Below are 57671 nucleotides of genomic sequence, written 5' to 3'. Positions count from 1 at the left end.
TCACGCAGCTGCTCCTTGAGTGTGCTCATGGTCATCGAGACTACGGCGCGCAGCGGCCCGCGGCCACGCGGTTTACCCGCTGCCGGAAGCCGCGGCCACGGGTTCCGCGGCGCGGGCGGCCACGGGTTCCGCGGCCACGGGCTCCCCCGGCGCGGGCGGCGCGGCCGGCGGCACCCCGCTGGGACACGGCGGCCTCGGCGGGACGGGGAGAGCGGGGGGTGGCCCCGCGTGGGCGAGACTTGGGGGATGCGACCGAGACGTGCGACCCGCGTGCCGCGGCCGACCCCGGCTCTGACCCCGGCTGCGGGACCCGGACCTCGCTCCGCCGCGCGGCCGGTGCGTGCCCCCGCGGGGCGGCCCGGCCTCACCCGCGCGGTGTGGGGCCTGGCAGCCGCCGGTGTGGGGACGGCCCTCTACGCGGGCGGCTACGAGCGCACGTCCTACACCCTGCGCCGGCGGGAGGTGCCGGTGCTGGCCCAGGGGCGCCCGCCGCTGCGCCTGCTGCACATCTCGGACCTGCACGTGACCCCGAACCAGCGCGGCAAGTTCGCCTGGCTGTCGGACCTGGCGCGACTGGTGCCGGATCTCGTCGTACTTACCGGTGACGTGCTCTCCGACCGGCGGGCGCAGGCGCCGTTGCTGGCCGCCCTCGAACCCCTCTTCAACTTCCCCGGCCTGTTCGTGCCGGGGAACAACGACTACCACGCACCTACCCTGCGCAGCCCGCACCACTACCTGAAGCGTGACAACGAGCCCAGGCCGACGGGCGCGTCGCTGGACTGGGACGGCTTCGCCCGGGAACTCGCCGCCGCCAGCGGCTGGCTGGAGCTGACCAACCGCCGCGCGTCGATCGAGATCGCTGGCCGCGGCCTGGACCTGCGCGGCGTGGATGACGCCCGGCTGCGCCGCGACCGGACCGCCCTCGTCGCGGGGCCGCCGGAACGCGGCACGGAACTGGCCCTCGGGCTCTCCCACACCCCGGAGCCGCGCGTCCTGGACGCCTTCGCCGCCGACGGGGTGCACCTGATCCTCTCCGGACACACCCACGGGGGGCAGATCCGGCTGCCGTACTTCGGCGCGCTGGTCACGAACTGCGGCCTCGACCGTGACCGGGCCTGGGGCCTGTCCCAGTGGCCCGCCGGCGGACGGAGTTCCTGGCTGCACGTGTCCGCCGGGCTCGGGACGTCTCCGTTCGCGCCGTTCCGCCTCAACTGCCGCCCCGAAGCGACCCTGCTGACCCTGACCGCGCCGAGCTGATCGTTCCCGGCTGGACCGTCTGGTACCGCATCAGGCCGTTTGCCCGCTGTCTACGACGCTTCGTTGATGGTCAGGCGAAAGCGCCACCAGCGTTGCTGGTCACGCCGTGTGGTCAACTACTTTCGGTAGCCAAAGAGGGGCAAGCTTGGTGCAGACAGANGGCGGGCGCCTCGCCGCAACACGGAGAGTGTCGAGAATTCGCTCCTGACTCCGTCGTGGAACGGTCTGTCTTCCGCGGGCGTTCTCCGGTAGGCCTATTTGATCATGTGATGCTTACTCCACGCTATATGTCCAGGTCATAGGCCCATTATTTTATCCGGCAACCAAGCGGTCACGACTTTCTCGGGAGAAGGCATCGCCGGCGTCGGTGCCCACCGCTATGCTTCTTCCAGATCCTGGTCCTCCGCCCGCACTCCCCAGCCGCCGCTGGCCGTCGCGAATGCGCGTCGTCCCGCCTTTTGTTCCGTGGCTGTACGCGCCTTCTTCAGTAGTCCTCGCTCATAGACCAGGGCATCGACCCGGAGGCGGTGCCGCCGGGCGGGCCTCGCACCGTGGCTGAGACACAGAAACTGTTGGACATGGCGGCGACCGACTGTGCCGCCATTACAGTCAGCGATACACCGAATCCCGGCAGTCGGCCGAGTCCCACAGTGGGATCAGATGTTCAGATCCAGAGCCAGCATGTCCGGGCACGCCCCCCGGTCCTCCGCACCCGCCAGTTGGCCCTGGTCCCCGCAAGCCCCGAGCGGTAGCCGTTTCGGTGCGCTTTGTCAGAGAGGGTAGTGTGATGACGATCAGAGACTGGGCTGGCGTACCTGTTGGGCGGGTGGCAGCGGTTGTCGCCGCCGCGGCTATTCCGACCGCATACACCGGCTGGGCAAATCCAGTGCCCGCCCATGCGGCGGAGGAGGCTGCGACGCAGACTGCCAAATGCGACCCGAACGCGCATGCTGTCACGCTTGTAGATACCGTGCCAATGATCTATCATCAGTTGTCTTATTATCGTGAGCCTCTGTGGGTGGACCCAACTAATATCGCGGGTCAGGTTCAGCTGCGGTACAGCGAAGAATGTCGAATGGTCCAGGCGGTCGGGAGTCTGATCAACCCGTTGCCGCAAGGTAAAGTGGCGAGGGTCAGTACTGTTCAGACGTACTACACCCACGAGACGGCTGGTTGTGACATCCCGGTCGGGGGTTACGGGTGCACCACCGCCTGGTCCGACGATGCGGACATCCTGCAATATGCTGAGGCGGATGTCACACCGACCGATCCCGATGCACGCTATTACTGGGGTGGGCACACCATCGCCTACTGACCGTTCAGGTCAGTGTGTCAATGGCTAGTGCCTCGTGATCCGGTCCCGCCAGGCTGTCGCGCCCCACGGCTGCTGGCCTCGCGCTCCAACCGGCAATCGTGGTCTTCCGCACCCGCCTCATCGGACGAGGTGACTGTGTGAGCCNGCCCCGACTCGGCCCGGAACGACCAGCCCACCAGAGCGCACGATCGCTCCACCCGCGCACACAAAAACAGCCGGACCCACACGTGGGTCCGGCTGCCTGATGTCACCTGACATCACATGGTCGGGGTGGCGGGATTCGAACCCACGACCTCTTCGTCCCGAACGAAGCGCGCTACCAAGCTGCGCCACACCCCGTGAACCGCGGCTTAGCGTACCAGATAGCGGGAGGCTGACGACGAGGCGGAGTGCCCCGAACGGCGCTCCGTCCGCGGCGGACAGGGGCGGCAGCGCCACCCTCCGGACGACAGCCGAGCCGGAACGGGACGAACGGCGTGATCCCGAGGCCACCGCGGTCGCGGCGCCGGGCAGCTCGGCGCCGGCGGCGTCACGGTGTCGCTCTTGTCGTGGCCTCGGCGGGCGTCGGGCCCCGTCGGGTCGGTCGATCTCTGACACCTGGACGCCTTCCGCACACAGGAAGCGTGCCAGCACGGCCCCGTTCTGCGTCGTCCCGGCCCGCCGGCGAGCTGCTGCCCAGCGGTTGACCAGTGCAGGGGCCTGATCCGGGAGCCGGGTCAGGCCCCTGCACTGCTGTCTGTTGTGCCAGGGGGCAGTCGTACACGGGCCAGATCGAACGCCCCGCTTGAGCGCACCTATGACTTGCTGCGCGAGTTACGGCTCAGCGGTCATGCGGGTAGGCGCCCAGGTTGGGCGAAGGCGAGCAGGGCGTCGCGATCGCCGGGCAACGCGTAGCCGGCCTGGACGGCTGCGTCGGTGCCGGCCTCGTACCGCTGCTGGTACTCGGCGCGAGACGGGTAGAGCTGCGCCAGAGTGCTCTGGGACAGCGGTTTGGTCGAGCCCAGCAGCAGGCAGATCGCGGACAGTTTGGGGCCGGGGTCGCCCGAAAGCTGGTCCACCGGTACGTCGACGGGCGGCGTGCGGACACCGCCGAGGGCGTTGCCGTTGCCGTCGCGGCGGATGCTCTTGAAGATGAGCCCGTGCAGGGTGATCCGCTCCGCGGTGACCGGCGGGCGGCCGGAGTCCACCCAGGTGACCAGGGCGTTCAGGCCGGCCTTGGCGACGACGTGCAGCGGGCCGTTGTTGATCGGCACACCGCAGTCGATCGGGGCGGCGTTCGCGCCGAGCAGGTGGGCGTCGGCGTGCGCCGTGCCCGGGACCTCCCACAGCCGGAAGCGGTCGTTGTCGGGCTGCCGGGCCGCCACCGAGTTGAGGATGCTGAGCAGGTCCGTTTCGGTCTGGACGTCCATCACGGGTGCGGCCTGGTCGGTGCGGAAGATCGTCGTCGTGCCGGCGAGCAGCGCGCTCGTCAGGTCGGCGCTCTTGCCCGGGNCGACCAGTGGCAGTTCGCTGGCGCCCCGGCTGTGTACGAAGAAGCCGTCGAACGCCTGGGTCAGCGGCTGGACACCGTTGTAGTAGGTGACCATCGCGAACGCGGACTGCGACTGGCCGGCGGCGAGGACATGCCTCGGGGTCAGGCCGCCGAGGGCCGAGCCGGCCCGGATCGCGCGGGCGACCTGCGTGAAGATGTCGTACGAGTAGCCGTCGCCGGGGTGCTGGAGGCTGCCGTAGCGCGCGGGGTCGATCGCCTTGAGCCCCTTACCGGCCAGCTCGGAACCGGGCCCGGGTGCCTGGACGAGGACCTGGCCGCCACTGATACCGATCAGCTGCGCGGACACTCCGACCCAGACCGCGCCCTGTCGGATGATCTCCTCGTGGGTGGTGGCCCACTCGGCGTCGGCGTCGACGCCTCCGCTGACGTTGAGCCATTCGACCACGACGGTGCCGTTGAACCTGGCCGGATCGACGGGCGTGCGTACCAGCACGCGGGTCCGGTAGGCGGCGGCGGCACCGTCTGTCCGGAAGTTCCAGCGGCCGTTCTGGGTGAATCCGCCGACGGCCTTGTAGGCGGTTGCCGTCCCATTGGCGGCGTACTCGTGTTCGACGTAGCCGGCGGCCGCCAGGTCCACCGGTATCGCCGTGCCGATGAACACGCCGTTTCCGCCGGTCAGCGGCTGCGACAGGTCGGCCGCCGGACCGGGCGGCACCGCGGCGCCGGCGCTGGTGATGCCGAGGCTGGTCAGGCAGGCCGTGAGCACCAGCAGTAATGCGCTCGCCAGCACCGTCGTGATGCGTAACGGGCCGCGCCGCGGGACTATGCCGCGCCGCGGGACTATGCCGTGCCGCGCGACTATGCCGTGCCGCGCGACTATGCCGTGCCGCGCGACTATGCCGTGCCGCGCGACTATGCCGTGCCGCGCGGCGGTACGGCGTCGGGCGAGTGGAGAGTGGTCACCGGGCGGGGGGCTTTCCGGTGTCTGCATGGGGACGCACCTTCCGCTACTGGCCACGCGCGATCCCGTGGCCTGAATCTGGACTGGTTTGCGGGTAGCCGCTGTCGGGTCGGTCCAGCCCGAATGAACGTGCCCGCCACGGTGGAATGGCGCGGGAGCAGGAATATGGTGGGTGCGGGCTCCCTCCGACGTACTCGTTGCACTCCTTTCGGGGTGCTTTTCGGGCGTGCGGCAGTGTGCAGCCGGAATGGAGCCTCGCGCCAGCTCCATCTGGAGACCACCACCCGTAGACCACCGGCTGGAGAGCGCCATCCCGAGACCTTCGCCTGGCGATCTCCAGGTGGGGACGTCGGGTGGCGAGCCGCCGGCACCACACGGTTCCGGCGCCAGCCGGGCAGGGTGGCCTGCGGTTATCGGCCGCGGTGTCGAGGCGGCCCGCCGCGTGCGCAGGTGCCCACTGCAGACGTCGCGTCGGCAGTGGGCGGGTTCTCCCGGAAAACCGTGCCGTGGTTCACGGGAAGGCACTTTCGTGCCGTGCGGACCGCTGATCGTCCGCTCGCCGCGGTGCCGATGACCTGGCGACGGTCTCCGCGCGGCGGTTGTCTCCGCGTAACGGCGGTCTCCGCGCGGTGGGTTGTCGCTGCGCGGCGGCGAGATCCAGTGTGCCGATCTGTCCGTTGTGGGACGATTAGGAAATCGAATTCCCGCTGATGAACTGTGCTGACCGGGCGAAAGGTTTCCGCGGGAGAAAGGTAGAGCCTGATGAGCCGTGCTCGGCCCGTTCGGGGCACGCTGGCGGCGGAGCTGCTGGCGGCGGTCAGCGGAGAGTTCACCGAAATCGTCGCCATGCTGGACCGGGATGCGGCGATCCGCCGGGTTGTCGCCGCTCTTCCGCGCCGCGCCGGGGTGGACATGGCCTGGGTGGGCCTGCCGACGGCAGCCGATGCGCTCGCGCTCGGGTATCCGGTGAACTCCGAAACGGATGTCGTCCACGGTCTGGTCGTGCCGCGCGGGGCTGGTCTCGGTGGCCGGGTGATGGCCTCCNGGGCGCCGTTATGGGTCCGCGACTATCTGGGCGCGACCGAGATAACCGATGATTTCGCCTGGCACGCGGCCCGGGAGCGGGTCGTTTCGATGATCGCCGTTCCGGTTGTGCACGGCGATCGGCTGCTCGGCGTCCTCTACGGTTCGAACCGGCGTGCGACCGAATACAGCGATGTCGTGATCGACGGGATGACGGAGGCGGCCGGTGCCCTGGCCGTCGCGGAGATCGTGGCGGAGCGCGCGAAACACGCCGCCGAGGTGGCGGTGCACCAGGAGCGCCACCGGCTGGCGCTGGAACTGCACGACGGAGTCGGCGCGATGCTTTTCACGATGGGCGCCGGCATCCGGCGCCTGTGCGCCGAGCCCGGTCTGGACGAAGATCTGCGGTCCCGCCTCGCGGTGATCGGCGAGCAGGCGGCGGAGGCCGGGGCGGCCCTGCGGGGGTCGATGCGGGTGTTGTCCCAGGCGCCGGAGCNGGTCGCGCTCGGTGTGGCACTTCGTGAGCACTGCCGGGCGTTCGGTGAGCGGACCGGTATCGCCATCCGTGTCCTCACGCTGAACGATCTTCCGCCGCTGGGGGCGGCCCGCGTCCAGGCGTTCGCGGACGTCACCCGGGAAGCGTTGGTGAACGTGGAAAAGCACGCCGAGGCCACGTCAGTTGTGGTCTCCGTGTTCGCGGCCGAGGACGGGGTCGCGGTCGTGATCTCGGACGACGGAGTCGGAGTCGGCGGCGGCGGCGACGACGGCGGCGGCGACAGTGACAACGTCGGGGTCGGCGGCACGCAGGGCGTATCGCACCCCGACCAGTGGCCGGGCGCGGGACGGGCCCGGGATCAGGGCATGGTTCCAGGCGCGGGGCTCGGCCTGGCGAGCATGACCGAGCGGATGGCCCGGGTCGGCGGGACCCTGACGATCGGGGCGGACGAGGACGGCGGCACCAGGGTGCGGGCGTGGCTGCCGGTACCCCCGTGGCGGTGACTCGGGCCGTGCGGGTGCTTGTCGCCGACGACCATCCGATCGTGCTCGACGGCGTCACCCTCGCGCTGCGCGGTACGCCGTGGCTTACGGTGGTCGGATATGCGCGTACCGGTCGGGACGCGATCGCCGCCGCGGCCCGGCTGCGGCCGGACGTCGTCCTGCTCGACCTGCGCCTGCCGGACATGCTCGGGCCGGAGGTGATCGCGGGGTTGCTCGCGGACGTTCCGTCGCCGAAGGTCGTGCTGTTCACCGCCTATCCGGATCATGCGGCGGTCGAGGCCGCGCTCGAGGTCGGCGCGCACGGGATCGTCGTGAAGGACACGGAACGTGCGGACCTGGTGGAGGTGATCCGCAGGGTCGTGGAAGGGGAGCGGGTGGTCGCCGCGAATGTGCACTGCGACGGCTTCGCGTTCTCCTCGCGGGCGCGTCAGGCGCACGGGATCACCCGTCGCGAGTACGACATCCTGCGCCAGGTAGCGATGGGGCGGACCAACCCGGAGATCGCCGAGGCGCTCGGCCTGACGCGTAACACCGTGAAGACGTACCTGCAGCGCCTGCTGGAGAAGCTGGGGGCCCGCAACCGGGTCGAGGCGCTCCTGCGCGCGCACGAGCTCGGCATCCTCTGAGGGCGCGGCCGGAAGCATCACGTGACAGCCTGCGCAGAGCGTACGATCCCCCGGGAAAGAAGATGCTTCTGTGAATTCGGAACCACGTTCTTGGCCCGGGCGGCGGGGGCTGATCCCTCGCGGGGCGGGGCCTCGTCGCGAGGGAGCGGTCATGAAGGCGGTACGCCCATGAAGGCGGTCAAGGCGCGGGACGGCGCCGTCGGCGTCGTCGATCTCGCGGAGCCGCCGGGTTCCGGCGAGCTGCTGACCATTGCGTCGGCCAGCATCTGCAGCTCTGACCTGCTCTACATCCGCTTAGGCTGCCAGCGGGTCGTGGGNCATGAGCTCGCCGGCCGGCGCGCGGACGGTAGCGGGGTGATCGTCGAAGCGATCATGAGCTGCATGGAGTGCGAGCTGTGCCGCACGGGCCGGTACAACCTCTGTGACACGCACCGTGAGCGGGCACTCGGCGCCACCGCCGACGGCGGGATGGCCGAGCAGTTCCGGGCTCCCGCCGAGCGCCTCGTCCCGCTCCCGGACGGTCTCGACCTCCGTGACGCGGCTCTGGTCGAGCCGGCCTCGGTCGCCTGGCACGCCGTGCGGCTCGCCGGCACCGGCCCGAACACCAGGGTCGCGGTCGTCGGCGCGGGCGCGCTCGGCCTGATGGCCGTCGCCGGTGCGCGCGCCCAGGGCGCCCCGGAGGTGGCCGCCCAGGCCCGGCACGCGCATCAGGCCGAGGCGGCCGAGCGGCTCGGCGCCACCGTCGCCCCGGCCGGCCTGTACGAGGTGGTCGTCGAGGCCGCGGGCACGCCGGAAAGCCTGGCCCAGGCGATCGGGCTGGTGGCACCCGGCGGCACCGTGGTCTGTATCGGTGTCCAGATGGGCAAGGTGGAGGTCGACTGGGGAACGCTGTTCCACCGGGAGGCCCGCCTGGTTCCCTCGATGGGCTACTGCGCCCACGGCGGCAGCCGGGAGATGGCCGACGCCGCCGCCATGCTCGCCGGCAACCCGGAGATCGCCCGAACGCTCATCACGCACCGCTTCCCGCTCGCGGACGCGCAGGAGGCGTTCCGCGTCGCCGCCGACCGCCGTGCCGGGGCACTGCGGGTGGTGGTCGAGCCGTGACGAGCATTGGCCTGGTGACCGGCGCCGGGCGGGGCATGGGCCTGGTCTGCGCCCAGCGGCTCGCGACCATGGTCGACATCCTGCTGCTGGTGGACCGGGACGCGGCGGTCACCGCGACGGCGGCTGGCCTGGCCGCGGCCGGCCCCGCCGCGGCCGAGGGCTTCGTCCTGGACGTCACCGATCCCGCGGGGCTGGCCCGGCTGGCTGACCGGGTCGCCGAGCTGGGCACCCTGCGGGCGGTCGCGCATGCCGCCGGGATCTCCCCGTCGATGGCCGACTGGCGCCGCATCCTCACGGTCGACCTCGTCGCCACGGCGATGCTGGCGCGTGCGCTGCGCCCGCTGACCGCTCCCGGCACGGCCTCGGTCTACTTCGCCTCGATGGCCCCGCTGCTCGGGATCACCGAGGATCACCCGGCGGCCGACGGCGTTCTGGACGACCCGCTCGCGGCGGACTTCCCCGACCGGCTCCGGGCCGTTGTCGGCGAGCAGCTGGAGGACCCGGGCTGGGCCTACTCGTGGGCCAAACGGGGGGTGCATCGTTTCGCCCGGCAGGAGGCGGTGCGGGTCGGCCCGCTGGGCGGCCGGGTCTGCTCGGTCTCGCCGGGCATCATCGACACGCCCCAGGGTCGGCAGGAGGCCGAACAGCACGCCAGCATGCAGATGCTGGTCGACCGGACCCCGCTGGGCCGGCGCGGGCAGCCCGAGGATGTCGCCGACGTGGTGGCCTTCCTGTTGTCCTCNCAGGCTCGTTTCGTCAGCGGAATCGACGTCCTGGTCGACGGCGGGGCGATGGCCGCTGTCCGTGGCCCGGCCGTCGCGTCCAGATAGGGTCCGGTTCGCCCACACGATCCGCGGGGAGAGTGCACATGGTGAACGCGGGAACGCCCGTGGTCCTGGTCGAGACGGCGGATCGGGTCACGACGGTGACCCTCAACCGGCCGGCGGCGCGTAACGCCCTGAGCCGCGAGCTGCTGCACGCGCTGTGGGACGCCGTCATCGCGGCCGGCGCGGCGCCCGACGTCGACGCGGTGGTGCTGACCGGGGCGGACCCGGCCTTCTCCGCCGGCGTGGACCTCAGGGAGCTGTCCGGCGAGTCGCCGTCCACCTCGCCCGCCCGGGAGCCGGGTGCCGGGCCGGAGCGGTACGAGAACGGGCTCTACCGCTTCCTGCCCGTCATCGACAAGCCGATCATCGGGGCGATCAACGGGGTGGCCGTCACCGGTGGCCTGGAACTGGCGTTGCAGTGCACGTTCCTGGTCGCCTCGGAGCGGGCCCGGTTCGCCGACACCCACGCCCGGGTCGGCATCATGCCGGGCGGTGGGATCACCGTCGGGCTCGCTCAGTCGATCGGGCTGCGCCGCGCCATCGAGATGTCGCTGACCGGCAACTTCGTCACGGCGCCGGAGGCGCTCCGCCTCGGCCTGGTCAACCATGTCGTGCCGCACGAGGAGCTGCTGCCGTTCGCGCGCGGGCTGGCCGGCGACATCGCCAGCAACGACCCGCGGGCCGTGCGCCGGCTGCTGGCGCACTACCGGCAGGTGGCCAACGCGGCAACGCTCGACGACGCGCACCGCGCGGAAGGTCTGCTGGCGGAGACGTGGCGGCCGGGAACCAGCCAGGTCGCGGCTCGTCGGGCCGCGGTCACCGAACGCGGCCGCGGCCAGGTCCGTTCCGGACCGGCCGCGCTGCCCGACTCCTGAACCGCCTCGGCGGCTGGCGGGTCCGCGGACCCGCCAGCCGCCGAGGGCGTGACTTCAGGAGGCCGGGATGGCGATCGTCTTGATCTCCAGGAACTCCTCCAGGCCGGCGACGCCGCTCTCACGGCCGATACCGGACTGCTTGTAACCGCCGAACGGCGCGTCGGGGGCGAAGTAGCTGCCGCCGTTCACGCTCAGCGTGCCGCTGCGGATCCGGCGCGCGATGGACAGCGCCCGCTCGTCATCGCCGCTGATCACCGCACCCGAGAGACCGAAGATCGAGTTGTTGGCGATCCTCACCGCGTCGTCGTCGCCGTCGTGCGAGATGACGGCCAGGACCGGGCCGAAGATCTCCTCCTGCGCGATCTCGCTGTCGGGGTCGACATTCGACAGCAGCGTGGGCTCGTAGAAGAAGCCCGGCTCGATCTTGTGGCCACCGGTGACCAGGGTGGCGCCGTCCGCGATCGCGCGCTGGACCATGGCGTCCACCTTCTCGCGCTGCTTCTCGCTGATCAGCGGGCCCATGTAGGTGTCCGGCTCGGACGGGTCGCCGACCTTGACGGCGGCGAGCATGCCGGCGACCTTCTCGACGATGGTGTCGTGCAGCTCGCGCGGGACGACGAGCCGCGAGGTGATCGCGCAGCCCTGGCCGGCGTGGGAGCAGATCGTGAACGCGGCCATCATCGCCGCCAGATCGAGGTCGGCGTCGTCCAGCACGACCAGCGCCGACTTGCCGCCGAGCTCCAGGAAGACCTTCTTCAGGGTCCGGCTGGCCACTTCCATGATCCGCCGGCCGACCGCGGTCGAGCCGGTGAAAGTGATCAGGTCGACGTCCGGGTGCGTGGTCAGCACCTCGGAGGCCTCGACGTCCACGGCGGTGATGACGTTCACGACACCGGCCGGGATGTCCGTCTCGTTGAGGATCAGCTCACCGAGCGCGAGCGCGAGCAGCGGAGTGTCCGGCGCGCCCTTGAGGATCACGGTGCAACCCGCGGCGAGCGCCGGCGCCAGCTTCGCGAGCGCGAGCTGGGTCGGGTAGTTGTAGGCGACGATCGCGGAGACGACCCCGGCCGGCTCCCGCTCGATCCAGCGCTTGTTCTGGCGGCCGAAGGACTCGGCGACGCCCAGGTCCTGGGTGAAGGAGTAGGTCCCGAGAAGGTCCGCGTAGTACTTCACCAGGTTGATCGGCGCACCGAGGGCCGGCCCGTCGGTGATCTGCCGCGGGTGGCCTACCTCGGCGATCGTCAGCTCGCGGAACTCCTCGACGTGCTTGACGAGGGCCTCGTGGAGCTGGTTCAGACAACGGACCCGGAACTCGACGTTGGTCGACCAGTCGGTCTCGTCGAAGGCCCGCCGGGCCGCCTTGACGGCCGCCACGGCCTGCTCGACGGTCGCGTCCGCAGCCGTGCCGACGACCGCGCCGGTCGTGGGGTTGATCGAGTCGACCGTTCGCTCGGTCTCGACAAGCTGCCCGTCGATCAGTAACCGCTTCACAGCCGCTCCTCAAAGATGTCGGTAGTCCCTGATGACTCGCGCGGAGTCATGGCGAGGCCCTGGAGGTGCGCACGGAAGCCTCGGCGAACACCGGTGGTGTCCGTCGCTTCGCCTCTGGTCCGCATCTGACCCTCTTTCCGCCGAACGCGAGCCCGCGGGCGGACCGGGCGAGGTACGACCTCACTCGTCCTGGCCACTCACGTCGCATTCGCGTCTTAACTCTACTGGCACGGAATTGTGAGTCAACCGATTGCGTCCGCGGTCCCCGCGCCGGTGAACTGATCTATCCGCGGATCTCCCGGTGGCCGCCGCGGATCTTGCCGGGAGCGGACCGGGGTGGATGCAGTGCCGAACTCCGGCGGGCGGTCGGCGAAAAAGGTCGTGGCCCAGACGTACCCTCACGTCGCACTCCGTGGTCGACGGCCTGAATCCCTGACCTGTCGGAACAGCGCGGCCCGCCAGCCGGGGGGAGGCACGTTGCCGGCACGATCACCGAGGTGCGGCGTATTATGCGCGGCGGTCCGGCGTGAACAATCACGGCGACAAATCCGGTGCTTTTCGACTGACTCGTGCGCAGACCGGAGGAATCCCGTTTCGGATTTTCTCTCGGTCATCATGCCGCCGGGGAAGGTTTTGTTCGCCAGGCGGCGGCGGGCCCGGTGGAATTCGCCCGGTGCCAGCGCTCCCGTCCGGCCGGCGCTCCCGTCCGGGCAGCGGTCCGGCCGGCCGGGAGCCCGGCGGTGGGATCAGTAGGCGCGGGCGACGAGGGCGACGAGTTCCTCGTCGGCGGTGTCCGCGGTCGGCAGCTCGCCGTCGGCGGTCTGCAGGCACCGCACGGTCACCGAGTCCTCGGCCAGTTTCGCCTCACCCTGCTCACCGACCAGCCGCCAGGGCAGCCGCGCGAAACCGGTCGAGGCCGCCTCGACCGCCTCGGCCAGCGAGGTGACGTCCGCCGTGCGGGCCTCGCGCAGCTCCAGCGCCTGGGCGAACAGGGTGGCCTGCACCTCGCCGAGCAGCCCGGGCACCCGGGTCGTGACCTCGGTGAGCGGCACGGGCGCCTTCTCGCCGGTGTCCCGGCGGGCCAGCGTCACATTGCCCGCGGCGAGGTCGCGCGGCCCGATCTCGACCCGGACGGGTATGCCCTTGAGCTCGGCGTCGGTGACCCTGCGGCCGAACGACAGACCCGGCCGGGCGTCGAGGCTGACCNGCACCCCGGCCGCGGCGAGTCCATCGGTGATCTCCCGGGCCTTCGCGACCACGGCCTCGTCGTCGCGGACCGGCAGGACGATCACCTGGGTCGGCGCCAGCGCGGGCGGGATGCGCAGGCCGTTGTCGTCGCCGTGCGCCATGATCAGCCCGCCGATCATGCGGGTGGAGCTGCCCCACGAGGTCGTCCAGGCCAGATGGCGGNCCCCGTCCGCACCCAGGAAGTCGATGTCGAAGGCGCGGGCGAAGTTCTGGCCCAGCTCATGGCTGGTGGCCATCTGCAGCGCCTTGCCGTCACCCATCATGCCTTCGCAGGTCATCGTGTTGGTGGCGCCGGCGAACCGCTCCTTGCGGGTCTTGGCGCCGACGAACACCGGCAGTGCGAGCACCGAGGTGAAGAAGTCCCGGTAGACCTCCAGCGCGATCCGGCGGGCGTAGGCGGCGGCGTCGGCGGCGTCCGCGTGCGCCGTGTGGCCCTCCTGCCAGAGGAACTCGCTGGTGCGCAGGAACAGCCGCGGGCGCAGCTCCCAGCGGACGACGTTCGCCCACTGGTTCAGCAGCAGCGGCAGATCCCGGTAGCTCTGTGTCCATTTGGCCATGTACTCGCCGATGACGGTCTCGCTCGTCGGGCGGACCACGACCGGCTCGGCCAGTTCCTTGCCGCCGCCGTGGGNGACGACGGCGAGTTCCGGGCTGAACCCCTCGACATGCTCGGCCTCCCGGTGCAGATAGCTCTCCGGGATGAACAGGGGGAAGTAGGCGTTCACCGCGCCCGCGGCCTTGATCCGGGCGTCGATGTCGGCCTGCATCCGTTCCCACAGCCCGTAGCCGTAGGGCCGGATGACCATGGTGCCGCGGACGGGACCGTTGTCGGCGAGCTCGGCCTTGTCGAGCACGTCCTGGTACCAGCGTGGGAAATCGGTGGAACGTGAGGTGAGAACAGCCACGTCGTCCACGATATTGGTTGGCGGTGGCGGACTGACGGACGCNGCCCGCCCCCCGTGACGGGCCGGTCCATGCGTGTTGTGGTCTGGTCCGCGAGCCGAACGGGCGGCGGGTGGACCGAGCCGACGGGGCGGCGGGTCGCTCGGTGCTGGATCAGCGGGGCGCGGTGGTCTCCTCCGGTGCCCGGCGCGGTACCTCGCGGAAGACGAGTGAGAGATCCACGTCTCCGTGGTGGCTGACGAGTGCCGCGGTCGGCGGGACCAGGATCATCGCGCTGGTCAGATCGGCCGCGGTCGCGCCGGGGGCGAGGATCAACTCGTGCTCTACGACTAATCCCGCCCGCACCGTGACGACCTCCGCCAGCGACGGTGGCGGGCCGCCGGATACGGGTCTGGGCTCCGGCGTGAGTGCACCGGTGTCGACGGTGTTCATCGTGCGTACAGCCTTCCTGTTGCTGGCAGTCACCGAAAGCGATGACGCGGCGGGCGCTCTCGCGGTGGGTGATCTCGGGGTGGGTGATGTCGGGGTGGGTGATGTCGCGGTGCGCCGGCGCGCGCGCGACCGACCGGGCGGGGCCGGGCCTGGGGCGCGGGACGGGTAGCGCCAGCGGGCGGAGACTGGCTGGCGGACCGCGCGGTCGGCCGGGCTTGCTCGGTGGACGGGGGAGGGGTTCGTGGTGCCCCGCGGCTGGGGCGTGCCGAGGACCAGCCCCGGCAGGAACGATCGGCAGGCGGTTGATCGGCAGGCGGTTGAACGGCGGTTGAACGGCGACGGGCGGGCAGCGTCGCGCTGAACTCGCGGGGAGCTCCTCTGGACGGTGGGAGGGGCTCGGAGAGGTCCCGAGGAGTCCGGGCTGGGGCTGGGGGAGGACGGTCACGTCGCCGTCGTTGGCTGGCGGCTCGGGCTCCAGGCACCTCCTGACTGTGTGGTTACGGTCTAATGCTGTCAGCTACCGTTGATTTGCTTTATAGCAAACGGTCGGCGGTGCGGGAAGGCAAGGGATGATCTCCGGACAGAGTCGGACACCTGGTTACTCGGGACGAATCTTCGGTTCGGCTGGGTAACCGAACGTCGGTTAAGTCGCCTTGCTGCGGCATTGCTGGCGGTGTGGGCGACCTTGTGCCCCGCAGTGGTCCTTGGCGGTCGGGCCGCCGCCGTGGCGACGTCGGAGGGTGCTCCCGGCTGGGTTGTCCACCCTCCTTTGCGTGACTGACCAGATGCTCTCCGTGGACATCCCGGGGGCTCGGGGTCGGCGCATCCGGTTCCGAGCGGGCGGGAATCGGGCGCCTCCTGTAGTTGGTCGATTCCACAGGGTTGATAGATCTCTGGTGTGCGGGTTGTGAAGTAATGCAGAACTCAGTGTCCCGGATGTGTTCTGGCTGGAGATTGGTTCCCGTTCGGCAACGTTCACCGTTCGTTCACTCGGTCCCGCTTCGATTCTCGCCGGCACCCCGAACGGGGGGCGGGACGAGACCGGCGCCGCGAGGCGCGAAGACGAAGGATTGCTCGTGAACCTAGGCAAGCGTCAGGTGATCGCGGGCCTTGCCGCCGCGGCACTGCTCTCATTGGCCGCGTGTGGCTCGGACGACAACACCGAGGAGACCACGACCGGGGCCTCCAGCACGACCTCCGCCGGCGCGATCGACTGCGCCACCGGGTCGATCACGGGCTCGGGCTCCTCCGCGCAGAAGAACGCGATGGACGAGTGGATCTCGAAGTACCAGGACGAGTGCAGCGGTGCCACCATCAACTACCAGAGCACTGGTTCGTCGACGNGGCGCCAGCAGTTCATCGACGGTCAGATCACCTTCGCGGGCTCCGACTCCGCGCTGAAGGATGACCAGAAGGCCAAGGCGGACGCGCGCTGCACCGGCGGTGCGGCCGTCGACCTCCCNACGGTCATCGGCCCCATCTCCCTGATCTACAACATCGACGGCGTCAAGGAGCTCAAGCTCAGCCCGTCGGCGATCGCCAAGATCTTCTCCGGCTCGATCACCAGGTGGAATGACCCGGCCATCGCCGCCGACAACAGCGGCACCACCCTGCCGGACGCTCCGATCCAGGCAGTCCACCGCTCGGACGGCTCGGGTACCACGGACAACTTCACCAAGTTCCTCAAGGGCGCCGCCGCGGCGGACTGGNCCTTCGAGGGCGGCTCCGACTGGACGGCTCCCGGTGGCCAGGGTGCCAAGGGCAGCGACGGCGTGACCTCCACGGTCAAGAGCACCGCCAACTCGATCGGCTACGTGGAGCTCTCCTACGCGGACAACGCGCAGCTGTCCACCGCGCTGGTCGGCAACGCGGCGAGCGAGTTCATCGCGCCGAGCACCGACGCGGCCTCGCTCGGCATCAGTACCGCCAAGGTCGGCGATGGTGACGACCTCAAGCTCACCTTCGACTACGCGACCGCCACCAAGGGCGCCTACCCGATCTACCTGGCGACCTACGAGATCGTCTGCACGGCCGGCACCCCGGCGGACGCGGCTCCGCTGCTGAAGAGCTTCCTGGGCTACATCGCCTCCGAGGACGGCCAGTCGGCGATCTCCGACCTCGGCTACGCGCCGCTGCCGGACAACATCGCCACGAAGGTCCGCGCCGTGATCGCGAAGCTCGCCTGATCGGCGCTTCGGCGTGACGATCTGACCAGCACAACCTTCCGCGGCCGGGGCAGCGCAGCCCCGGCCGCGGAAGCCGTGGTACTCCGGGTCGCCGTGGATTCCCGGCCAGCCGGCCGCGGAAGGCGCGGCGACCCCCGAGGGAGGAAGAGTCGAGGTAGGTACGGATGACGAAGGAGCCGGACAGCCCGGCCGACGCCGGGCCACGGGGGACCGGTTCGCAGCAGCCGCCGGTCCCGCGGACCACGGCTGAACTGGCACCGTCCACGGCCGCGGGGGCAGGCGACACGGTGTTGGTCGAGGGCCTCGAACACGAACCCCCAGCGGCCGGCACGCCGGAGCCGGCCGGCACGCCGGAGCCCGCCGGCTCGCCGAAGGTGGGCCTGGTCGACACGGCCTTCAAGAACCTGGCCCGGGCCGCCGGCATCGGCCTGCTGATTCTCATCGCGCTGATCGCGACCTTCCTGGTGCTGCGGGCGAGTGACGCGCTGCGCGCCAACACCGCCAACTTCTTCACCACCGAGGCATGGCGCCCCAACGCCGCCGAGCCCTACTTCGGCGTCGCGGCCCTTCTCTTCGGCACGCTGATCAGCGCGGTGATCGCGCTCCTGATCGCGGTGCCGGTAGCGGTGGGAATCGCACTCTTCACCACGATCTACGCACCNCGGCGGATCGCTGCCGGGCTCGGCTACCTCGTGGACCTTCTCGCGGCTGTGCCCAGCGTCATCTACGGCCTGTGGGGGCTGCTCGTCCTGGCCCCCCACTTCAACGGGACGCAGTCCTGGCTCGCCGACTACTTCGGCTGNATCCCGTTCTTCGACACGGGCGGCGGGGCCGTCGGCCGTTCGATCCTCCTGGCTGGGGTCGTCCTCGCGATCATGATTCTCCCCATCGTCGCGGCGATCTCCCGAGAGGTCTTCGCGCAGGTTCCCACCTCCCACCGGGAGGCGGCGCTCGCCCTGGGCGCGACCCGCTGGGAAATGATCCAGACCGCGGTCATCCCCTACGGCAAGCCCGGTGTCATCAGCGCCTCGATGCTCGGCCTCGGCCGCGCGATGGGTGAGACGATCGCGGTGGCTCTCGTCCTGCCCGCCTCGTTCGACATCTCCTGGAAGATCCTGACGCCGGCCGGAAACACGATCGCGGCCAACGTCGCGAACAGCTTCGGCGAGGCCAACGACATCGGCAAGGGCGCGCTCATCGCGTCCGGCCTCGTTCTGTTCGTCGTCACGATGGTGGTCAACATGGTCGCTCGGGCAGTCATCGCACGGAGAAGCGAGTTCTCGGGGCGGGCCGCGTGAGTACCGCGACCATTCCGGCCGCCCCGGTCGATCGACACCCGCTGAACCTTCGGGGGCGGACCCTCGGCCGCCCGGCGCTCGCCGCCATCGCCGCCGGTGCCGTCGTGCTCACCGGACTGCTCTATCTGGTGACGTCGATCCACAGCCGGATCCAGTTCGTCCTGATCGCGGTGCTCCTTTTCTCGGCCGGCCAGGCCATCGCGTCGGTCGTCGTCGAGGGCGGGCGGCGCGCGCGGGACCGCCTGGTCACCACCCTGGTCTTCGGGTCGTTCCTGCTGGCGCTCATCCCGCTGGTCGCCGTGCTGGGGTCCGTCATCGTGCGCGGCGCGGACCGGCTCAACATGAACTTCCTGACGCATTCGATGCGTGGCGTCGGGGCGCGCAGCGCCGCCGGCGGCATCTACCACGCCATCGTCGGAACCCTGGAGCAGGTCGCCCTGGCGAGCCTCATCGCGGTCCCGTTCGGACTGCTCGTCGCCATCTACCTGGTCGAGTACGGCCGTGGCCGGGTCAGCCGGGTTATCAGCTTCTTCGTCGACGTCCTGACCGGCCTGCCGTCGATCATCGCCGGCCTGTTCGTGCTCAGCTTCTGGATTCTCGCGCTCGGGCAGGGATTCTCGGGTTTCGCCGGTGCACTGGCGCTCGCGATCCTCATGGTCCCGGTGGTCGTGCGCTCGGCCGAGGAAATGCTGAAACTTGTTCCGGACGAGCTCCGGGAGGCCAGCTACGCGCTGGGCGTGGCCCGCTGGCGGACGATTCTCAAGGTCGTTCTCCCGACCGCGCTTCCCGGGATCGTAACCGGCGTCATGCTGGCGGTGGCCCGCGTCGCCGGTGAGACGGCGCCGCTGCTGCTCACGGTTTTCGGCACCAACTCGATCAACTTCAATCCGTTCTCCGGTGAGCAGTCGGCGCTGCCGCTCTACATCTACTCGCAGGCCGGACAGCCGCAGCAGACCGCGATTGACAGGGCTTGGGCGGCGGCGCTGTCGCTGATTATCATCATCATGTTGCTCAACCTGGTAGCCCGGCTTGTCGCCCGCCGCGCAACGATCAGGTAGCACCNGGTGGCCGCCGTCGTCCGCCGGCACCACCCGGAATCCGTCCGGGCCGTGCCGACCGCAGTGACCCGTCTTTCCGCCACGAAACGACCGACCGCACTACAAGCTGAGTCGAGGTAGCCATGGCCACCCGTATCGACATCTCCGGGCTGACCGCCTACTACGGGAAGTTCAAGGCCGTAGCGGATGTTGACCTGTCGATCGAACCGAAGAGCGTGACGGCCTTCATCGGGCCGTCGGGATGCGGGAAGTCGACCGTTCTGCGAACGCTCAACCGCATGCACGAGGTACTTCCCGGGGCCCGGGTGGAGGGCAAGGTCCTACTCGACGGCGAGGACCTCTACGCTCCCGGTGTCGACCCGGTCAACGTCCGCCGGAACGTCGGCATGGTCTTCCAGCGGCCGAACCCGTTCCCGACGATGTCGATCTACGAGAACGTCGTCGCCGGGCTGAAGCTGAACGGAATCCGCAAGAAGTCCCTGCTGGACGAGCGGGTCGAGCAGTCGCTGCGGGGAGCGAACCTCTGGGACGAGGTCAAGGACCGGCTGGGCCGGCCCGGCGCCGGTCTGTCGGGTGGCCAGCAGCAGCGGCTGTGCATCGCCCGCGCCATCGCCGTGGAGCCTCAGGTGCTCCTGATGGACGAGCCGTGCTCGGCGCTCGACCCCATCTCGACGCTGGCGATCGAGGATCTGATCCACAAGCTCCGGTCCAGCTACACGATCGTGATCGTCACGCACAACATGCAGCAGGCCTCCCGGGTGAGTGAGACGACCGCCTTCTTCTCCCTGGAGAAGACCGGGGACCCCGGCCGGCTGGTGGAGTTCGACAAGACCTCGCAGATTTTCAGCAACCCGAAGGAGAAGCGGACCGAGGACTACGTCTCCGGGCGGTTCGGCTGAGACCTCCAGACACTCGGGCGGCCGGGCCGCTCGGGATGCCCGCCGTGCCGACCCCGCCGGGGCCCGGTCCGGGTCGCGGCCCGTCGCTGCTCATCGCCGACAGCGAGGCGGACGACGAGCTGCTGCCGGTGCTGCGGGAGCAGGGTGTGGAGGTCACGGTCGTCGCGGACGGTGCGCTGGCCCTCCTGGAGATCGGGCGGCTCGCACCCTCCGCGGTGCTGCTGGCCGCCGGCCTCCCGGTCGTCGACGGGGTGACGGTGATCCGTACGGTCCGGTCGGCAGCGGGGCGCACCGCCACGCCGATCCTGTTCGCGGTGGGTCCCGGTGACCGCACGCAGGCCGCTGCCGCGCTCGACGCCGGTGCGAGTGCCTGCGTCGGCAAGCCCTACCGCGTACACGAGTTGCTGGCGATGGTCGGCGCGGCCGCCGGCTCGGCCCGCCCGCCGTTCCTGCCGGGTGTGCCGGGGGCCCCGGGCCCGGGCCCGGCTGGCCCGCACGAGGTGTCGGGCGGGTCCGACGTGGTCGGCACGGTGCCTCGCGGCCTGCTGCGCTCAGGCCCGGTCGTGCTCGACGTCGACGCGCACGAGGTGACGGTCGACGGCCGGGCCGTGCACATGCCTCCGCGGGAGTTCCGGCTCCTGCGGCTCCTGCTCGGGCATGCCGGGCGGGTCGTCACCCGCGAGACACTGCTCGCAGAGGTCTGGGGCTCGCCGGACACCGACCCGAACACCCTGGCCGTGCACGTGCGCAGGCTGCGCCGCCGGCTGGGGGACCCCGCTCCCTTCCAGCGGGTGGGCGGTTCAGGTGTGCCGGCCGGCCATCCGGCCGCCGGCGCGCTCGTCGACGGCGGGCCACCGCTGATAGAGAGCATCCGCGGGATCGGCTATCGCTTCCGCGCGCCGTACCCGGGCTGACCGGCCGCGTCCACCCCGCGGCGGCTGCTCCGGGCGGCCGGCGGCGAGCCAGCTCAGGTCGGCAGGCTGTAGACGCCCGGGGCGCACTCGACGACCAGCCCGTCCGCGATCAGTCCGGCGAGCGCCCGCCCGCGCTGCACCGGTTCGTCCCACACCTGGTCCAGCAGTGACTGCCCGACCGGGTCGGTGGCGTCCCGGAGCACGGCGAGCAGCCGGCCGCGGACCTGGCGGTCAGTGCCGGCATAGCCCTGGGGGCGCCGGGCCGGGCCCGTCGACGGCGGGCTACCGGCGGCCGTCCACGCGCAGTGCCCCAGGACGGGGCACGCGCCGCAGCGGGGTGCCCGGGCCACACACACCAGGGCGCCCAGCTCCATGAACGCCGCGCTCGCCCTCGCGGCCGTTTCCGGGTCGGCCGGCAGCAGGCCCGCCACCAGCTCCAGATCGCGCCTGGCGACTGCGGCCGGGCCCTCGGCCACCCCTTCCACCGCCCGCGCGACGAAGCGCCGCACGTTGACGTCGATGACGGGGTGGCGCTGCCGGAAGGCGAAGGCGGCGACCGCCCGGGCGGTGTAGCTCCCGACGCCGGGCAGTGCCAGCAGGTCGTCGAGCTGGTCGGGTACGGACCCGCCGTGCCGTTCGACGATCGCCGTCGCAGCCTGGTGCAGCCGCAGCGCCCGCCGCGGGTAGCCAAGCCGGCCCCATTCCCGGACGGCCTCGCCGGCGGGCTGGGCGGCGAGGTCAGCGGGGAGGGGCCACCGCAGCAGCCAGGCCTCCCAGACGGGCAGGACGCGGTGCACCGGGGTCTGCTGCAACATGACCTCGCTGACGAGTACGCCCCACGGACCGGTCTCCGGACGGCGCCAGGGCAGCTCCCGGGCATGGGCGCCGAACCAGTCCACCACCAGATCCGCGAGCACGGAGCCCGCGGCCGCCTGGCCCGCGGCTGCCGCCGTCATCGATGTCGTCATCATCGTGGTCATCGTGTCATCCCGGTATCGGGGTCGCTGCCGGGGCCGTGGCACCCGCGCCCGGCGGGACGGCGGGCTCGACGACCGGGGGACCTGCCGCTGCCGGTGAGATCGGTGTGCTGATCTCCCGCGCCGCGGGCCGCGGTTTACCGTTCGGCCGGCGACGATTCGGCGCCGCGAAATTCAGGGAAATGGATTCTCGCACGGTGCGGACAATGCGCTGGGAAAGTTGTGACCGCCGCCATCCGGACCGCCGCCGGAGAAGGAGATCCGGCCGGGCTACACGTAGCGTTCGAGGATGCTCGACTCGGCGAGTCGGGACAGCCCTTCGCGGACGGTCCGTGCCCGGGTCTCACCCACCCCGTCCACCATCTGGAGATCATCGACCCCGGCCGCGAGCAGCTTCTGCAGGGTTCCGAAGTGGTCCACGAGCCGGTCGACGACCATCCGGGGCAGGCGCGGAACCTTGGCCAGCATCCGGTAGCCGCGTGGGCTGATCTGGCGGTCGAGAATGTCGGCCCCGCCGGAGAAACCGATCACCCGCGCGATCACGGTGAGATCAAGCAGGTCGGTCGGGGTCATGGCCGACAGCTCCGTCAGAACCTGCGTCGCCGTGCCCGCGCGGGNGCCGACCGGCAGGTAGTCGCGGACGGTGAGCTCCNGCTCCGTCTCGACGCCGGCCATCAGCTCCTCGAGCTGCAGCGACAGCAGCCGGCCGTCGGTGCCGAGCTCGACCACGTAACTTTCGATCTCGTCCGCGATCCGGCGGACCATCTCGAGACGCTGACTCACCGAGATGGCGTCACGGACGGTGACAAGGTCCTCGATCTCCAGGGCCGACAGCGTCCCGGCCACCTCGTCGAGCCGCAGTTTGTAGCGTTCGAGGGTGGCCAGGGCCTGGTTGGCGCGGGAGAGGANGGCCGCCGCCCCGTCGAGCACGTAGCGGCGCCCCGCCACGTAGAGGGCGATGATGTGCATGGACTGGCTCACCGAGATCACCGGGAAGCCGGTCTGCTTGGCGACCCGCTCCGCCGTCCGGTGCCGGGTGCCGGACTCCTCGGTCGGGACCGTCGGGTCGGGCACCAGGTGCACCGCGGCCCGGACGATGCGGGCGAGGTCGGAGGAGAGCACGATCGCGCCGTCCATCTTCGCCAGCTCACGCAGGCGGGTGGCGGAGAACTCCACGTCGAACTCGAAGCCACCCGTGCACAGTCCCTCGACCACCTTGTCGTGGCCGAGCACAATCAGCGCTCNGGTGTGACCACGCAGGATGCGCTCAAGACCGTCACGGAACGGAGTTCCGGGCGCGACCGCGGCGAGTGTCGCCCGGAAGATGTCATCCCCGGGTGGTCCTGCCATCAGGCTCCCTCGTAGTTCTTCGACGTCCTGTCCGCCGAACGCCTCCATCGTGTCGTGCTCGTCACCCCGATGGTATCGGTAGGCCCGGGTGGATGAGCGTAGCCTCAACGCGATCTCACCATATCCGGCAATCGTCAAAGCCGGTTCATTCGTCGTACATGTGCGCAATGGCAGCGATAAGGTCCGGCACTTCCTGCGCGGTCAACCCNTCCGGTGCCTCGCCGGAACCGACCGGAACCAGCGCACGCCGGAATCCGAGCCGGGCGGCCGCGGCCAGCCGCTGCCGCACCGCGCCGACTGCCCGTACCTCGCCCGCGAGACCGACCTCCCCGATCGCGACGAGATCGCCCGGCAGTGGGCGGTCCCGCGCGGCGCTCACGGTGGCCAGGGCCACGGCGAGATCCGCGGCGGGCTCGGCGAGCCGGACACCACCCACCGTGGCGGTGTAGACGTCGGCGCGGCCGAAGCGGACCCGGGCCCGCCGCTCCACCACGGCGAGGATCATCGCCACCCGCGCCGCGTCGAGCCCGGAGACCGCCCGGCGCGGCACCTGTGCCGACGCCTCGGCCACCAGCGCCTGCACCTCGGCGACGAGCGGCCGGCGGCCCTCGACCGTCACGGTGACGCAGGTGCCGGGCACCGAGGTCGGGCCGGCGCCGCCCGACCGGGAGAGGAACAGCCCGCTGGGGTCGGCGACCTCGCGGATGCCGGAATCGTGCATCTCGAAGCAGCCCACCTCGTCCGCCGGGCCGTACCGGTTCTTGCCGGCGCGCACCAGGCGCAGCGTCGAGTGCCGCTCGCCCTCGAAGTGCAGGACGACGTCCACCAGGTGCTCGAGCAGCCGCGGGCCGGCGACCGCCCCCTCCTTGGTGACATGGCCGACGAGCACCGTGGCCAGGCCCAGCGCCTTGGCCGTCCGGATCAGGGCCCCGGTGACCTCCCGCACCTGCGTCACACCGCCGGCCGAGCCCTCGGAGCCGGCGGAGGAGATCGTCTGCACCGAGTCGACGACGAGCAGCGCCGGGCGCACCTCCTCGACGTGCGTGAGTACCGCGCCCAGGTCCGTCTCGGCGGCCAGCCAGAGATCGGGGTGCAGCGCGCCGGTGCGGCCGGCTCGCAGGCGCACCTGGGCGGCGGACTCCTCACCGGTCACCACGAGCGCGCGCGAACCACCGGCGGCGCTGCGGGCGGCGACCTCCAGCAGCAGGGTCGACTTGCCGACGCCGGGCTCCCCGGCGAGCAGGATCACCGCGCCGGGAACCAGGCCGCCACCGAGCACCCGGTCAAGCTCGTCGATGCCGGTGGGGCGCCGGCGAGCGGCCGTGGCGTCGACGGCGGTGACCGGTGTGGCCGGCGCGGTCACCGGCGCGGCGGCCACCCGGGCGCTGCCGCCCAGCCCACCGCCCAGCCCGCCGCCGCGCCGGGGAGCGGGTGCCAGCGTCTCCAGCGTTCCCCATGCCTGGCAGCGCGGACAGCGGCCAGCCCAGCGGACCGCCTCCGCCTCGCACGCGGAACACCGGAAGCCGCCGGCGGGGTTGCGGGAGCTCGCGCCCCCGCGAGACGAGGCCCGACCCGGACCACCAGCCGTGCGACCCGCGGGACCAACAGAGGACATGCCGGTCACGGTAGCTGCCGGGGCCGACAGTATTCCGCCGGCCCGGAGTCCGCCGGTCCGGCCGCCGGCAGGTGGTCAGGACGTGGCTGTCAGGGGGTGTGCGCCGGGGCGGCCGGCTCACCCGAGCCGGGCGTCGCGGTGGCGGCCGACTCGGGCGAGCCGGCCGCGGGTGACGCAGCCTCGGTGGACGTCCCCGCCGCGGGTGCCGTCGCCGGCGCCGTGGTGGACTGCTCCGCGGGCGCGGTGGCCGCCGCCGAGGCCGAGGCCCCGGGAGCGGGCGGCTCGACCGGCACGTTGAGCGTGACGCTGCCCGACTTGGCGAAGGTGAACGTCACCGGGATCTCCTCGCCGACGGCCAGGTCCTCGGTGAGGCCGGTCAGCGTCGGCGCCGACCCGTTGGCGATGTAGATGTTGCCCCCGCCGGGCCGGATGATCGACGGCGAGGGTGCGGTGCCGCCACTGGCGGCCGGGGACGACACACTGATCAGGCTGTCCTCCTCCGCGCCTCCGTTGAACACCGCGGAGATGATCTGTGCGGTCGAGCCCTCTTCCGCCGGCCCCGCGACGTACACGTTCCGGAGGGTGACGGAGCCGACGGCCCCGCTCACCGAGTTGGTCGTGGTGCGGGCGGCGTTGGTCAGCGCGTCCGTCCCGGACGCGCAGCCGCTGAGAGTGGCGGCCAGGACGGCGGCCGCCGCGGCGGAAGATGCGACGATGGCCCTGCCACGTGTACGGCCGCGGCGGCCGACGGTCGGGTCGGCGCCGGCTTTCGGGGCGTGGCTCGGGCCACCTGAAGCGGTGGCATCGGCGGGCGACGTCCCCAGGGACGTCGCGGAACGAGCACCCAGACGGCGGCTCACGGCTCGGTGGCTCCTCCTGCGCAGGGACCGGCGCGCCTCGCGCGTCGGTGCCGAACGGTCGTGACCGGTCAGGTGGCCGCTGCGGGGGTCCGCATCGGCCGGCGCGCCCTGATGCGGGCCGTGGAAACCCCGGTCTGTGGACCGTCCACGGCACATCGGCGGGCGCACCCGGTCACCCGCGACTCCCAGGTCGGGGCGCGGGTGCGGGGCTAACACTAGCCACCCCGACCCGCAATGTGCGTCCCAGCGTGTTGGGCTCGACATCTCCGGACCAATCGGACGGCAGGTGGTTGACCCGAACGGCCCACACCGATGCCATCACACTTCCCGCACGTCTCCAGCCCGGCCGCCGCGCGGTTCTCGCGGCGGCGCCGAGGAGGTCGCCGCGGGCCGGACCGGACCGGTTGTAACCGGAACGGGCCGCGGCCGGAACGGCCTGACCAGGCACGTGGTGCAGCGGGCCGGCAGGTGGTGCGGGCGGAGGGGCGCCGGCCGTGGACGGGGTGAGCGATCGAGAGCATGGCGTTTCGCGCCCGCTCCGCGCAAGCAGATGCGAATCCCGCTGCGGCGGCCCGGATGATCTGGCCCGCTGTGTCGGGCAAAGGTGGGGTGGCGAACGGGTGGGCCCGGGTGGGCCTGGCACCGGTGGGGGAGGCCGGTCGGATCCCGCCGGTCCGCTCGGAAAAGGCCGCAGCGCACGGGGATCGCGGGTCCTTGGCCGCCCCGGGTGCCGCCGGCGGGCGGATGATCACGAGGCTCGGCCGGGATGTGCTCCGGCCCGGCGGACCCCGCCGGGCTGCGCCGGATGGTGCCGTGACCACGGTGGCGGCCGGGTCAGACCTTGGTGCCCGGCCGTCGGCGGCCGGCGGCAGCCACCCGACACGCCCGGCCGCCGCGACGGGTCGGCGCCGGACCTGCGGCGGGTCGGCGGGGTCCGGTCCGGCGGTGACGGTAGTGTCGCCACGCCCTTGACACCAACAACCAGACAACTTCTGCCGCATCGTCATCTGTTTCGCCAGACCGGACACCTTGCCCGTTGATAGGCCCCGACCTGCGCCGATCCGGTCGGCCCGCGTGCCGGGTCCGTCGCGTGCAGTACCTCCCCGTCTCGGAGGGTGGCCGGAACNCGACGTTCGCGCTGTTCCCCNTGCCCGCCGGCCGCGCGCGTCTGACCTGCGGCGATGCGTGCGTGTTACGCTGGTAGAGGCGGAAGGGGCACGTGACACATGGCGTTCCAAGTCGGCGAGACCGTTGTTTACCCGCATCATGGTGCTGCTCTGATTGATGCGATTGAAACGCGCGTCATCAAGGGTGAAGAAAAACTTTATCTCGTCCTGAAGGTTGCCCAGGGCGACCTCACTGTCCGTGTTCCAGCCGACAACGTCGGCATGGTCGGCGTGCGTGATGTCGTTGGTCAGGACGGCCTGGAGCGCGTGTTCGAGGTGCTGCGCGCCCCACACACGGAGGAGCCGACCAACTGGTCGCGGCGCTACAAGGCCAACCTGGAGAAGCTCGCCTCGGGCGACGTGAACAAGGTCGCCGAGGTCGTGCGGGATCTTTGGCGGCGTGATCGCGAACGCGGTCTTTCCGCGGGTGAGAAGCGCATGCTCAGCAAGGCGCGGCAGATTCTCGTCAGTGAACTCGCGCTTGCTGAAGGCACCAACGAGGACAAGGCCGAAGCCATGCTCGACNAGGTTCTTGCCGGCTGAAACCGGCTGACTCCGGCATGTGCGGTCGGCGACACCCGGACGGTATTGCGCGTCGTCCAGTGTCAGCGGAAGGCTTGATGTTTCCGACCGAATCATGGATGCGGCGGATATCCATACCTGTGGGAGTGCCCCCGGACGGGGGCCTCTCACGCCGCCCGGGTCCGCCGGGCGGCTGTTCGTGGACGCCGCGGAGGCCTTAGTTGGTGAACTCTCGGGTAGGGGCGGTCGTGCCGGCAGCGGGCCGGGGCGAGCGCCTCGGTGGTGGCACGCCCAAAGCGTTGCGGCCGCTGGCCGGCCGCCCGATGCTGTTGCGGGCGGTGGAGACGCTTCTGTCGTCCACCCTCGTGTCCCAGGTGGTGGTCGCGGCACCGCCGACCCTGGTTGACGTGGTCGGGCAGATCCTCGGGTCCGGCGTGCGGGTGGTGCCTGGCGGCGCCGAGCGGGTCGACTCGGTACGGATCGCCCTGGACGCGCTGGACGACGACATCGGTGTTGTCCTCGTTCACGACGCGGCGCGCCCGCTCACCCCGGCGAAGCTGGTGGACGCGGTCGCGACCACGGTGCTCGACGGGCACCCGGCTGTAATCCCCGTGTTGCCCCTGACGGACACCGTCAAGGAGATCGACGCGGAGGGACGGGTGGTGCGGACGCCACCTCGGGACACGCTGCGCGCGGTGCAGACCCCGCAGGGCTTCCGGCGGGACGTCCTGCGCGCCGCCTACGCGAACCGGGACCTCCCCGTCACCGACGATGCCGGTCTGGTCGAAGCTCTGGGAGTGCCGGTGACGACGATCCCCGGCGCCGAGGAGGCGTTCAAGGTGACCCGACCAGCGGATCTGGTCCTGGCGGAGGCGCTGCTGGCGAACTCCGTACCCCGCGACGGGCAGCGGTGAGCGCCCCACAGCTGCCNCGGGTGGGCAACGGTGTCGATGTGCACCCGTTCGAGCAGGGGCGTGACTGCTGGGTCGCCTGCCTGCTCTGGCCGGGAGAGACCGGGCTCGCCGGGCATTCGGACGGGGACGTCGCCGCACACGCGGCCTGCGACGCGCTGCTGACTGCCGCCGGCATCGGCGATCTCGGGGCCGTGTTCGGCACCGGCCGCCCGGAGTGGTCCGGTGCCTCCGGAGCCGCGCTGCTGGGGGAGACCGCGCGCCTGCTCACCGAGGGCGGCTGGCTGATCGGCAATGTCGCCGTCCAGGTGGTGGGCAACCGCCCGCGGATGGCCGCGCGGCGGGTCGAGGCGCAGGAGGCGATGTCGGCCGCGCTGGGCGCGTCGGTGAGCCTCTCCGCGACGACGACCGACGGTCTGGGGTTGACCGGGCGCGGCGAGGGGCTGGCCGCCATCGCCACCGCGCTCGTGACCNGGCGGTAGCTTCCGCACCCGGAGATTCCGCACCCGGCTCCGCGCCGGGATTCACCGTGTTCGGCGTGCCGTGGGCATCGCCGCCGTCCCCGGCCGCGCCGTCGGCCGCCGGGCGAGAGCGGGCCGTCCACCGGGTGTTCGCCGCCTACTGACGGATACCTGACATGCCTGACTGGCATCGGACGTAGGTTGGTGCCTGGGGGATGAGAGGGTGTGCCNGGTGAGTGACTCTCCGAGGAGTGTGATGGCGGCGCGGCTTCCCGAGGCGGTCAGGGCCCTCACGGATGCTCCGACATACGTGACTCTGGCGACGATCAGACCGGACGGCTCGCCGCGCCTCACCGTCCTGTGGGTCGCGCGGGACGGNGACGAGCTGCTGCTCTCCACGGTGCGGGGCCGGGCGAAGGAACGGGACATCGCGCGGGATCCACGGGTCGGGCTGATGTTCCTCGACCAGCGGGACCCGTACAGCTACGTGGAGATCCGCGGCGTGGCCTCGCTGTCCGAAGAGGGTGGCAAGGAACTCATCGATCTTCTGTCGATCAAGTACACCGGATCTCCGTACGGCTGGGACGGCCCGGACGAGGTCAGGCTGGTGATCCGGGTTGTCGCGGAGCGTGTCCTTACCACCGGGTGAGAATCGCCGCGACCGATTCCAGGGCCTCCCTTGGGCGTCGCGGTGGCGGTGGGCCGTACCCTTGACAGATGGGTCTTCGCCTCTATGACACGCGCACCCGGCGCGTGCGGCCGTTTGTGCCGCTGCGCCCCGGTCATGTGGGCGTGTACGTGTGTGGGCCCACCGTCCAGTCACCACCGCATGTAGGCCACATCCGAACCGCGCTGGCCTTCGACCTCCTGCGGCGGTGGCTGACGCAGAGCGGGCTGTCGGTGACCTTCGTCCAGAACGTCACCGACATCGACGACAAGATCATTCTGAACGCCGACCGGGCCGGCACCACCGTCTGGGAGCTGGCGACCCGCCAGACCAGGGCCTTCGACGAGGCATACCGGGCGGTGGGCGTGCTTCCGCCGACGATCTCCCCGTTGGCCACCGGCCACATTCCGGAGATGCTGGAGATGATCTCCGGCCTGGTCGAGCGTGGGTTCGCCTATCCCGGCGCGGGATCGGTGTGGTTCCGCGTCGGTGCCTTCGCGGACTACGGCGCGCTGTCCCACCAACGCCCCGCCTCGATGCATCCGTCCCCGGAGGCCGAGCCCGGGAAGGCCGATCCGCGGGACTTCGCCCTGTGGAAGGCCGCGAAGCCCGGNGAGCCCTCCTGGGCCTCGCCGTGGGGCCCCGGCCGTCCCGGCTGGCACCTGGAGTGCTCGGCGATGGCGGGCAAGTACCTCGGTGCCGAGTTCGACATCCACGGCGGTGGCCTCGACCTCGTCTTCCCCCACCACGAGAACGAGCGGGCGCAGACGATCTGCGCGGCCGGCGGCCCGACCGGCGCCGAGATGGCCAACTACTGGATGCACGTCGGCCTGCTCACCACCGGTGGCACCAAGATGTCCAAGTCGCTGGGCAACTCATTCTTCGTGACGGACGCGCTCGCGGCGGTGCGGCCGCAGGTGCTGCGGTACCACCTGCTCTCCGCGCACTACCGCTCCTCCCTGGAGTACAGCGCGCAGACGCTCGACGAGTCCGCCGCGGCCCACGACCGGGTCGAGACCTTCGTGCGCAACGCCCTGGACATTCTGGGCGGGCCGGCGGAGGCGGCTGCGCTCGCCGCCGAGATCGACCGCGGGGTGTCTCCCGCCGGGCATGCCGCCGCGGCGGCGCCGGCCGCGGCTGCTTCCGCGCCGGTGTCGGCGGCGGCCAAGGTCCTTTCGGCCACGGGCACCCAACGGCCGGGCAGCGTGGGGGAGCAGTCCGCCGCCGGTCAGCCCGGGGGCTGCGGAAACGGCGACCTGACTCCCGGGCTGGCCTGGGCGGAGTTCGCGGCCGCGATGGACGACGACCTGGCTGTCGGCCGGGCGCTGGCCGCGCTCTTCGGGGCGGTCAGCCGGGGCAATCAGGTGCTGTCCAAGGCCCACAGCCGGGAGCTGGCCGGCTGGGTCGACGTCACCCGCCGGATGCTCGGCGTCCTGGGGCTCGACCCGGTCGAGCAGTGGCCCACGGCCGGTGCGGAGCTGCGCCCGGCGCTCGACGCTGTCATGGGCGTGCTGTTGGATCTGCGTTCGGCCGCCAGGTCGCGGCGGGACTACACCGAGGCGGACTCCATCCGGTCCCGGATCGGCGCCGCCGGAGTCGTCATCGAGGACACTCCCGAAGGTCAGCGCTGGCACCTCGCCTGACCGCTGTTGCACCCGCCTGACCTGGCCCGGCACCCCGGTCGCCGGGTCGCACCGGTCGGCCGGCGGGTGTCTGCACACCGGTTGGCTCGGCCCCCGGCCGGCCGCGACGAGCGGCTGGCCGGGGGCCGGCAATCATCATCTCACTGTGCCCGTACGGTGATCCTCGTCCAGGCACCCACGTAGACCCGATCGCCGTCGCGCAGCGGTATCGCGCGGCCGGGCTCGATGGGGTCGGGCTCGTCGTTGAGACGGGTCCCGTTCGTCGATCCCGGATCCCGGACGGCGTACGTCCCGTCAGGCATCCGTTCCAGGGTCGCGTGGGCCCGGGAGATGCCCGGGTCCTCGGGTGCGCCGGAGAGATCGATCTCGGGATTGATGCCCCGTGACTCGCTGCGCCGGCCGATCAGCATCTGCGAGTCGGTCAGCGCGAAGACGCGCCGCGGGTAGAACGCGGGGAACGGGACCCGGTGGTCGTCACCGCTGTCGTAGTACTCGCGCTCGGCCTCGACGACGGCCTCCCAGGTGCCGAGGGCCGGGGCGTCGTCCCACTCGCGCCCGCGGCCCGCTGACCGTGGGTCACCGGCGCGCGGGTCGCCGAGCCGCGGGTCGCCGAGCCGCGGGTCGGCGATTCGGGGGTCGGTGCCGTGGCGGGCCTCCGAGCCGCGCCGTGGCCCGGCCTGCCGGGAGGTGGCGCCCGCGTCGTCGAGAGCCGACGCGCCGCCCGGCCCCGGTAGCTGCCCGGTGCTGAAGTCGAGCCCGCAGCCCTCGCAGAAGCGTGCCGCCGTGTCGTTGAGCGAACGGCAGTTGGGGCACGGGGCGTAGCGGTCGGCGGCGCGGTCCCGGGTACCGGGCCCGGCCGGCACCGGGGTGGATCCCGCTCCCGGCATGCTCAACGGATCCACGCCGTACCCGCCGCCGGGTGTGCCGTAGGAACCGTTGTCGCGGTAGCCACGCCGGTTGTCGGCGTCCGGCATCGGGCGGCCCGGTTCACCCGCGCCGTACCCGCCGCGGGCCTCAGGCGCCCCGTAGCCGCCCCGGTCGTCCCGCCCACGCGGGAAGCCGGGCTCGGGCTCGCCCCGGCCGGCGCCGTAGCCGTCACGCCCATAGCCCGGCGGCGTCCGGTCGTCCCGGGCGCCGAATCCGGGTTCGGGGTCCTCACGGCCGCCGAACCCGGAGCGGTCGTCGCGTGCGTAGGGGTCCCGCTCCTCGCGCGGCCGCTCGCGGCCGTCGGGGCGCGCGCGCTCCTCCGACGGCCGGCCGTAGCCGCCGTCGCGGGCGTACGGGTCCGAGTAGCCACGAGCGGCGCGCGGGTCCTCCGCGTAGCCCTCACGGCCGTACCCGCCGTACGGGTCACCCCCGCGGCCCGCACCACGCGGCGGGTCCGCCACACCGGCGGCCTCGGCCGGCGCGCGGCGGATGCCGAGCGGGTCGTATCCCTGGCCGCCGCCGGGGCCGGGAGGGCCCGACGGTTCCCGTTCGGGCGCTCGGCGCCCGTACGGGTCCGCGGAACGCCCGGCCGGCGCGGCCGCCGGATACCCGGCACCGCGACCACCGTCGTCCTGACGGTATCCATAACGATCCTGACCACCAACGATCCGTAGCCCGCACTGATCGCAGTAGTCGGGATCGTGGGACAGGTGCCCCTCCGGGCAGCGTGCGCTCACCTGATCACCTGTTCACCCGGACGGTCCTGGTCGACATCGACGAGTCGCGGACCATCTCGTCCATCTTCTCGACGTATTTCTTCAGCCGAACCGTACCTGTTGTTGGATTGTCGATGTGTACCGGCTCCTGTAGGAGGCAGCAGGTTACGTCGTTGCCCCAGGTGAGCGCTTCCCGAATGCGGTGTGGCGCTCTCGTTCTGGCAGTTGTGTCACCCTCGGTGAAGGCGTGACTCCCCTTCGTGGACCNCATCCTCAGCCCGTCACTCGGGCCGCGACGACCGTGATGTTGTCATGGCCGCCCTGATCGATGGCGAAGTCGATGAGATGGCGCGCCACATCCAGCGCGGCGGCCTCCGGGTCAAGGTGGTTGACCAGCGAGGCGAGCACGTCCGGGCGGGAGGAGTAGTTCCACAGGCCGTCGCTGCACACGATCACCGTCGCCGGGGTCTCGATCGGGAACGCGGCGGTGTGCGGGGTCACGTCGTCGGCGTCGCCGCCCAGCCAGCGGGTCAGCGTGTGGGCGCGCCGGTGCGTCTCCGCCTCCGAGGCGGGGATCAGCCCAGCCCGGGCCGCCTCGGCGGCCCAGGTGTCGTCCGCGGTGAGCCGCTCGCACCACCGCGGGCCGAGCAGGTAGACGCGGCTGTCCCCGACCCAGCCGACGGTCACCATCCCCGGGCCGTCCACGGACGGTGGAGTGATGATCGCGGCGGCGAAGGTGCAGGAGGGCGCCATGCGGCCCTCGGCCGCGCTGAGCTGGGCGATGGTGGCCTGAGCGGCCTCCACCGCGGTGTGCAGCGCGGCGTCGGCCTCGTCGGGCCCGAAACCGCCGGAGATCCGCCGCGGCGCGGTGCGCGGCTCGTCGTACTCGGCGTACTCGTCCAGGACGTCGAGAACCTCGTTCGCGGCGCTGCCCGCCCGGGCCTCGTACGGGACGGCCTCGCCCGGGCCGTGGGCGCGCACGGCGTCCGCGAGGATCGCGGTGGCCGTTGCCGCCGCCGCCGCCGAGGCCTCCCCGGAGCCCGGGGTCGTCGAGACGCCGTCACACACGACGGCGATCAACGTCCCGTGGACGATCGCCACGCCCATGGCGTCCTCGTTCGTCGTGTGCCGGACTCCGCGGTCGCAGACCCCGGCCAGCGGCCCCAGGTCTATCTCGCGGTGGTCCTCGTCGCCACCGTCGACCGGCGCGCCGGCGAAGGCGAAGCCGCAGGCCTCGCAGTACCGCGCGTCGGCGTAGTTGGGGGCGACGCAGACAGGGCAGCGCATGACCTCGTCCTCGTTTCCGTCGGACTCGGTCTCCGAGGCGTTGCGCTGCCCCAGGAGCATCGTGGCGGGGTCGGTGTCGGCGGGGTAGCCCTCACCGCCGGTGAAACCCTCACCGGGGTACGCGGCGTCGGAATAGGCCCGGCCCGGATACGCCGACGGCTCGTATGAGTGCTCGGCGTATTCGCCGCGGTACTCGCTGTCGCGGTACCTTCCCGGCTCCGTGGGGTAACCCGAGCCGGGATAGGCCCCGTCCGGGTAGGTGTTCTCCGGGTAGCCGTCCCGCTGCGGGTAGCCGCCCTCGCCGAAGCTGTTCTCCGGGTAGCTGCTCCCGGTGTAGCTGTTGTCGGTGTAGCTGTTGTCGGAGTAGGCGCTCTCGGGGTAGCCGTTCTCCGAATACGGGGCACCGTGGCCGGAGAACCCGGCCTGGTAGCGGTCCGCCTCCGGCTCGTCGGACCGGAAGCCCTCCGCCCGGTAGCCCTCGGCCGGCAGGTCGTTGCCGAGGTAGTCGTCGGAACGCCGGGCGTCCTCGGGGTAGCCGTCGCCGGAACGGCGCGGATCAGGGGCATCGGGGGAGTGGCCGTGCCCGGGGTAACCGTGCCCGTGCCGGGGGTTGAGGTCCACGGTCAGGCCACCGGCCGCTGCAGCGGCCCGCCGGCGCCGGCGCCAGCGAGTCTGGGCGGTATGCGCGGAGCCATGTGGTGGGTGCCTCCTGCCCGTCCTGTGGGGACCGGATATATCACGTCGACCTGCTCAAATCCAAGGACGCCGAGATGAATAGTGGCATGATCCGTGAGGTGCGTCGACGCCGGTGATCTCGCTGCACTCGCCGGTGTCAACGTCCGCCCGTCCTGTGTGGATTGCCGGGAGTCCTGTCTGCAGTACGCCCGCCGTCCGCACGCGCTCCGGAACGTCTGCCCCGTGCCCTCCCTTTTCCCTGGTGGGAAGCCTGATCGCGGGCTGCGTCGAGGACTGCCGCGGGATCCCCGGCCCCGCCGAGCCGCCGTCGCCGGCGCTCTCGGCCAGCGCGGCGGCCATCTCACCGGCGCCGGCGAACCGGCGCGTGGGGTCGCCGGCGGTGGCACGAAGGAGGAACCGGTGCAGCGGTTCGTGCCGAGCCAGCACCTGGTTGACCTCCTGGGCGGGAAGTGCGTATCGATATGTTGACGCTCGGTGCGGGAAATCCAGCACCGCGGTCGCCAACAGCCTGCCGAGAGCGTAGAGGTCGGAGCCCACCGACGGGGGGCTGACGGCCAGCTCGGGGGCGTCGAATCCGGCGGTGACGTGGAAGGCGCCGCGGTGCCTGCCCTGCCGGCGGACCGACTGGAGATCGACGAGCGTTACCTGGTCACCGTTCCAGACCACGTTGCCCGGCGCCAGGTCGCAGAAGACATAGCCCCGGTCATGGACGTACTCCAGTGCCGACAGCAGGCGCAACGCCCCGGCGACCGCCACCGGCACGGGCAGCGGCGCGGACGCGGTCCCGCGTTCCTGCCGCCGGGAGCGGAGCAGGCGGGCGAGCGACGGGCCGGGCACGAACTCCATGACCGCGTAGATCGTGTCCGCGTGTCGCAGCTCGCCCAGCGCTGACACGATCGCCCGGTGCCGCAGCGGCGGGTCCGGCTGGGACTGCCCCAGCGGGTGGGAGCCCGCCCGGGCCGCTGTGCGCGGCGCGGCTCGCCGCAGGCTCTTGAGTACCACCCGCCGCCCCGGAACGCCGCCGGCACCGCCCGGGTCGGAGGCGAGGAAGACCCAGCCGGCCGGCCCCGGGCCGCCGGCACCGAGACATTCGACGATCTCGTAGCCGCCGGCTAGGTCACCGATGCGCAGCGGCGGCGCGAACGAGTAGGGCGTCCGGCAACGGGGGCAGAATCCGCGGTCCCGGACCGGTGGATCGAAGGCGCCACGGCCGGCCGCGCGCCCAAGGGGCCCGGCGCACACCGGGCAGCGGGCGCGGGCCGTCCCGTTGGCCGTGCCACGCGCGGTGCCGCGGGCTGGGCCGTGAGTCGTTCCGCGGGCCGGGCCGTGAGTCGTGAAGGGGCCGCGACCCGCCGGGGAGAAGCCGTTCAACCGCCCTCCCCCCATGCGCCGGCCCATCCCATTGAGGATAGGTAGGCGGTCACCTGTTCGCGGGGCCTCCCGCCGAACTGGTCCCGTGCACCGTTGGTACTGCGCCTGTTCGGCCCACCTGATCGGGCCGGTGCCACGCGCGGCCGGTCCACCGCGGGCGCCGGCGTGGTGGTCTGGAGGTGCCCGGGTGATGGTGTCCGCCGCGCGGCGTGACCACGGCGGATACCGTTGATACACGACCACGCCTCGGCCGACCGCACAACGGCGCCCGCGGCGGGTCCGATGATGGTTGGCTCGCGGGGCGGGTCGACACCCGACGCGCGAGTTACGAGGTGGTCTGTGATGGCCGGTGACCGAGGCCGGAGCGGCGGCGGAATCGCCCGCGGCGGACAGGGCGGCCGAGCCGCGAAGGCGGGTTCCCACCGCAAGGGCGCGTCGCTGGGAAGTGGCGGCCAGCGGCGGAAGGCGCTCCAGGGCAAGGGCGCGACCCCACCCGCCGAGATGCGGCCCGGTCATCCGGCGCAGCGCCGCGCCGCCGCGGCCACGGCGGCGAGCCGGGGGGCTCGCCAGCGCCCGGGCGCGGAGCGTGCCACCGGCGGGGCGTCCGGGAGCGGCGGTGCCGGTGGCGGCCCCGGAGGCATCGGTGCGCGGCGCGGGGAGACCGACGAGTATGTGGTCGGCCGAAACGCGGTGGTCGAGGCGCTGCGCGCCGGTGTGCCGGCGACCACCCTGCTGATCGCCGGCGGCCTCGACTTCGACGAGAGGGTGGCGGACGCCCGCCGCCTCGCCGGCCGGGCCGGCCTCGCCGTGGTCGACATCGGGCGGGTCGAGCTCGACCGCCTCTGCCCGAACGCGCCTCATCAGGGGCTCGCGCTCTCGGTCCCGCCGTTCAGGTACGCGCATCCGGACGATGTGCTGGCCGCCACCCGCAAGGCGCCACCCGGCCTGGTCGTCGCGCTCGACGGCGTCACCGATCCACGCAACCTCGGTGCGGTGGTCCGCTCGGCGGCGGCGTTCGGCGCGAACGGGGTCGTCGTTCCGGAGCGGCGCGCGGCCGGGATGACCGCCGCGGCGTGGAAGACGTCCGCGGGGGCGGCGGCGCGGCTGCCCGTCGCCCGGGCGGTGAACCTGACCCGTACCCTGCGCTCGTTCGCCGAGTCGGGCCTGTTCGTCGTGGGTCTCGCCGCCGACGGCGAGGTCAGCCTGGACGATCTTCAGGTAGCCACGGATCCGCTGGTCCTCGTCGTGGGCTCGGAGGGCCGGGGCCTCTCCCGGCTGGTCGGCGAGTGCTGTGATCTCAGGGTTCGGATCCCGATGGCCGGCGAGACGGAGTCGTTGAACGCCGGGGTCGCCACGGGTATCGCCCTCGCCGAGATCGCCCGCCGGCGCCGGTCGGAGGTGCCCGCGGTCTGAGCGGGGCTCGGGCCGGTAGCCAGCCGCGGCCCGCGCCGCGCGGCCCGTGCCCCCCCGTGCTGCCCGTGCTGCGCGGTTCGCGGTGTCGGCGCACCATGGGAGAAAGGCGCGAAGCCCCCACTTGCGCCGTCGCCCGTCCTGGGTCTTCGGGTCGGGACGGCCGCGGCGCCGGGCCGTCGAGGCAGGGCGCGCCGACGAGCGGGAGGTGCGCCGCTGTGGCCGGATCTGTGATCGGTGGGAGTCGCCAGGAAGCGGCGGCGCGTACCGACGAGGCGGCGCGTACCGACGAGATCGCGCGAGTCCTCGATCTCGCCCGCAGCCACCTCGGCGCGGACGTCGCGTGGCTGGCCCGGTTCAGCGGTGACCTCCAGGTCATCGACCTCGTCGAGGGCAACGCGGACCTGGTCGAGAGCCTGGCGGGACGCCAGGTGGACCGGGCGAAGACCTACTGCGTCAGGGTGTTGGACGGGCGGCTGCCCGCGATCATTCCGGATGCGCGGGCGGACAGCCGCACCGCCGGGCTCGCGGTCACCCGGGAACTGGGGATCGGCTCCTACGCCGGGGCACCGGTCCACCTGGACACCGGCGATCTCTACGGCATGCTGTGCGCGCTGAGTGCCGAACCGAACCCGGACCTGGGCGAGCGGGACGCCCGCTTCCTCGGCCTGCTCGCGGACGTCCTGACCGACGCGGTGTCCGCGTTCCGGCACGGCCGGGCCGACAGTGACCACACCCGGTCCGTCATCAGGAAGATCATTGATGACGGGGGGCCGGTGATGGTCTTCCAGCCCGTGTTCGACCTGCCCACGCACGGGATCGTCGGTGCGGAGGCGTTGGCGCGCTTCCCCGCGTTCCCGCCGCCCGCCGACCTGCTGGCCGTGTCCGGTCCAACCGCCGGTCCCGCCGGTTCTGAAAGCGACGTTGACAGTGGCCGGCGTGGCCGCCTCCCGGAGGGTGGTGCCGAGTACGGCGGGCNGTCCCCGGCCCAGTGGTTCGCCCGCGCGGCGTCCGTCGGAATGGGCATCGACCTGGAACTGGCGGCGATCAGGGCGGCTCTCTCGGCGATGCCCCGCTTCCCGCGGGGGCTGTCCGTCGCGGTGAACGCGTCGCCGGCGACCATCGCCTCCGGGCGGCTCACCGAACNGCTCGACGGGCCCTCGGCCGATCAGGTGATCGTCGAGATCACCGAGCGGGAGGGCATCCACGACATGCCCGTCATGCTCGGCCGCCTGCTGGAACTACGGGATTTGGGCGTCCGGATAGCGGTGGACAACGTGGGCGTGGCCTACGCGAGCCTCTGGCGAATGGTGCGGATCCTCCCCGACGTCGTGAAGATGGACGGCTGGCTCTCCGCGGGCGTCGCCAGCGACGCGGCCAGGCGTGCGCTGGTCGAGGCACTGGTCCATTTCGCCCGGCAGATCGGGGCGGTCCTGGTCGCGGAGGACATCGAGACCGCGGACGAGCTACGTGTGCTGACCGCCGCTGGAGTCGATCAGGGGCAGGGCGAGTTCCTGGGGCCGCCCGGGCCGCTTCCGCTGCCCGCGCACGGGTGCTGCCGGGCGGTGCGGCGCAGCCGCCGGGCAACTCCCGTGACAGCCTGACCGCTGGCGGCCGGCTGTCGGCCGTAGCTCATAGGCCACAGGCCACAGGCCACAGGCCGCCGGGGGCGGTGTCAGGACGTCGGCTCGTCGGCCGGCCGCAGGTCCCGTGCCCCGGCCCGGTGGAACTCCACGACCGAGTCCGCGCAGTACAGGCCGACCGCTCCGGACAGGTAGGGGCGTTCGGCGTCCTGCGTCCGGACGGTCGGGATGCCGTCGACCGACACGGCCATCGCGTCCCGGGCATGGACCACATCGACGGTATGCCAGCTGCCCGGGCGGGCCCGAGGTGTGGGCCCGCTCGCGAGCACCCGCCGGCCGCCGGGATAGGCGGGGTCGTGCTTGCCGAGCTCCCAGCCGTCCGGTGTCAGCGCGAAGGCATAGAAGTGGCCGGGGTCGGTGTAGCTCCAGAGGACCTGGCCGGCGTCCCGAGGGGACAGTGGTCCGGCGTGGAGCCGGCGCACGGTGCGGACCCGCGCGGTGAGGCGGACGTCGCGGTACTCCCGCGTGCTGACGACCAGCGCGGGGTACGTGCGGCCCGGTNCTTCCGAGGCACGGGGGGAGAGGGTGATGACGAGGCCGTTGTCGTCGGCGCGCCCCGTGACGCGCCCGTAGCCGTCGAAGACCGCCTGCCAGGATCCGTGCGTCGTCCCGTCGCGCCACCTGGCCGGTCGCCCGGCGGCCCCGCTGAGCTGTAGGACCGCGCACACGCCCGTCACGGCGACGACGGCGGCGAGGGCGAGCAGGACCAGGGCCTGCCGCGGATGGCGCCGGCGGGGTCGGTGGCGAGGGCGGGGTTGGTGACGGCGGGGTTGGTGACGGCGGTATTGGCGACGGCGGGGTTGGTGGCGCAGGTGGGGGTGTCGGCGGTCGGGTGCAGCGGCCGGCCGGGTGGGGGCGTACAAAGTTCCTCCGTGCGATGGAGCCGGCTGGGCCGTTGCGTACCGGCCCGGTTGTGACGGGCCACCGGCGGTCCCGGTCCCGGTGCCACGGGCCTGGTCCCGCTCCCCCCCGGTCCCCGGTCAGGTTTCGGTCGGTCGGTCGGCCGGACCACGGGAAAGTCCCCGGAGCTGTATGAGACGCATTTACCGCCAGCGGTGCGCAGCCCCGCGGCATGGGGAGCGCGGGGGAGCGCGGGGGGTGCCCGTCGGCGTCGGCCGTGGCGGCCGGAATCCGATGACCGGGATCATCCTTTTGCGGCGTCCGACGATGCCGGCACAGGATCTGTCGGCACCGTGAGAATCCGTGTGCGGCGGGCGCGATTCGACCGGTACCGGGCGAGGAGTATCGAATCCTCCTCGCCGGGCTCCTCATTCGCGGGGCATCGAGAAGCCGCCTTTCCGGCGGCTCGAAGCGATGGCCCCCGCCCGACGCGGTGCGGGGGCGGCACGGGGTTCCCGCGTTTCGGGGCCGAGACCTGCTGGGTGTGCGTGGCCGGCGCGATGTCGGCCGTGAACAGGGCTTTGCTCGGGAGCACTCGCCGCCCGGGGCCTTCCGCTGGGTCAGCTCGCCCCCCTTGCAACCGTGCCTCCCCGGGCCCCTGGAACCTCGCCTCCGGAAGGAGAGGATGGCCGGCTGGCAGTGCTCTCAACATCTCGCCGAATACCGCCGCGGCGACCGGCTGGGCAGGCCAGAAGTGAACGGGTCGTGCCGGTCGCCCGTGCCTCCGCCTCATTCTTACACGCCGGCCCGCGGGGTTTCACGGGCGGGAACGGGTCTTTTCTGTCCTCCGTCCGGACGTCACACAATGTGGTCTCTCCGGGGGAGCGGATCCCGGTTGATCGCGTTCACGGTTCGGCCTGCCGGAATCGACATTTCGCCCGAGATTCGGGCCGATGCCGCCGGGTCATACGGCGGTGGCCCACCGGTACCGGTATGTCGGTGATGTGCCGGTGCTTGACGAGGACGGCGAACCGCGCTTCTCTGCCCGGGAGGATGAGGTCGGACATCCGGTGAACCGGACGTCCGTGGCGGCTCGGGTGGTCCGGCCCACGGAGCGGCGCGAGGTCTGCCCGGCGGAGCGCCGCCCGGCCGAGAGGAGCGCCGCCCGGCCGAGAGGAGCGCATGTGTCCGGTCCCGTCGAGGTGAGCGGCGGAAGTACCCGGCCGCGCTCCCGACCGAAGACGCGACCGAACGCCGGGCGGAACACCCCCGCCGAGGCGGCGCCCGCGCCGGAGCGTGCGCTGGCGCTGGACGTCCGTGCGTGGCGGCGGGTGCTCTTCCTGCTGCTCGACTTCCCGCTCGGGCTGGTCGGGTTCGTCGTCGTGGTCGTGTGGTTCTCCGTCGGAGTGGGGCTGGCCGTCACGGTCGTCGGGTTGCCGCTGCTCGTCGTGGGCCTGGTCGTGGCGCGGGGCCTCGGCGCCGTCGAGCGGGCGCGGGCCGGAGCGCTCCTGGGGCTGCACGTGCCCGCGGCGTCGAGGCCCCGGGCGTCCTCGAACAGTCCGGTCGCCCGCCTGTGGGCCGGCGTGTCGGACCCGGTCGGCTGGCGGCACGTCCTGTACTTCCTCATCCGGCTGCCCTGGGTCATCGTGACCTTCGCGGTGACCCTCGTGTTGCTTCTCGTCGNCTGGCCGGTGCTGCCGGTGGCCACACGGGCGCTCGCGGCCGTCGACCGGGCGATGATCTCCACGTTGCTCGCGCCGTCCGACCGGATGGAACGCCGGATCCGGGAGCTGGAGGCGGATCGGGGGAGCGTCGTCGACACCGCCGCCGCCGACCTGCGCCGGATCGAGCGTGATCTCCACGATGGCGCGCAGGCCCGGCTGGTGGCGCTGGCGATGGGCCTCGGGATGGCCCGCGAGAAGCTCGCCGAGGACCCGCAGACCGCGGCGAGAATGGTCGAGGAGGCGCACGGCGAGGTCAAGCTCGCACTGCGGGAGCTACGGGACCTCGCCCGCGGGATCCACCCGGCGATACTGACCGACCGCGGGCTGCAGGGCGCGGTCCCCTCGCTCGGCGCACGCTGCACGGTGCCGGTGCGTGTGCTGATCGACCTGGCTGAGCGACCCGCCGCGGCGATCGAGGGCCNCGTCTACTTCACCGCCGCCGAGCTCATCACGAACGTCAGCAAGCACAGCGGCGCGGCGTCCGCGACCGTCGAACTGCACCGGGCCGGCGACGAGCTGGTCCTGCGGGTGACCGACGACGGCCGGGGCGGAGCGCGGGTCGGCGCCGGCAGCGGCCTCTCCGGGCTCGCGGAGCGGCTCGGTGCCCTCGACGGCTCCCTGCTCGTGACCAGCCCGGCCGGCGGGCCCACGCAGGTCCTCGCGACGGTGCCCTGGCGCGACCGCGAGGACGCGCGGCGCTAGTTGTGGCCGCGGCCGCAGTCGCGCGCACACCGGTCGGCGGGCTTCTCGCGGAACCGGCCGGCGATGAAAACAAATGCGGTCCGTTGGATATTCAGGTCGCATCATCCCGGTCGATCGGGAAGCCCGGGCGATAGTCTCCATCCGGAGCAGGAGAGGATTCCTGGCGGTTACCGCCCGCCGACCGGGTAACGGGGGAGTTACCGCCGGGTTCATGGCGGATGGCCTCGGCCCGGCCCGGGAACTGGCCCCGCGGTCCTTTTGACGTGGGCCGACGCCCCGCGGCTTCACCGCGATGTGCATCTGTTGGCGGGTATGGGATCGCTGGTCGCGCTGGCAGGAATCAGATCAGATCCGCGTTCAGATACACCATGCAAGAACACGGCAACGCAAATGATCGATCATCTTTGCGGACCTGTTGTGGTGTTGCGGGGATCTCGCTGCAATTTCTCGCAAAGCCGTTGTGTCGGCCCCAGTGCTGGTATAGCTTGCCGTAACCAGCCGTAATCGGTGTGTCAGTGCGACTTCGAGTCTGCCTCGCACCAATTCCCGTGAATCCAGTGAAGTGTTTCCGGGACGTATCTGGAATGTTCGTTACTCGTGGCTCCGGGGCATCCGGGAAGNGGTGCGCATGCGTCTGTCCGAACTCGGATTCGATGGGCTGGACGACTTCTCCGACGAGGTGTGGCGGACGGTGGCGCGGCACCCCTACTGCGGAGTCGACCTGCTGGCGGAGTGGCTGCACCGGCCGGAGGCGATCGTCCAGGCGGAGATGGACCGGCTGGTCGAGGCCGGTCTCGTCCGCCAGGTCGGCCATCAGTGGGAGCCGCAGGACCCGGTGCGGGTGCTGCAGGTGCGTCACGCCGAACGTGAGGCGGCGCTGGTGGCCGAGCGCGCGCGGATGGCGGACGAACGGGCGCAGCTCTACCGGTCGGGGCTGTTCGGCGACTATGTCGCCGGCCGCCGCCGGGCCGGCACGAACGCCGGTGTGCAGGTGCTGGCCCGGGACGAGATCTACCCCCGGATGGCCGAGCTCACCGGCAGATCCACCCAGTCCATCCGATTTCTGCTGACGGGGCCGACGCCGCCTGGGCTGGGAGGTGACGTCTCCGATCTGCTGGTGCCCGCCGCCGGGCGGGGGGTTCGGATCACCAGCGTCTGGACGGCGGGCGCGGTCGCGGCGGCGCGGCGGCGCCAGCAGGGCCGACGGCTGCCGCCCATCGGCCAGATCCACGTGGCCTCGGCGTTGCCGATGCGGGCGATCGTCTGGGACAGCACCGCCGCCCTCGTCCCGGTGCGGGACGACGACCTCGACGACGGCGGGTTCGCGGTCGTCGCGCCGACGCTGGTCCGCGCGGTCGGGGACATGGTGATCCGGACACAGCGGGCGGCCGTCCGGAACGGCACCCCCGAGGTCGACGTCGACGAGCCGGCGACGATGCGCCGCCAGCGGGCCCTGCTCCGCCTGCTGGAGGTCGGGCTGGACGACAGCCGCGCGGCCCGCGAGCTCGGGGTGTCCGACCGGACGGTGAAGCGGGACGTCGCGGAGCTGTGTCAGCGGTTCGGGGTGCTGACCAGGTTCCAGCTGGGTGCCGCCGCCGCCCGGGCTGGCTTCCTCACCCGCGGCGGCCGGGCTGGCGCCGCCGCCGGCCCGGCCGACCTAGACCTCGATCTCGACGCCGAGACCGGCACCGAGATCGCGGCCGATCTCGGTGCCGGCGCCGACACCGGCTCCCGCGCGATCGCCGCCGCCGGAGCCGGAACCGCAACCGGAGCCAGAACGGGAGCCGGAACGGGAGCCAGAACCGGAGCCAGAACGGGAGCCGGAACCGGAAGCGGTGCTGGTGCCGGTGGCCGAATGCCGGCGGCGGCAGCCCAGGCCGGCGCCGTGCCGGGGGTGCCGGCCGGTGCGCGTCTGCCGGGCCGCCCGGCCGCGACGCAACCGGCCGCCGCCCAGGCCAGGGCGGCTGTGCCCCCCTCCAGGACGGTGCCCGGGCGGGGGGCGTCAGGTGCTCCGGTCAAGCGGCCCAGAGCGTGACCAGCCGGCCGGCGCAAGACCTCCACGGGACGGCGGAATGGCATGAACAGGACACGCCGTCCCTTAAGCGTCACATGATTACTCTTCCGGTCAACCATCCACCGCGGCTACCGTCGTGATCGCCGACGGGATTGGAGTAGCTGCTCAGCGTGGTTTTGCGTGGCCGGAGGACTCGGCACGCAGTCACCGAGACACGCGTCGCGCTTGCGGCTTGCGGTGGCATGTCCCCTCCCTGCCACTGTCCGGTCCCGTCGGCCGACTTGACGTCTTCCGGACGGGGCGTCCCTGACGAGAGGTGGCGGAGTGCGGAACTGGCCCATTCGCTACAAGATCACTGTAGTTCTGCTCCTCCCGCTGCTCGCTCTGGTCGGGTTCGGCGGCTGGGTCGTCTCCGGCCAGCTCGCCGCGCAGCGGGCGAGCGAGCAGACGCGGACAGCGGCCCGCTTCCTCATCCACGTCAACGACCTCGTGTACTCCCTGCAGGCCGAGCGGTACGCGGTCTCCAGCCTGGTCGGGTCCGGGTACCGCGAACGCGAGTTCGCGGTGCGCTCGATGAACGCGCGGGCGCCGGTGGACGAGGCGCTCGCCACCGTCACCGGATCGGCCGGCGACCTTCCCGCCGGCCCCCTCAACCAGGTGCGCGACGCCGTCAGCGCGGCCCAGGGCCAGATGGGCGGGCTCGCCACCGTGCGGGCCGGGGTGGACGCGCAGACCCTGCGCCCCGGCCCCGGCACCGTCACCTACAACCAGATGATCGGTGGCTGGCTGGACGTCGGTGCCGCCATGGTCGGCATCGGCAGCGAGGACACCGACATCGTGCGGATCGCGACCGCCCTGTCCGCGATCTCCCGGGTGGGCGAGGCGATCAGCCAGCAGTACGGCTACGTCTCCTCGGCGGCCGTGCTCGGCACCGCGGTACCTGACAGCGTCACCCGGGTCCAGGCGGCGATCGGCGCCGAGACGGCGTGGATGACGCAGTTCCGGCTGTCGGCCACATCCGAGCAGGTCGCCCTGTTCGACCAGCTCGTCGGCCCCACGCAGGCCCCGGTCACCGGGATGCGCGACCAGGTGCTGCGCGGTGAGCGCATCGACTTCACCGCCTGGGCGTCGGCGAGCGGCGCCAAGTCCGAGCAGGTCCGCGCGGTGCAGCGGCGGGTGGTCGAGGACCTGGAGCACCGCAGCGGCACGCTGGCCGACGAGGCCCTGCGCCAGGCGATCCTCTCCGGTCTGCTCGCCGCCGGAGTGCTCGCGCTGTCGATCGCGGTGTCCGTCGGCGTGGCCAGCCGGATCGTCGGCGCGCTGCGCGCACTGCGGACCGGAGCCCTGGACGTCGCCCAGCGCCGGCTGCCGGAGGTCACCTCGAAGCTGCGGCAGGGACATCCCGTCGACCTGGAGGCCGAACCGGCGGCCTTCCCGACCGCGGGCGGCGACGAGATCGGTGACGTCGCCCGGGCGTTCAACGTCACCTACTCGTCGGCGGTCACGGCTGCCTACGAGGTCGCCGAAGGCCGCAGCGTCGGCGCGATCCTGCAGACGCTGGCCCGGCGTACCCAGGGCCTCATCCAGCGCCAGCTTCGGCTGATCGACGAACTGGAGCGCGACCAGCAGGACGGCGAGGTCCTCAACCGGCTGTTCGGTGTCGACCACCAGGCCACCAGGATGCGGCGGCTGGCGGAAAGCCTCATCGTCCTGTCCGGCGGCCAGCCGGGGCGGACGTTCCGCGGGCCCGTCCGCCTGGTGCAGATCCTGCGGGCGGCGGTCAGCGAGGTCGAGGACTACACCCGGGTCCACGTCCACCTGCCGACGTCCGACGTCGAGATCGTCGGCTCGGCCGTCGGTGACCTGACCCACATGCTCGCCGAGCTCATCGAGAACGCCACCGCCTTCTCCCCGCCGGACACCCCGGTGACGGTGCAGGCCAGCCGGGTCGGCCAGGGCTGGACGGTGGAGATCGAGGACCGTGGCGTCGGCCTGGACGACGAGACGTACGCGGCGACGAACCACCGCATGGCCAATCCGCCCCCCTTCGAGGCGGCCACGCACGGCAGCCAGATCGGCCTGTTCGTCGTCGCGCGGCTCGCGTCCAGGCACCGGGTCGCCGTCCGCTTCAAGCCGAGCGTGTACGGAGGTGTGCACGTGGTAACGATCATTCCCGCCGCGTTGATCCATTCCGAGCTCGCGCCCCAGTCCGCGCTGCCCCCGGGGGGCCGGTCGGGCGGGTCCGCTGGGTCCGGTGGGTCGGGCGGGCCCGGTGGCGGCGGCGGTGGCGGCGGCACCGGACCTCGGCGAGCCGAGCTGGGTCCTGGCCCGGTCGGTGGTTCTGGTGTCACCCCTGACGGCAACGGGGGCGGGCGGCGCGACCGGCACGCCCTCACCGAGGAGCTCGCGCTCCCCGCCGCGGTGGCGACCGGGCCGCACCACCTGGGCGCGCGGGATGCGGGCGTCACCAGGGAGGACCTGCGCGTCGGCGCTCCCGACCCCGCCCGCGCCGGCCGGAACGGCGACCGCGGACATCCCGACGGTTACCGCGGACATCACGACGGCTACTTCGGACGTCCCGACGGCTTTGCCGCGGCGCCGGAGCAGCCCGGGGCCGGTAGCTCGGCGGGCGGGTACGGCTCGGCTGACGGATACAGCTCGGCTGACGGGCACGGCTCGGCTGACGGGCACGGCTCGGCTGACGGGTACGGCATGTCTGACGGATACGGCCGGGCTGACGGGTACGGCCGGGCTGATGGCTACGGCTCGGCTGATGGATACGGCCGGGCTGACGGATACGGCTCGGCCGACGGCTACGGGGCGAACCGGCGCGATGCCGAAGCGGGTGGGCTCCGGGTCGGCGCCCGCCACAGCGACGGCGCTCGGGGCACCGGCGGGCGCGGCGAGGACGCGCGAACCGGCGGATCAGGCGGCATCGGTGCCCCGGAAGGTTTCCCCGACGACGCCCGGCCGATCCGCCTCGGCGAAACCGACGCCGGTGCGGCACCGCGTCGCCCAGCCGAGGGACGTCCGCCGCGGCCGGCCGCCCACAGCGGGACGAACCAGGCGGACGGCGGGTTCTTCGATCCGCTGTTCGGGCCGCTCCGGGGCGGCGACGGGGCCGCGGCGACCGCACCGGCGGCATCCGGCGGCCACCCCCGGCTTGAGGACCTGCCGCGGCGTCGCCGCGGCTCACATCTGGCCGAGAGCCTCCGGCAGGAACCCGACGGCGAGCCGCCGGCGCGCCGGACCACGCGAACGCCGGATCCCGAGGCGGCCCGTGCGCTCGCCCAGGGCTTCACCAGTGCCTTCGAACGCGGCATGCGTGACGCTGACGACCTCGACGGGAGATAACCGATGTCCCGACAGCCCGACCTTTCCTTCCTGCTCGAACGTCTCCGCGAAAGCGTTCCCGACATCCTCTGCGCGGTCGTCCTGTCCGCGGACGGACTGCTGCTGGCCACCTCCAGCGGCATCGACCGCACCGCCGCCGACCAGCTCGCGGCGGTCGCGTCCGGCTTCGACGCGCTGGCCCGAGGCGCCGCTCGGCAGCACGGCTGGGGGCAGGTCAACAAGACGATGGTCGACATGGAGAACGGCTACCTGTTCATCACGGCCGTCGGCCACAGCGCCTGTCTCGCCGTCTCCAGCACCGCCGACGCCGACGTAGGCCAGATCGCCTACGAGATGGCGCACCTGGTCAACCGGGCCGGCCGGCTGTTGACCCCCGAGCTGCGCAACCAGATGCGGGCGGCACTCCCGTCCTGAGCCCGTCCTGAGCCCGGCCCGGACGGCCCGGACGGCCCGGACAGACGGGGAGCGGGCGGAGGGGGCGGAGTGGAGCGGCGAGCGGGGCACCGAGCGGGTTGGAGCAGGGAGTTGTAGCAGGGAGGAGGAAGACGGTGGCCGAGGACTGGCCCGGCCCACCGGCGCCGGGCGAGAGCTGGGACGACGCCGAGGCGTTCGTCCGCCCCTACGCGGTGACCAGGGGCCGTACGACACCGGCTGTCCCGCTGGAACTCGTCGCGCTGGTCGCGACGACGGACGGCGGGATGGCGGCGATCCGGCGACGCGGCCGACTCGCCCNCGAGGAACACGACATAGCGATCCTGTGCATGCGAATTCACTCGATCGCCGAGATATCCGCCCGGCTGAAACTACNGCTGATGGTCGTGCGGGTCCTCATCGACGACATGGCACGGGGCGGAATGGTCTCCGTCCACCGTCCCGAGAATCCAGATCGGCCCAGTCCGGAACTCCTACGGAGGGTTCTGCATGGTCTCACCACTCTCTAGACGCGCGCCCACCGCGGTGAAGGTGCTCGTCGCCGGTGGTTTCGGAGTAGGCAAGACGACGTTCGTGGGGGCGGTGAGCGAGATCGAGCCGCTCACCACCGAGGCGGCCATGACGAGCGCGAGCCTCGGCGTGGACGACACCAGCGCCGTGCACAGGAAGACGACGACGACGGTGGCCATGGACTTCGGTCGGCTCACCCTCAGTAACAACATCATCCTCTATCTGTTCGGCACCCCGGGCCAGGATCGCTTCTGGTTCATGTGGGACGAGCTGGTGCGCGGCGCGATCNGGGCGGTGGTGCTGGTCGACACCCGGCGCATGGCCGACTCCTTTCCCGCCATCGACTTCTTCGAGAACCGGCAGGTGCCGTTCCTGGTGGCGGTCAACCGGTTCGAGGCGGACCCGCACGAGTACCCGCTTCCCATGGTTCGCGACGCGGCGGACCTCGCCCCGCACCGTCCCGTCATGTACTGCGACGCCCGGCGACCGGACAGCGCGCAGACGGCGCTGGTCCACCTGGTGCGCCATGCGCTGGAGCTGGCGCTGACCGGGGACCCGCCGGACGGCCGGTGACCGCCGGCAGCAGCAATCCTTGATCAGCCCGGGGGAATGTCAGGAGGCCGCCATGGCAAGCCACAACCTCGACATGCCCCGGCCGCGTGGCCGGGTTCCTGGAGTGGAAATGGAGATCTATATCGACTGGGAGGATCCGATCGAGGTCGAGGATCCGCCGAACAGCCGACGCCCGGCGGTGATGGTGCGCATGCCCGCCTATGTGGCCGGCGGGCTTTCCCATGAGCTGCACAGCCTGGAGACCATCCGCGGCGCGGTGGGCGGGGACTGCAGCGAATGGGCACAGGTCGCGCAGGCGCTGCTCGCGGCGGCCCGGATGGCCGCCGGTTCGGACCAGCATCCGGAACTCGCCGACCTGCCGCCGACCGCGAGCCGCCCGCGGATCATGCCGGGTGACATCGCATGACGATGCTGCTGTTGACGGCTCAGGCCGCGACGGTGTTCGGCGTCTCCGTCTGGGTGCTGTTGCGGATCTGGGCACGCAGCCGGAAAATCAGTATGGCTGACGTCACCTTTTACGAGTGCCTGACAGGAAGCGGCCTCCGGCTGGCAGGAACCGGCCATTCGCCCGGGGCCGCCCACCCGGCCGGGCCGGATTTCCCGGAGAGCGCCCGCCCGGCCTCCGGAGAGTGCCTCACCGGCCGGATCCTCCTGCCGCGAAGCCCGTCCGCCGGACCGCGAGTGATTGACGAATCCGGCGCGGTCGGCTTCGAGCGCTCACCGCTCGGGGCGGTGCTGGCCGCAGTCAACATCGCCTTCCGCCCGGTTGATCCGAGGGGCAGGTCAAACCCCTGCCAGGACGCCGGTTCCCATTGCGGCAGGGTTGTCTCCCCGGCCGGCCTCGCCCGGTCGGAGACGGTCGTCCGGCCACGGACCGAAGGCCGCCGCCGGTCTGGCCACCGGCCCCGGCCAACTGCCTTCCGGGGGCGCCCGGACGTTGCGGCAGAGACCGCGGCCACGGCTGGGTTCGAAGTCGCGGCCGAGCCGCCGGAAGTAGTGGTCCAGCAGGATACCTCCTCTTCCCCGGGGCGAATTGAGGTCACCGGCTGGGAGATGGAGAACTATTCATCGAGGAACGCGACGGTACGGTATGTTCTCACCCGGTCCGGGGGCGGCGATGACGTCGTCACGGCCACGATGCGGGTTGAGGTGAACTGGGTCGATGACGATTGGCGGGTCGTCGCTCCGCCCACGGGGGAGTGGGTGGACGGGTTCAGCACTGATGACGATCTGTCCGGTTTCATTCCCTTTCCGGAGCCCGTGTTGTCGCTACCGTCGCCGACAGGCTGACAGGCGGGACCTGCCAGCCGTGGGGTCGGGGGCTCGTGCCCGCGTGGGTCGGCACGAACCCCCAACACCACGGACGGGGGGTTGGAGTCCCATTTCTGTCGCGGGATGCGCATTGGTGCGCGGCGCCGCCTGAGCACGCACGTAACAGCGCCCTCGACATCTACGCGCCGGTCGGTGGTGTTCAGGCGCCTCGATGCTGACGGCAACAAAGGAGTACATGAATGTTGGGTTCTTCCGTCCGTCGCGCCTCCGCGCGCGCGACGCTGATTCTCGCGGCTCTGGCGAGCATGCTCGTCCTGGCGATCAGCGGCGCACCGGTGGCCGGGGCGACGAGTGGCTCGGTCTACTACCTTCCCACCGGCTGCTGGACGGGCACCGCCACGACCGCCACCGGTGTGACCGAGCCGGTCGAGTCGCACTTCTACGCGAACGGCAAGTTCACCGTGGCCACACCCACGGGCACCTTCAACGGCACCTGGAAGTCGACCGGCCCGCGCACCTTCACGTACGCCTTCGTCCGGACTCTCCCCGGCCCGAACGGGTCCGTGATCGGCACCATCGACATCCGCCACTCGGCCACCTTCACCACGGCCAGGGCATACACCTCCACGGGCACGGCCACCGCCTATGACCTGAACGGCAACCTCCTGTTCTCCGGCCCGGTCAGCTCCACCGGCACTCGCACCCACTAGGCACCGGCCCCGCGCCAGCGGGAAGGCACGTACCTCAGAAGCCCGACCGACCAGCTTCGTCGGCTGGCCGTGACCTGCCCTGGTCCGGCCGGATCCGACCGGTCGGTCGGGCTTCCTGGTTCCACTCCCGGCCACTCCCGGCCACCCCCGCCGCGGCCGGAGGGGAGGCCGACGGACGGCGGTTTCCGGTGAAGCCGCCGATACCCCTGTGCTCCTGTCCTACTGTGACTCCGGTGGGAGGGGGGAACACCAATGAATCAGACCGAGCTATTCTCCGCTGTCTTCATCGCATTGTTCGTGGGGCATCATCTCGGTGACCACATAGCACAGACCGACTGGCAGGCGGCGCGCAAGCACGGACCGGGCTGGGCGGCCGCCCGGGCGATGGCCTGGCATCTGCTCAATTATCACCTGTGTATCGGCGCCGCCNTGCTGGGGCTCGTCCTCATCGACGTCCCGCTCCGGCCGGCCGGCATCGCGGCAGCACTGACCTGGTCATTCGTCNCCCACGCCGTCCTCGACCGCCGGTGGCCGGTGCGCCGCCTGCTCTACCGAGCCAGGTCCCCAAGCTTCGCCGAGATGAGGAGCGACGGCCTCAACGGGATGTATCTCGCTGACCAGTCATTACATATCGGATGCCTCTTCGTCGGAGCGCTCCTGGCGGCATCCCTGGGTTGAGGCGCTTCCGCTCAGCAGCCGTTCTCCGCCCGCCGCGACACCCCGCCCGGGGAGGCGTCCCGGTGACGGGAGCGGCTCCGCACGCCGATTTCGGGCCGCCGTGCCAGTCCTTGCCGCCAGTGCATGCCGCCAGTGCATGCCGCCAGCCCGTGCCGCCAGCCCGTGCTGGCGGTCAGTGCTGGGGGAGCGGCGACTCGTCCCCGCTCGCGGAAGCGCGGTCAGAGCCGGCTTCCGCGTACGCCTCCAGGCTGTCGTCTGCCAACCGCTGCCCAGAGCCGGCGAACAGGTGGTAATCCTCGGCGAGTCCGCCGGGCACCGGCGGAATTTCACCGTCGAATGCCTCCCGCCCGGTACTGAGCAGCCGAACCACCTCGGCGGTGGCGATTTTCGTACCGGGCGCGAGTGCCTGCAACGTGCGGCAGGATCTGCTCACCAGCGGACCGGCCAGCCCGAAATCCGGCACAAAGAGATCTCCGCGGGCGACAACGGCGCTGAACCTGAACGGTGGCTGCGCGGTGCGCTCCGGCACGGATCCACGCGCACCCGGTTCCGCCGGCTGCCCCGGTACGGGTGGGACCTCCTGGGTGCGGCTCAGGGAGTCGANGGCGATCAGGAAGCTCACCGCGTCATCCGCACGGTCGTGGGTCGCGAGAATGTTGTCGCCGGCCACGGAGCGCAGCCGCCCCCCGGTCGTGCCCAGAGCCTGGTGGTGCAGAGCGACCCAGCCATGCAGGCGCTCGTTCAGCGCGGTCAGGGAAACACGGGCGGCGAGCGCGTTCAGCCCGACCAGGTCGGTGACCGTCAGGAAGGTGCCGCGCTCGATGCCCCGATACCGCTCGGCCAGTAGTCGATGAACCTGCACCGGCCGGGGAATGCCGCCGAGCGCCAGCTCCCCGACGAGGTCGAACGTGAACTCCGCCGACTTCGCGGCGTCACGCACCGTCGACGTTACGTACACCTCGTTCGTGGGCACGTGTTTCTCCAGCCGGGCGGGCACGACGACACCCTCACCCAGCAGGTCGTTCTCGAACCTGATCACGTCGCAGGTGTGGATGGCGACCCGGCAGCCNTCCACCCAGTCGCCGATCGGCAGCCGCCGCCCGGAGATGAAGAGGTTGACGATCTGCGCGGCCGCATGCAATGCCCCGGTTGCCGACCGGAAAGCTGTCATATAGCCATCGCCGGTGAACTTGATGACCTCGCCGCCGACCTCCTCGACGATCTGGCGAACGGGCAGTATCGCCTCGGTCATCATTTCGCGCATTCGGACCTGCGGAACTGAGGCGATGGCACGTGTCGAGCCCACGAGATCCACGACCAGCACGGTCGTGGTTTCCATCTGCACTGCAGCCTCCTCAGGCCCGCCGACGCCGCGGGCACGGCGGAATCATAGCCGCGGCCCCGCACCCGCCCATCGCGATCAGGGAAGAATGCCCGGCCTCCTGACAGAAATCCGACACGAGCGGGACCGATGGTTCGTGACCATTCTGGGCGCCGGGCCATTACCGCAATCTGTCGGTGTTCTGGTCCTGTGCTCGGCTGTCCCGTGGCACGTGACCGGCGAAGCTCAGGCGGGCAACCGTTGCCTGGGCTCCGACCGGGCAGCCGGGCCGCGCCCGCCCGCCCTCGGGCGACCTGCGGGCGGCACCATCCCGCCGCCTCGGGTCAGCCCTCGCCGAGACTCGTCGAGCTGGTGGATCACCCTGCCGCAGGCCGGCGGGACCCCGGGGACCCCAGGGGCCACATGAGCCGGCGCGCAGGCCGTCCACTCCGGCCCAAGTAGCGGGTCCCGTCCGGTATCGTGAGGTGGCTGGCCGGCGTGGCGCAATTGGTAGCGCACCCGACTTGTAATCGGGCGGTTAGGGGTTCGAGTCCCCTCGCCGGCTCCAGAAAAATAGGCCCTGACCTGCGGTTTTGCAAAATCTAAGATCATCTATTCAAGATCAAAATGGGTTTGGGTGCGCATTCGGCAATTTTGTGCAGGGAACGATCATGTGCGGGGTGTCGCTTTCGGGCGCCGAAGTCGGGTTTGCCGCCGTAGTGCGACCCCTCCTTCCGTCATGGTTGGCGGGTGTGGGCTGCGGGATGGGCTGTGGCGAGAGCGGCGCGCGTCGGCTGACGGTGGCCGGTCCGCGATCCCGCCCCACGGTTACCGTGGGTCAGGTTCGGGCGTTCACGGCGGTGGTGGGGCCGACGGTGGCCGCGGAACGCGCCGATGCCGGCCGGGGAACGCGACGCGGCGGGGTCGGCGGGGTGGTTTCGGGTGTCCGCGCGAGGTCACCAGTGGTCGGTGTGGGATCTGTCAGTCGGGGCCTGGGCCGGGTGGTGTCGGGCTCGCGGTGGGTGGTGTGGTGGGTGTCGGGGGGCTGGTGGGTTCGGGTGACGAGTTCGGGGCTGGTTCGGCCGGTGTGTTTGCGGTTGGGTGTGGGTCCGCGGGGTGAGGTGACGCGAGTCTGTTGCATTGTGGGATGGCAGGGCATGGTTGACCCTGTCGATTGAATGATCAGATCGTGAGGGTGAGCTCGGTAAACGCGGCTGTCAGCCGTGTGTGGGGGTCGGTGTCGATCCCGAGTTCGTAGTGGCCGCGGCGGATATTCTGGACAAATGCATGCCCTGTGCTGATCGTCTGGGCGGAGCGCAGCCGTTTCAGTCCGCGCATCGGGCGGAGCCGGGCTTTGAGTCTGCTGTGGTCGGATTCGATTCGGTTGTTCTCCTGGGCACCGTCGACGTGGCAGGCCTCGGGGAGCAGCTCGTCGAGGAGCCTGGGGTAGACGGGTGCCTTGTCGGTGGTGACCTCGACGGGCCGGCGCCCGTGGGACAGCGCCTGAGCGAAGAACCTTCGGGCGGCGGCCTGGTCACGGCGTTCGCTGGCGAGGACGTCGATGACCTGTCCGTGCTGGTCAACCGCCCTGTACAGGTAGGTCCAGTGGCCGGCGACCTTGACGTAGGTCTCGTCGACGAACCACCTGTCCCCAGGGCGGTGCCGGCACGGCCGCGCGGCGTCGACCAGCAAGGGCGTGAAGCGCTGCACGCAACAGGTTGGCGAACTTCACTTTTTCACAAACCTCGGGCTGAGCTGATCTCCTCCGTCGGGCGGGCAGGCTGCGCCTTACCCCGGGTTCTCCTGGCCGTGCAAGAGCGCCAGCGCTCCGGCCGTGCCTGCTGGGTGCCGTGCGCTCTTGCATGGTCGGGAGGTTCCGGGGTAACCCCTCGGGTGTCCGACCGGCGGAGGCGATCAGCGGTCTCGCGCGCCCAGCTCCTGGTGACCGGCGGCAGCTCCTCCCCCTCCTCCGGAGAAAGGGCCGGGGTCCGGGGCGGAGCCCCGGTGAGCTTTACTGTGCATCCTTGCGGTCAGTCAGGCATGACGAGGCTGTACACCACAGCCAGCCCGGGGCCGCCAGGCCGTAGCAAGGTCACCGCAGGTACGATAGATTGGTCGAGAGTATTAATCATAAGTTATGAGGGTTCCAGGGTGCGGTTCTCGGAGAGACAAGGATTCATTTCAGCCAGAACCGAGATTCAAACCTTCGGAATTGATGAATCTTTTCGCGTGGCAATTTGGAACGTCGTTTTCCAGGTCTACTTCGAGAATGTGCGAATGGATTGGACGTACTCGACCAGAGAGCCCTTCGGGAGGCTCCTTGCAGGTCTATGGACCCAATTCCATAAGGGACCCCTCGACGAACTTCCCGAAGCATGGGAAATGCGCAACAAGGTGAAGGAATGGATCCTTAAGGCCGAGTGGTTTCACGTTTATGATCTAGTTGAATCGTTCGCTCAACTGGGTGGAGATGTGTCACCTCCCCGGATCTTTGCTGCGGTGTTCAATGCGACCGCCCAGAGGAACATGGGCGGGTACAGGCTCGTCGATTCCCGGATTGTGCAGGCCACTTCCGCCGAAGTTGTCGAGGCAATCGATAGAGGGCTCGCCGATGCGAGACAGGCAGCGACTGCGAATGTACAGAACCATCTAAGTAAAGCATTGGCTCTACTAGCGGATCGAAAATCCCCGGACTATCCGAACTCGATCAAAGAGTCGATCAGTGCTGTCGAGGCCCTGGCTCGCCTGGTTACAGGTAGAGAAAAGGCAACTTTGGGGGACGCGGTGCGGCGATTCCGAGACTCTGGCCTGGACATTCATCCCGCACTGGAGGGTGCGCTACTAAAACTTTACGGCTACAGCTCGGACGCCGATGGGATTCGGCACGCCGCTCGGGATATCCCAAGCTCCAGCCATGAGGATGCATTGTTTTTCTTGGGAACTTGCTCCAGTTTTGTCAGTTACATGATAGCAAAGTGTGCAAAGGCTGAGATTTCACTAGTCCAAACAGCCTGAGCGACGCTCCGACGCGCCGATCGGGCGGCCGGTCCGACGCGCCCGGGTGGGGTGCCGACCGGAGGGAGGCGGGGCCCCATCCCGGTGCGCGGACGGGCCGGGCGGGGTCCCGTTCGGCGCGGCGCGTGCGGCGCCCTCGGCTCGACGTTCCAGCAGGTCAGTACTGGGGTTGCCGCCCCGGAGGGGCGGCCTTGAACCCGTACAGAACATTAGCGATGGCGATCATGACCTCTACACGCCGGGGGCATGCCATGATCGCCATTTTGGCCTCTGTGTTTGAGAAGTCGGCTCCACATGATCAGTTCAGGGTTGGGTGAGGAGGGCAGCTCGGGTACGGTCGCCCAGACGGCCGGGCAGTTCGGTCAACGGGGCCCAGCGGTAGTCAGTGACCTCCTCCAGTTGCAGCGCCACATCGCTGTTGCCGGCTAGCGGATCGATGACCAGCAGGAAGCGAAGATCGTAGTGGATGTGCTCCGGCTCCCGCTTCGCGGGATTCGGCGGGATCACGTGTGCGTCCACGTCCACNGGCCGTTCGAGGACAGGGTTCGCCCAGGCCCGGGGAATCCCTGTTTCTTCGGTCAGCTCACGTAGGGCTGCGTCTAGGAGAGAGGCGTCCCCCGGCTCGATGTGCCCGCCGGGAAGGAGCCATCGACTCAGGCTGCGGTGGCGGATCTGGAGGACTCGGCGATCAGAGGTGACTGCGACTACTCCGCAGGTCACGTGGCCGGGTGTGGTTGTCCTGGAGGCCAGGGGTGCGGCGTCTCCGCGGGCCGCTTCCAGCAGAGGGGCCAGGGACTTGGCGTCCTCCGGGTGTGCGTCGAGATGCGCACTGATCGTCTTGGCGATGTCGTCGTTCGTGACGGGCACGGGCGTTCACTCCTCGTTGAAGCATCGCAGCCAGGACCGGGCGATGATTTCACGCTCCTGGTTGCCGACCTCGTGTAGGCCCGGCTCCATGGCCTGTCCCGACGACAGCAGCGCGAGGGCCGCGAGGATCTCGCCTTGGACAAGGAAGATGAACGGGCCGACCGCGGCGCCGTGGACGAAGTTGACCGCATTTCCATCGTTGAGCAGATAGAAATGATGGTTCCACGAGGTCATGCGGCTGAGGTGTGGGCTGAGCTGGTCAACGCGGTAAGTTCCGCGGAGCGAGACGAGGTTCAGTTCGTCGTCCGACGATGTCACGGACGCCACGTAGGAACCGGGCCGTAGGTAGGTGAAGTCTTCGCCCTCCAGCGCCCGGTTACCGGTGGCGCACACGATGACATCGGCGCGGCCCAATGCCTCGGACTTTGACCATTTCACCGCGAATCCGTGCGACATGACTTCGACGGCGCGCACCGGATCTGTCTCGTACACGGTGGTGCGGACCGATTTGGCTCGGAGGGTGTTCGCC

41 protein-coding genes, 2 tRNA genes and 36 pseudogenes (1 of these 79 running past the window's edge) are annotated in these 57671 nt (G+C 71.2%); 51 read left to right on the top strand and 28 right to left on the bottom strand.

Annotated elements, in window-relative coordinates; genetic code table 11:
- Positions 1-29, bottom strand: partial view of a GatB/YqeY domain-containing protein gene (locus tag UG55_RS08060; protein WP_066065289.1) — the 5' portion only. It extends 430 nt beyond the left edge of the window; the window shows 29 of its 459 coding nt (coding positions 1-29); its start codon is at positions 27-29; its stop codon lies off the left edge, out of view.
- A gap of 307 nt (positions 30-336) precedes the next feature.
- Between UG55_RS08060 and UG55_RS08055 the strand changes: the two genes are divergently transcribed.
- A complete protein-coding gene (locus UG55_RS08055; protein ID WP_066065107.1) occupies positions 337-1257 on the top strand; it encodes a metallophosphoesterase in 921 nt (306 codons plus the stop codon).
- Between the two features lie 787 nt (positions 1258-2044).
- Positions 2045-2572, top strand: coding sequence for a hypothetical protein (locus tag UG55_RS28315; RefSeq protein WP_128422899.1), 528 nt, complete (start codon positions 2045-2047; stop codon positions 2570-2572).
- 262 nt (positions 2573-2834) lie between these two features.
- Here the strand turns inward: UG55_RS28315 and UG55_RS08045 are convergent.
- The 3 genes and pseudogenes from UG55_RS08045 to UG55_RS33635 all read right to left on the bottom strand — a co-directional run.
- Positions 2835-2911, bottom strand: a tRNA-Pro gene (locus tag UG55_RS08045).
- A 488-nt stretch (positions 2912-3399) separates the two neighbouring features.
- A pseudogene (locus tag UG55_RS33640) lies at positions 3400-4063 on the bottom strand (alpha/beta hydrolase domain-containing protein); the annotation flags it as partial.
- Position 4064: 1 nt separating this feature from the next.
- The coding region (locus tag UG55_RS33635; protein ID WP_313954589.1) for an alpha/beta hydrolase domain-containing protein at positions 4065-5055 on the bottom strand (991 nt) is incomplete at its 3' end.
- A gap of 732 nt (positions 5056-5787) precedes the next feature.
- Here UG55_RS33635 and UG55_RS46880 point away from each other — a divergent pair.
- From UG55_RS46880 to UG55_RS08015, 9 genes and pseudogenes are all read left to right on the top strand, one after another.
- Positions 5788-6069 (top strand): annotated as a pseudogene (locus UG55_RS46880) (hypothetical protein); the annotation flags it as partial.
- A gap of 1 nt (position 6070) precedes the next feature.
- A pseudogene (locus UG55_RS46875) lies at positions 6071-6544 on the top strand (histidine kinase); the annotation flags it as partial.
- 14 nt (positions 6545-6558) lie between these two features.
- On the top strand, positions 6559-7047 hold the full coding sequence (locus UG55_RS46870) for a sensor histidine kinase (protein WP_396230839.1): 489 nt from the start codon (positions 6559-6561) through the stop codon (positions 7045-7047).
- Positions 7020-7673, top strand: a complete 654-nt coding sequence (locus UG55_RS08030; RefSeq protein WP_083986566.1) for a response regulator transcription factor — start codon at positions 7020-7022, stop codon at positions 7671-7673. The genes UG55_RS46870 and UG55_RS08030 overlap by 28 nt, the downstream gene beginning before the upstream one ends.
- Positions 7674-7841: 168 nt before the next feature.
- Positions 7842-7990 (top strand): annotated as a pseudogene (locus UG55_RS33630) (alcohol dehydrogenase); the annotation flags it as partial.
- Position 7991: 1 nt separating this feature from the next.
- The coding region (locus UG55_RS08025) for a zinc-binding dehydrogenase (RefSeq protein WP_242423971.1) at positions 7992-8777 on the top strand (786 nt) is incomplete at its 5' end.
- 5 nt (positions 8778-8782) lie between these two features.
- A pseudogene (locus UG55_RS08020) lies at positions 8783-9519 on the top strand (SDR family oxidoreductase); the annotation flags it as partial.
- Between the two features lies 1 nt (position 9520).
- A partial coding sequence (locus UG55_RS45205; protein ID WP_255360444.1) for a hypothetical protein occupies positions 9521-9607 on the top strand: 87 nt, incomplete at its 5' end.
- Positions 9608-9645: 38 nt separating this feature from the next.
- Entirely contained in the window at positions 9646-10479 is an 834-nt protein-coding gene (locus UG55_RS08015; RefSeq protein WP_066065094.1) for an enoyl-CoA hydratase, read from the top strand.
- Positions 10480-10533: 54 nt separating this feature from the next.
- Here the strand turns inward: UG55_RS08015 and UG55_RS08010 are convergent, their stop codons facing one another.
- The 6 genes and pseudogenes from UG55_RS08010 to UG55_RS08000 form a co-directional block, all read right to left on the bottom strand.
- Positions 10534-11970: an aldehyde dehydrogenase family protein gene (locus UG55_RS08010; protein WP_066065090.1), complete on the bottom strand. Its 1437-nt coding sequence runs from the start codon at positions 11968-11970 to the stop codon at positions 10534-10536.
- A gap of 746 nt (positions 11971-12716) precedes the next feature.
- Positions 12717-13176 (bottom strand): annotated as a pseudogene (locus UG55_RS33625) (His/Gly/Thr/Pro-type tRNA ligase C-terminal domain-containing protein); the annotation flags it as partial.
- Between the two features lies 1 nt (position 13177).
- Positions 13178-13380: pseudogene (locus UG55_RS33620) on the bottom strand (proline--tRNA ligase); the annotation flags it as partial.
- Between the two features lies 1 nt (position 13381).
- Positions 13382-13849: pseudogene (locus UG55_RS33615) on the bottom strand (aminoacyl--tRNA ligase-related protein); the annotation flags it as partial.
- Position 13850: 1 nt separating this feature from the next.
- Positions 13851-14123, bottom strand: a pseudogene (locus tag UG55_RS33610) (proline--tRNA ligase); the annotation flags it as partial.
- A 151-nt stretch (positions 14124-14274) separates the two neighbouring features.
- A complete protein-coding gene (locus UG55_RS08000; protein WP_066065087.1) occupies positions 14275-14553 on the bottom strand; it encodes a hypothetical protein in 279 nt (92 codons plus the stop codon).
- A 1-nt stretch (position 14554) separates the two neighbouring features.
- On the opposite strand from UG55_RS08000, the gene UG55_RS29085 reads away from it, so the two are divergent.
- From UG55_RS29085 to UG55_RS07975, 11 genes and pseudogenes are all read left to right on the top strand, one after another.
- Positions 14555-14722, top strand: coding sequence for a hypothetical protein (locus tag UG55_RS29085; RefSeq protein WP_157901502.1), 168 nt, complete (start codon positions 14555-14557; stop codon positions 14720-14722).
- Between the two features lie 907 nt (positions 14723-15629).
- Positions 15630-15896 (top strand): annotated as a pseudogene (locus UG55_RS33605) (substrate-binding domain-containing protein); the annotation flags it as partial.
- A gap of 1 nt (position 15897) precedes the next feature.
- Positions 15898-16015, top strand: a pseudogene (locus tag UG55_RS33600) (phosphate ABC transporter substrate-binding protein PstS); the annotation flags it as partial.
- Between the two features lies 1 nt (position 16016).
- Positions 16017-16262, top strand: a pseudogene (locus UG55_RS33595) (substrate-binding domain-containing protein); the annotation flags it as partial.
- Between the two features lies 1 nt (position 16263).
- On the top strand, positions 16264-16739 hold a 476-nt coding region (locus UG55_RS33590; protein ID WP_242423970.1), incomplete at its 5' end, for a PstS family phosphate ABC transporter substrate-binding protein.
- Positions 16740-16903: 164 nt separating this feature from the next.
- Positions 16904-17400 (top strand): annotated as a pseudogene (locus UG55_RS33585) (phosphate ABC transporter permease subunit PstC); the annotation flags it as partial.
- Position 17401: 1 nt separating this feature from the next.
- Positions 17402-17541 (top strand): annotated as a pseudogene (locus UG55_RS33580) (phosphate ABC transporter permease subunit PstC); the annotation flags it as partial.
- A gap of 1 nt (position 17542) precedes the next feature.
- Positions 17543-18037: PstC family ABC transporter permease (locus tag UG55_RS33575; protein WP_242423969.1), on the top strand; the 495-nt coding region annotated here is incomplete at its 5' end.
- Positions 18034-19095, top strand: a complete 1062-nt coding sequence (gene pstA / locus UG55_RS07985; RefSeq protein ID WP_066065084.1) for a phosphate ABC transporter permease PstA — start codon at positions 18034-18036, stop codon at positions 19093-19095. The genes UG55_RS33575 and pstA, both read left to right, overlap by 4 nt.
- A 122-nt stretch (positions 19096-19217) precedes the next feature.
- Positions 19218-19994: a phosphate ABC transporter ATP-binding protein PstB gene (gene pstB / locus UG55_RS07980; RefSeq protein WP_066065081.1), complete on the top strand. Its 777-nt coding sequence runs from the start codon at positions 19218-19220 to the stop codon at positions 19992-19994.
- A gap of 35 nt (positions 19995-20029) precedes the next feature.
- The gene (locus tag UG55_RS07975) at positions 20030-20908 is read left to right on the top strand and encodes a response regulator transcription factor (protein WP_066065078.1); all 879 of its coding nucleotides are present in this window, start codon (positions 20030-20032) and stop codon (positions 20906-20908) included.
- A gap of 53 nt (positions 20909-20961) precedes the next feature.
- Here UG55_RS07975 and UG55_RS07970 read toward each other — a convergent pair whose 3' ends face one another.
- From UG55_RS07970 to UG55_RS07955, 8 genes and pseudogenes are all read right to left on the bottom strand, one after another.
- On the bottom strand, positions 20962-21879 hold the full coding sequence (locus tag UG55_RS07970) for an A/G-specific adenine glycosylase (RefSeq protein WP_066065264.1): 918 nt from the start codon (positions 21877-21879) through the stop codon (positions 20962-20964).
- Positions 21880-22155: 276 nt separating this feature from the next.
- Positions 22156-22502: pseudogene (locus UG55_RS33570) on the bottom strand (helix-hairpin-helix domain-containing protein); the annotation flags it as partial.
- 36 nt (positions 22503-22538) lie between these two features.
- A pseudogene (locus UG55_RS33560) lies at positions 22539-22793 on the bottom strand (DNA integrity scanning protein DisA); the annotation flags it as partial.
- A gap of 1 nt (position 22794) precedes the next feature.
- Positions 22795-23129 (bottom strand): annotated as a pseudogene (locus tag UG55_RS33555) (diadenylate cyclase); the annotation flags it as partial.
- A 1-nt stretch (position 23130) separates the two neighbouring features.
- Positions 23131-23235: hypothetical protein (locus tag UG55_RS33550; RefSeq protein WP_242423998.1), on the bottom strand; the 105-nt coding region annotated here is incomplete at its 3' end.
- A gap of 145 nt (positions 23236-23380) precedes the next feature.
- Positions 23381-23443 (bottom strand): annotated as a pseudogene (locus UG55_RS45200) (hypothetical protein); the annotation flags it as partial.
- 1 nt (position 23444) lies between these two features.
- Positions 23445-24850: DNA repair protein RadA (gene radA, locus UG55_RS07960; RefSeq protein WP_242423967.1), on the bottom strand; the 1406-nt coding region annotated here is incomplete at its 3' end.
- An 89-nt stretch (positions 24851-24939) separates the two neighbouring features.
- Positions 24940-25710, bottom strand: coding sequence for a hypothetical protein (locus tag UG55_RS07955; RefSeq protein WP_066065069.1), 771 nt, complete (start codon positions 25708-25710; stop codon positions 24940-24942).
- Between the two features lie 1226 nt (positions 25711-26936).
- Between UG55_RS07955 and UG55_RS07950 the strand changes: the two are divergent.
- The 7 genes and pseudogenes from UG55_RS07950 to UG55_RS33535 all read left to right on the top strand — a co-directional run.
- Positions 26937-27401, top strand: a pseudogene (locus tag UG55_RS07950) (CarD family transcriptional regulator); the annotation flags it as partial.
- Between the two features lie 221 nt (positions 27402-27622).
- Positions 27623-28312, top strand: coding sequence for a 2-C-methyl-D-erythritol 4-phosphate cytidylyltransferase (gene ispD, locus UG55_RS07945; RefSeq protein ID WP_066065062.1), 690 nt, complete (start codon positions 27623-27625; stop codon positions 28310-28312).
- 17 nt (positions 28313-28329) lie between these two features.
- Positions 28330-28782: pseudogene (ispF, locus tag UG55_RS07940) on the top strand (2-C-methyl-D-erythritol 2,4-cyclodiphosphate synthase); the annotation flags it as partial.
- 244 nt (positions 28783-29026) lie between these two features.
- Positions 29027-29148: pseudogene (locus UG55_RS33545) on the top strand (pyridoxamine 5'-phosphate oxidase family protein); the annotation flags it as partial.
- A 1-nt stretch (position 29149) separates the two neighbouring features.
- Positions 29150-29419 (top strand): pyridoxamine 5'-phosphate oxidase family protein (locus UG55_RS07935; RefSeq protein ID WP_242423966.1); only part of this gene is annotated, 270 nt, incomplete at its 5' end.
- 68 nt (positions 29420-29487) lie between these two features.
- A pseudogene (locus tag UG55_RS33540) lies at positions 29488-30050 on the top strand (class I tRNA ligase family protein); the annotation flags it as partial.
- A gap of 1 nt (position 30051) precedes the next feature.
- Positions 30052-31080, top strand: a 1029-nt coding sequence (locus UG55_RS33535) for a DALR domain-containing protein (RefSeq protein WP_242423965.1), incomplete at its 5' end; no start/stop codon positions are given.
- A 140-nt stretch (positions 31081-31220) separates the two neighbouring features.
- On the opposite strand, the gene UG55_RS07925 is transcribed toward UG55_RS33535, so the two are convergent.
- The 4 genes from UG55_RS07925 to UG55_RS07915 form a co-directional block, all read right to left on the bottom strand.
- Complete coding sequence (locus UG55_RS07925; protein ID WP_066065050.1) at positions 31221-32744, bottom strand: FHA domain-containing protein; 1524 nt, start codon at positions 32742-32744, stop codon at positions 31221-31223.
- Positions 32745-32748: 4 nt separating this feature from the next.
- Positions 32749-32922, bottom strand: coding sequence for a hypothetical protein (locus UG55_RS45195; protein ID WP_255360443.1), 174 nt, complete (start codon positions 32920-32922; stop codon positions 32749-32751).
- 74 nt (positions 32923-32996) lie between these two features.
- A complete protein-coding gene (locus UG55_RS07920; protein WP_066065047.1) occupies positions 32997-34631 on the bottom strand; it encodes a PP2C family serine/threonine-protein phosphatase in 1635 nt (544 codons plus the stop codon).
- Between the two features lie 129 nt (positions 34632-34760).
- Entirely contained in the window at positions 34761-36077 is a 1317-nt protein-coding gene (locus tag UG55_RS07915) for a protein kinase domain-containing protein (RefSeq protein WP_242423964.1), read from the bottom strand.
- A gap of 342 nt (positions 36078-36419) precedes the next feature.
- On the opposite strand from UG55_RS07915, the gene rlmB reads away from it, so the two are divergent.
- The 20 genes and pseudogenes from rlmB to UG55_RS33460 form a co-directional block, all read left to right on the top strand.
- Complete coding sequence (gene rlmB, locus UG55_RS07910) at positions 36420-37490, top strand: 23S rRNA (guanosine(2251)-2'-O)-methyltransferase RlmB (RefSeq protein ID WP_066065041.1); 1071 nt, start codon at positions 36420-36422, stop codon at positions 37488-37490.
- A gap of 95 nt (positions 37491-37585) precedes the next feature.
- Positions 37586-38465: pseudogene (locus UG55_RS33525) on the top strand (GAF domain-containing protein); the annotation flags it as partial.
- Between the two features lie 41 nt (positions 38466-38506).
- Positions 38507-38633, top strand: a pseudogene (locus UG55_RS33520) (hypothetical protein); the annotation flags it as partial.
- 1 nt (position 38634) lies between these two features.
- Positions 38635-39091 (top strand): EAL domain-containing protein (locus tag UG55_RS33515; RefSeq protein ID WP_242423963.1); only part of this gene is annotated, 457 nt, incomplete at its 5' end.
- A gap of 2180 nt (positions 39092-41271) precedes the next feature.
- Positions 41272-41653: pseudogene (locus UG55_RS46865) on the top strand (sensor domain-containing protein); the annotation flags it as partial.
- Between the two features lies 1 nt (position 41654).
- Positions 41655-42115 (top strand): annotated as a pseudogene (locus UG55_RS33505) (sensor histidine kinase); the annotation flags it as partial.
- Between the two features lies 1 nt (position 42116).
- Positions 42117-42396: sensor histidine kinase (locus tag UG55_RS46860; protein ID WP_396230836.1), on the top strand; the 280-nt coding region annotated here is incomplete at its 5' end.
- A 2338-nt stretch (positions 42397-44734) separates the two neighbouring features.
- Positions 44735-47764, top strand: a complete 3030-nt coding sequence (locus UG55_RS07885) for a nitrate- and nitrite sensing domain-containing protein (protein ID WP_066065036.1) — start codon at positions 44735-44737, stop codon at positions 47762-47764.
- A 3-nt stretch (positions 47765-47767) separates the two neighbouring features.
- Entirely contained in the window at positions 47768-48178 is a 411-nt protein-coding gene (locus tag UG55_RS07880; RefSeq protein WP_066065033.1) for a roadblock/LC7 domain-containing protein, read from the top strand.
- Between the two features lie 134 nt (positions 48179-48312).
- Positions 48313-48496, top strand: a pseudogene (locus tag UG55_RS33495) (DUF742 domain-containing protein); the annotation flags it as partial.
- Between the two features lies 1 nt (position 48497).
- Positions 48498-48571: pseudogene (locus UG55_RS33490) on the top strand (DUF742 domain-containing protein); the annotation flags it as partial.
- Between the two features lies 1 nt (position 48572).
- Positions 48573-48705: DUF742 domain-containing protein (locus UG55_RS33485; RefSeq protein WP_242423996.1), on the top strand; the 133-nt coding region annotated here is incomplete at its 5' end.
- A pseudogene (locus UG55_RS33480) lies at positions 48686-48994 on the top strand (GTP-binding protein); the annotation flags it as partial. The gene UG55_RS33485 and the pseudogene UG55_RS33480, both read left to right, overlap by 20 nt.
- A gap of 1 nt (position 48995) precedes the next feature.
- Positions 48996-49279, top strand: a pseudogene (locus tag UG55_RS33475) (ATP/GTP-binding protein); the annotation flags it as partial.
- A gap of 52 nt (positions 49280-49331) precedes the next feature.
- On the top strand, positions 49332-49685 hold the full coding sequence (locus tag UG55_RS07865) for a hypothetical protein (RefSeq protein ID WP_066065020.1): 354 nt from the start codon (positions 49332-49334) through the stop codon (positions 49683-49685).
- On the top strand, positions 49682-50569 hold the full coding sequence (locus UG55_RS07860; protein WP_066065015.1) for a hypothetical protein: 888 nt from the start codon (positions 49682-49684) through the stop codon (positions 50567-50569). The genes UG55_RS07865 and UG55_RS07860 overlap by 4 nt, the downstream gene beginning before the upstream one ends.
- 221 nt (positions 50570-50790) lie before the next feature.
- Entirely contained in the window at positions 50791-51261 is a 471-nt protein-coding gene (locus UG55_RS07855) for a hypothetical protein (RefSeq protein ID WP_066065012.1), read from the top strand.
- Positions 51262-51513: 252 nt separating this feature from the next.
- Positions 51514-51690 (top strand): annotated as a pseudogene (locus UG55_RS33470) (DUF3307 domain-containing protein); the annotation flags it as partial.
- 1 nt (position 51691) lies between these two features.
- Positions 51692-51765 (top strand): annotated as a pseudogene (locus tag UG55_RS33465) (DUF3307 domain-containing protein); the annotation flags it as partial.
- A 1-nt stretch (position 51766) separates the two neighbouring features.
- A pseudogene (locus tag UG55_RS33460) lies at positions 51767-51939 on the top strand (DUF3307 domain-containing protein); the annotation flags it as partial.
- Positions 51940-52543: 604 nt separating this feature from the next.
- Here the strand turns inward: UG55_RS33460 and UG55_RS33455 are convergent.
- Positions 52544-52978 (bottom strand): annotated as a pseudogene (locus UG55_RS33455) (adenylate/guanylate cyclase domain-containing protein); the annotation flags it as partial.
- A gap of 31 nt (positions 52979-53009) precedes the next feature.
- Positions 53010-53278, bottom strand: a 269-nt coding sequence (locus UG55_RS33450; RefSeq protein WP_304440395.1) for an adenylate/guanylate cyclase domain-containing protein, incomplete at its 3' end; no start/stop codon positions are given.
- A 474-nt stretch (positions 53279-53752) separates the two neighbouring features.
- Here UG55_RS33450 and UG55_RS07840 point away from each other — a divergent pair.
- A tRNA-Thr gene (locus UG55_RS07840) sits at positions 53753-53828 on the top strand.
- Positions 53829-54442: 614 nt separating this feature from the next.
- Here the strand turns inward: UG55_RS07840 and UG55_RS07835 are convergent.
- A pseudogene (locus tag UG55_RS07835) lies at positions 54443-54970 on the bottom strand (IS6 family transposase); the annotation flags it as partial.
- Positions 54971-55411: 441 nt separating this feature from the next.
- Between UG55_RS07835 and UG55_RS28305 the strand changes: the two are divergent.
- Complete coding sequence (locus UG55_RS28305) at positions 55412-56275, top strand: AbiJ-NTD4 domain-containing protein (protein WP_128422897.1); 864 nt, start codon at positions 55412-55414, stop codon at positions 56273-56275.
- A 303-nt stretch (positions 56276-56578) separates the two neighbouring features.
- Here UG55_RS28305 and UG55_RS33445 read toward each other — a convergent pair whose 3' ends face one another.
- From UG55_RS33445 to UG55_RS07825, 3 genes and pseudogenes are all read right to left on the bottom strand, one after another.
- Positions 56579-56800, bottom strand: a complete 222-nt coding sequence (locus tag UG55_RS33445) for a hypothetical protein (protein ID WP_396230835.1) — start codon at positions 56798-56800, stop codon at positions 56579-56581.
- A gap of 1 nt (position 56801) precedes the next feature.
- Positions 56802-56995, bottom strand: a 194-nt coding sequence (locus UG55_RS33440; protein WP_242423994.1) for an NUDIX domain-containing protein, incomplete at its 3' end; no start/stop codon positions are given.
- 153 nt (positions 56996-57148) lie between these two features.
- Positions 57149-57671 (bottom strand): annotated as a pseudogene (locus UG55_RS07825) (adenosylhomocysteinase); the annotation flags it as partial.

The sequence above is a fragment of the Frankia sp. EI5c genome (genome assembly GCF_001636565.1).
GTDB lineage: Bacteria > Actinomycetota > Actinomycetes > Frankiales > Frankiaceae > Parafrankia.
The sequence above is the reverse complement of the archived record's forward strand: the minus strand, read 5'-3'. Positions and strand labels throughout refer to the sequence as shown.

What these genes read in the sequence shown, in the direction of transcription:
- UG55_RS28315 (WP_128422899.1), top strand. Translation starts at nt 2,045, where the DNA reads ATGACGATCAGAGACTGGGCTGGCGTACCTGTTGGGCGGGTGGCAGCG.
- UG55_RS08015 (WP_066065094.1), top strand. Translation starts at nt 9,646, where the DNA reads ATGGTGAACGCGGGAACGCCCGTGGTCCTGGTCGAGACGGCGGATCGG.
- UG55_RS08000 (WP_066065087.1), bottom strand. Translation starts at nt 14,553, where the DNA reads ATGAACACCGTCGACACCGGTGCACTCACGCCGGAGCCCAGACCCGTA.
- pstB (WP_066065081.1), top strand. Translation starts at nt 19,218, where the DNA reads ATGGCCACCCGTATCGACATCTCCGGGCTGACCGCCTACTACGGGAAG.
- UG55_RS07975 (WP_066065078.1), top strand. Translation starts at nt 20,030, where the DNA reads ATGCCCGCCGTGCCGACCCCGCCGGGGCCCGGTCCGGGTCGCGGCCCG.
- UG55_RS07970 (WP_066065264.1), bottom strand. Translation starts at nt 21,879, where the DNA reads ATGATGACGACATCGATGACGGCGGCAGCCGCGGGCCAGGCGGCCGCG.
- rlmB (WP_066065041.1), top strand. Translation starts at nt 36,420, where the DNA reads ATGGCCGGTGACCGAGGCCGGAGCGGCGGCGGAATCGCCCGCGGCGGA.
- UG55_RS07880 (WP_066065033.1), top strand. Translation starts at nt 47,768, where the DNA reads ATGTCCCGACAGCCCGACCTTTCCTTCCTGCTCGAACGTCTCCGCGAA.
- UG55_RS07865 (WP_066065020.1), top strand. Translation starts at nt 49,332, where the DNA reads ATGGCAAGCCACAACCTCGACATGCCCCGGCCGCGTGGCCGGGTTCCT.
- UG55_RS07860 (WP_066065015.1), top strand. Translation starts at nt 49,682, where the DNA reads ATGACGATGCTGCTGTTGACGGCTCAGGCCGCGACGGTGTTCGGCGTC.
- UG55_RS07855 (WP_066065012.1), top strand. Translation starts at nt 50,791, where the DNA reads ATGTTGGGTTCTTCCGTCCGTCGCGCCTCCGCGCGCGCGACGCTGATT.